The sequence below is a fragment of the Cupriavidus sp. GA3-3 genome (assembly GCF_000389805.1).
In the GTDB taxonomy this organism is placed as follows: Bacteria; Pseudomonadota; Gammaproteobacteria; order Burkholderiales; family Burkholderiaceae; genus Cupriavidus; species Cupriavidus necator_D.
This window is the reverse complement of sequence record NZ_KB944471.1, coordinates 173,459-229,518: the sequence shown is the minus strand read 5'-3', so window position 1 is coordinate 229,518 and position 56,060 is coordinate 173,459. Positions and strand designations below refer to the sequence as shown.

The following is a 56,060-nucleotide window of genomic DNA, read 5'->3' as shown; positions in this document are numbered from 1 at the left end:
TGCGTAACAAGGACGCTGTGTCGCCGCTGTCGGACCTGGCCAAGGGCCACTTCGAGACGGTCATCCCTGACCACGAAGAGCTCAACGCCAGCAAGGTCAAGCGCGTCATCATGTGCTCGGGCAAGGTCTACTACGACCTGGTCAACACGCGCAAGGAACGCGAGGCCAATGATACGGCGGTGATCCGCCTGGAACAGCTGTATCCGTTCCCGCACAAGGCTGTGGCAGCAGAACTCAAGAAGTATCCGAACGCCACCGAAATCGTGTGGTGCCAGGACGAGCCGCAGAACCAGGGTGCCTGGTTCTTCGTGCAGCACTACATCATGGAAAACATGACGGATGGCCAGAAGCTCGGTTATGCCGGTCGTCCCGCTTCGGCTTCGCCGGCAGTGGGCTACTACGCAAAGCACAACGAGCAACAGAAGGCGCTGCTGGAGGCTGCCTTCGCCAAGCTCAAGGGCTTTGTTCTGACCAAGTAATCAAGCGGCAGCTACGGCGGCGCGCGCAGACGGCCGCCGTGGCATAGCCAGCATAAAGACAACACGCATAACACGAGGAATTCACAACCATGGCTATCGTTGACGTCAAGGTTCCGCAGCTCTCCGAATCGGTCGCCGAAGCGACCATGCTCAACTGGAAGAAGAAGCCGGGCGAGGCTGTTGCACAGGACGAAATCCTGATCGAGATCGAAACCGACAAGGTCGTGCTGGAAGTGCCGGCCCCGTCGGCTGGTGTCCTGTCGATTATCGTCAAGAACGACGGCGACACCGTCGTGGCCGATGAGATCATCGCCAAGATCGACACCGAAGCCACCGCTGGCGCCGCCGCACCGGCTGCTGCCGCTCCGGCACCTGCCGCCGCTGCCCCGGCACCTGCCGCTGCTGTCGCCGCTCCGGCCGCCGCAGGTGGTGTGGCGATGCCGTCGGCTGCCAAGCTGATGGCAGAAGCCGGCCTGTCGGCTGGCCAGGTTGCAGGCACCGGCAAGGACGGCCGCATCACCAAGGGTGACGCGCTGGCCGCTGCTGCTGCCCCGGCCGCCAAGGCTGCTCCGGCTCCGGCTGCCGCCAAGCCGGCGCTGCAGCAGGTTTCGGCCCCGGTTGACTTTGCCGCGCTGGGCGACCGCCCGGAAGAGCGCGTGCCGATGAGCCGTCTGCGCGCCCGTATCGCCGAGCGCCTGCTGCAATCGCAATCGACCAACGCCATCCTCACCACCTTCAATGAAGTGAACATGAAGCCGGTGATGGACCTGCGCAACAAGTACAAGGACCGCTTCGAGAAGGAACACGGCGTCAAGCTGGGCTTCATGTCGTTCTTCGTCAAGGCCGCGGTGCACGCGCTGAAGAAGTTCCCGCTGATCAATGCTTCGATCGACGGCAACGACATTGTCTACCACGGCTACTTCGACATCGGCATCGCCGTGGGTTCGCCGCGTGGCCTGGTGGTGCCCATCCTGCGCAATGCCGACCAGATGAGCCTGGCCGACATCGAGAAGAAGATTGCCGAGTTCGGCGTCAAGGCCCGTGACGGCAAGCTGTCGCTGGAAGAACTGACCGGCGGTACCTTCTCGATCTCCAACGGCGGCGTGTTCGGTTCGATGCTGTCGACCCCGATCATCAACCCGCCGCAATCGGCCATCCTGGGCGTGCACGCCACCAAGGACCGCCCGGTGGTGGAAGACGGCCAGATCGTGATCCGCCCGATGAACTACCTGGCGATGTCTTATGACCACCGCATCATCGACGGCCGTGAAGCCGTGCTGGGCCTGGTGGCCATGAAGGACGCGCTGGAAGATCCGGCCCGCCTGCTGCTGGACCTGTAATTAACGGTCCCCCCGCGCACGCCTGCCGTGCGCGGGGCGCGCTTCCCCCGTGATGAAGGCGCGCCGGCACAAGCTGTCGCCGGCGCCCACAAAGGAATTTCCATGAGCAAACAATTCGACGTGCTGGTGATCGGCGCCGGCCCCGGCGGCTACATCGCCGCCATCCGCGCCGGCCAGCTGGGCCTGAACGTGGCCTGCTGCGAAGGCAATCCGTATGACGATCCCAAGGGCGAAGCCCGCCTGGGCGGCACCTGTCTGAACGTGGGCTGCATCCCCTCCAAGGCGCTGCTGGCTTCCTCGGAGGAGTTCGAGAACGTCCAGCACCACCTGGGCGACCACGGCATCACCGTGGGCGACGTCAAGGTCGACGTGGCCAAGATGCTCAAGCGCAAGGACGACATCGTTGGCAAGATGACCAAGGGCATCGAGTTCCTGTTCCGCAAGAACAAGGTGACGCTGCTCAAGGGCTACGGCAAGTTCGTCGGCAAGAGCGCCGAGGGCTTCCAGGTCGACGTTGCCGGTGAAGTCGTGACCGCCAAGCAGGTCATCATCGCCACCGGTTCGAAGGCTCGCCACCTGCCGGGCATCAAGGTCGACAATGACCTGGTCAGCGATAACGAGGGCGCGCTCAAGTTCCCCGCAGTGCCGAAGAAGCTGGGCGTGATCGGTGCCGGCGTGATCGGCCTGGAACTGGGCTCGGTGTGGCGCCGCCTGGGCTCCGATGTGACCGTGCTGGAAGCGCTGCCCGCGTTTCTGGGCGCCGCCGACGAAGGCGTGGCCAAGGAAGCGCAGAAGCAGCTGACCAAGCAGGGCCTGAAGTTCAGCCTCGGCGTGAACGTCAACGAAGTGACGACCGGCAAGAACGGCGTGACCGTCAAGTACACCGACAAGGACGGCAAGGCGCAGACCCTGGAGGTCGATCGCCTGATCGTGTCGGTTGGCCGCGTGCCCAATACCGACAACCTGGGCCTGGACGCCGTCGGCCTGGCCGCGGACCAGCGCGGCTTCATCGAGGTGGACGACCACTGCGCCACTAAGGTGCCGGGCCTGTGGGCCATCGGCGACGTGGTGCGCGGCCCGATGCTGGCGCACAAGGCCGAGGACGAAGGCGTGGCCGTGGCCGAGCGCATCGCCGGCCAGAAGCCGCATATCGACTACAACTGCGTTCCGTGGGTGATCTACACCTTCCCGGAAATCGCATGGGTAGGCAAGACCGAAGCCCAGCTCAAGGCCGAAGGCCGCGAGTACAAGGCCGGCCAGTTCCCGTTCATGGCCAACGGCCGTGCACTGGGCATGGGCCACGCCGACGGCTTCGTCAAGATGCTGGCCGACGCCAAGACCGACGAGATCCTGGGCGTGCACATCGTTGCCGCCAACGCCTCGGACCTGATCGCCGAAGCCGTGGTGGCGATGGAGTTCAAGGCCGCCAGCGAGGATATCGGCCGCGTCTGCCACCCGCACCCGTCGATGTCGGAAGTCATGCGCGAAGCCGCGCTGGCCGTCGACAAGCGTCAGCTTAATATGTAAGGCGCATGCTTCGCATTGCCTGAGTACCGGCGCGCCGCATCCGCGGCGCGCCGTTTTCACTTGCGGCCCGTGCCGCAGGAACCCGTCAGCATGAACGTCACCGAGTACTACGAGAAGGAACTGAAGGAGCGCGGCTACCAGTCCGACGAAGCGCAATTGCGTGCCGTGGCCCGGCTGCAGCAGTGCTACGACGAATGGGTGGCCTACAAGAGCCGCCGCAACAATGCGCTGAAGAAGCTGCTGGTCCGTCCCGACGTGCCCAAGGGCGTCTACCTGTGGGGTGGGGTGGGGCGCGGCAAGTCCTTCCTGATGGACAGCTTCTATACCTGCGTGCCGGTGGTGCGCAAGACGCGGCTGCATTTCCATGAGTTCATGCGCGAGGTCCATCGCCAGCTCGAAGAGCTGCGCGGCCGTCCCGATCCGCTGGATGAGCTGGCCAGACGCATCGCGCGCCGCTTCCGGCTGATCTGCTTCGATGAATTCCACGTCAGCGACGTCGCCGACGCGATGATCCTGCATCGGCTGCTGCAGCAGATGTTCGAGAACGGCGTGCAGTTCGTGATGACCTCCAACTACCGCCCGGACCTGCTGTATCCGGATGGCCTGCACCGCGACCGCGTGCTGCCGGCCATCGCGCTGCTGCAGCAGAAGCTCGACGTGCTCAACGTCGACGCGGGCATCGACTATCGCAAGCGCGCGCTGGAGCAGGTGCAGGCGTACCACACGCCGCTCGGCGCCAAGGCCAGTTCCGCGCTGCGCGACGCCTTCACCTCGATCGCCGGCGTGGCCGACGAGTCGCCGCTGCTGCATATCGAGCATCGCGAGTTGCGTGCGCTGCGCAAGGCCAACGGCGTGGTGTGGTTCGACTTTGCCACGCTGTGCGGCGGCCCGCGCTCACAGAACGACTACCTGGAGCTGGCGTCCCAGTTCCACACCGTGATCCTGTCCGACGTGCCGCGCATGACGCCGCGCATGTCGTCCGAGGCACGCCGCTTCACCTGGCTGATCGATGTCTTCTACGACCACAAGGTCAAGCTGCTGATGTCGGCGGAAGTGCCCGCGGACGAACTCTACACCGAAGGCCAGATGGCCAATGAGTTCCATCGGACCGTATCGCGCATCATCGAGATGCAATCGCGCGAATACCTGGAATCCGAGCGCCGCACCATGGATACCACGCTCACCTGAGCGTTGTTTTCCGGCCCGGCGCGACGATTGCCGGGCCGCATTGACCTATATCAAGGTCGATTCGGGGGCCCGCATATACCCTCCATCGGGTAGAAAAAGGTTCCCATGTCGTCGCCCCCAGTCACCAGTCCTTCAGCCAGCTTACTGGCACCATACCCGCCGTCCGCGCTCCGTGATGCCTTGGGCCCGGCTGCCGACGCCGGTGCGCGGCTGGCCTGCTTCCATTGCGGCCTGCCCGTCACGGACACCGAGCCGCTTGCCGCCGAGCTGGACGGCAGCCGCCGGGTGTTCTGCTGCGGCGGTTGCCAGGCATTGGCGCAGACCCTCCATGCGGCCGGCTTTGCGCACCTGTACGGGGATGAAGCCCGCTTCGCCCGCCCCATCGACGACGACGCCCGTCGCGAGGCCGAACCGATCTGGGCCGCCTACGACACCCCTGAGTTGCGCGCCCAGTTTGTCCGCCCGCTGGACAGCGGCCGCGCCGAGATCACGCTGGCGCCAGAGAACATCCGCTGTGCCGCTTGCGCGTGGCTGATCGAACAGCACCTGAGCCGCCAGCCGGGCGTTGAGTCCGCGGTCGCCAATGTCGCCACGCGGCGCGTGGTGGTGCGCTGGCGCGATGGCGCCCAGACGGTGGCGGGGCTGCTGGCCGCGCTGGCTGGCATCGGCTACATGGCCTGGCCGTTCGAAGTCTCGCGCACCGACCAGCAGGACCGCCGCGCGCGCCGCGGGCTGCTGATGCGCATGGCGGTGGCCATGCTCGGCATGATGCAGGTCATGATGTATGCGTGGCCGATCTACACGCACGAGGCCACCATCGACCCTGGCCAGCTCCAGCTGATGCGCTGGGCCAGCTTCGCCCTGACGCTGCCGGTGGTGTTCTATGCCGCCTCGCCGATCTTTGCCGGTGCCTGGCGCAGCCTGCGCCAGCGCCACATGGGTATGGACGTGCCGGTGGCGATCGGCATCGGCGCCGGCTTTGCCGCCAGCGCGCTGGCCACGGTGCGCGGAGTGGGTGAGGTGTATTTCGATTCGGTGACGATGTTCGTCGCCTTCCTGCTGCTGGCCCGCTACCTGGAACTGCGCGTGCGCCAGGCCTCGCGCAGCGGCGCCGAGATGCTGGCGCGCCAGCTGCCGGCCACCTGCGAACGGCTGGTCGCGACGGGTGAGGCCGGCGAGCGTGTGCCGGTCGCGCGCCTGCGTGCGGGCGATCTGATCCGCGTCAAGGCCGGCGAGATCGTTCCCGCCGATGGCGCCGTGGTGGCGGGCGCGAGCGAACTCGACGAATCCATGCTGACCGGCGAGAGCCGCCCGGTGCGCCGCGCCGCCGGCGAGACCGTGCTGGCCGGCAGCTTCAATACGGCAAGCCCGCTCGAACTGCGGATCACGCGCGTCGGCGCCGGCACCCGCCTGGCCGAGATCGTCGCGGTGCTGGACCGCGCGCTGGCTGAAAAGCCGCGCCTTGCCACGCTGGCCGACCGCGTCGCGGGCTGGTTCGTGGCGACGCTGCTGGGGCTGGCGGCGCTGACCGGGCTGGTATGGGGCCTCTGGATCGATCCGTCGCGCGCCTTGCTGGTGACGATTGCGGTGCTGGTGGTCAGTTGCCCGTGCGCCTTGTCGCTGGCCACGCCGGCCGCGCTGGCCGCGGCCGGTGCGGCGCTGTCGCGCCGCGGCGTGCTGCTGACACGCGGCCACGCGCTGGAGACGCTGGCGCGCGTCACCGACGTGGTGCTCGACAAGACCGGCACGCTGACCGAAGGGCGCTTTGCCGTGGCCGCGGTCGAGCCGCTGGCTGACGCCGATCGGACCCGATGCCAGGCGCTGGCCACCGCGATGGAGCGCGGTGGCGAACATCCGATCGCGCGCGCGCTGGTGGCCGCGGCGCAGGGTAACTCCGGCATGTCGCTCCAGGTGTCCGACATGCGCAACGTCCCGGGTCAGGGCCTGGAGGCGATCGTCGATGGCCAACGCCTGCGGCTCGGCCGCGCCGACTTTGTCGCGGCGCTGGCGCCCGACAGCGGCCAGGCACCGGACACCTGGCGCAGCGACGCGGACCATCCTGGCGCCACCGTGGTGTGGCTGGGCGCGCCAGCGGGTCCGCTGGCGCGCTTCGTCCTGGCCGATGTGGAGCGGACGCAGACGCCGCAGTTGCTCGTGCGGCTGCGTGAACTTGGCGTGCGCTGCCACCTGGTATCGGGCGATCACGCCGAAGCGGTCCACTGGTGGGCGTCGCACTTCGGCATAGCCTGCGTAGCCGGCGCGGTCACCCCGGAAGGCAAGCGCGACTACGTCGCGCGGCTGCAGCAGGGCGGGGCGGTGGTGCTGGCCGTGGGCGATGGCATCAACGATGCGCCGGTGCTGGCGCAGGCCCAGGTGTCGATCGCCATCGGCAGCGGCGCGCCGCTGGCCCAGGCCGGTGCGGACGCGGTGCTGACGCACGGCGGCGTGGCCGAGATCGCCACCGCACTGGCGGTGTCGCGCCGGACGCGCCGGGTGGTGCGCCAGAACCTGGGCTGGGCCTTCTTCTACAACGTCGTGGCCATCCCGCTCGCAGCGACGGGGCTGGTCACGGCCTGGATGGCCGGCATCGGCATGTCGCTGTCGTCGTTGCTGGTAGTGGCCAATGCCTGGCGCCTGCTGCGCGCCGGCAAGCCGCGCCACAAGGGAGTCTGACAGATGGAAACGCTTTACCTGCTGGTGCCGATGAGCCTGGTGCTTGTCGTGGTCATCGCGGGCGCGCTGTGGTGGGCCCTCCATGCCGGGCAGTACGACGACCTGGACCGGCCCGCCGAATCGATCCTGCTGGACAACGACAAGCCATGAACCCGCCGCGCGGCGCGCCCTCCGACCGGGGCCCAGCACGCAGGTTCCATGCATGCCCTGAGCGACTTGATAAAGATCAACGCACACGCAGCATGGTTTTTCTAAAGTCACACTGTCAGTAGGTTTTTTCTTTTCTCTAAGCTTTGGGGGTCTGAATGGATGTCACTGCCGCGTCTTCACGCGTCGACACCTTCAATTACGGCGTCGTAAGACAGTTCGCTGTCATGACGGTAGTCTGGGGGATCGTCGGCATGGCCGTCGGCGTGCTGCTGGCAGCACAGCTGATCTGGCCCGAACTCAACTTCAACACACCCTGGCTGTCGTTTGGCCGGCTGCGGCCGTTGCATACCAATGCGGTGATCTTCGCCTTCGGCGGCAGCGCGCTGTTCGCGACCTCGTACTACGTGGTCCAGCGCACCTGCCAGGCCCGCCTGTTCTGCGGCCCGCTGGCCGCGTTCACGTTCTGGGGCTGGCAACTGGTCATCGTCGCCGCCGCCATCACGCTGCCGCTGGGGATCACCAGCTCCAAGGAATACGCGGAACTGGAATGGCCGATCGACCTGCTGATCACCGCGGTCTGGGTGGCCTACGCGATCGTGTTCTTCGGCACCATCGTCAAGCGCAAGACCCGGCATATCTACGTCGCCAACTGGTTCTTCGGCGCCTACATCCTGACCATCGCGCTGCTGCACATCGTCAACAACATCGAGATGCCGGTGTCGCTGTGGAAGTCCTACTCGGCCTATGCCGGCGTGCAGGACGCGATGATCCAGTGGTGGTACGGCCATAACGCCGTGGGCTTCTTCCTGACCACCAGCTTCCTGGGGATGATGTACTACTTCATTCCCAAGCAGGCCGAGCGCCCGATCTACTCCTACCGCCTGTCCATCGTCCACTTCTGGGCGCTGAATTTCACCTACATGTGGGCCGGCCCGCACCACCTGCAGTACACCGCGCTGCCGGACTGGGCACAGTCGCTGGGCATGGTGTTCTCGCTGATCCTGCTGGCGCCGTCGTGGGGCGGCATGATCAACGGCATCATGACCCTGTCGGGGGCCTGGCACAAGCTGCGCACCGACCCCATCCTGAAGTTCCTGGTGGTGGCGCTGTCGTTCTACGGCATGGCCACGTTCGAAGGCTCGATGATGTCGATCAAGACCGTCAACGCGCTCTCGCACTACACGGACTGGACCATCGGTCACGTGCACTCGGGCGCGCTGGGCTGGGTCGCGATGATCTCGATCGGCTCGCTCTACTACCTGATTCCGCGTCTGTTCGGCGAGAAGCAGATGTACAGCGTCCGGCTGATCGAGTGGCACTTCTGGATCGCGACCATTGGCGTGGTGCTGTATATCGCCTCGATGTGGATCGCCGGGGTGATGGAAGGCCTGATGTGGCGCGCCACGCAGCCTGACGGCACGCTGACCTATGCCTTCGTCGAAGCGGTCAAGGCCAAGTACCCGTTCTACCTGATTCGCTTGCTGGGTGGCCTGTGCTTCCTGTCCGGCATGCTGCTGATGGCCTACAACGTGCTCAAGACCATTGTCGGCAAGCCCGCCGTGGATGCGCCGATTCCGGCCAGCATCACTGCCTCTGCCCACTGATCAATCCAGGATAGAAAGATGTCCGACAAACAACGCTTCTTTTCCCACGAAACGCTGGAGAAGAACATCGGCTGGCTGATCATCTGCACGATCCTCGTGGTCAGCATTGCGGGTCTGGTCCAGATCGTGCCGCTGTTCTTCCAGCACTCCACCACCGAGCCGGATCCGGGCATCACCCCGTATTCGCCGCTGCGGCTGATGGGCCGCGATATCTATATCCGTGAAGGCTGCGTCGGCTGCCACTCGCAGCAGGTCCGCACGCTGCAGGCCGAGACCGAGCGCTACGGCCACTTCTCCACGGCGGGCGAGTCGGTCTACGACCACCCGTTCCTGTGGGGCTCCAAGCGCACCGGTCCCGACCTGGCGCGCGTGGGCGGGCGCTACTCGGATGACTGGCAGCGCATCCACCTGCGCAATCCGCGCGACGTGGTGCCGGAATCCGTGATGCCATCGTACCCGTGGCTGGAAAAGGCCGAGCTGCCCACCAACGACATCCAGGCCCGCATGCGCGCGCTGGTGCGCCTGGGCGTGCCGTACACGGATGCCGAGATCGCCAAGGCACCGGACGAGCTCAAGGGCAAGACCGAAGAAGATGCGCTGGTTGCCTACCTGCAAGGCCTGGGCACCAACCGCCGCAACGTCCGCGTGGATTCCGCCGCGGCTGCGGCACCCAAGGAGTAAGCCATGGCCATGATCACTGCCATTGCGACCGTCGTGTCGATGGTCGTCTTCCTGGGGATCTGCTGGTGGGCCTGGTCCGCCGGCCGGCAGGCCGCTAACCGGGAATCCGCCATGCTGCCGTTCGCGCTGCCTGACGAAACCACGACAACATCGAGCCGGAACACCTAGCCATGAGCGATTTCATTTCCGAATTCTGGAGTTATTACATTGCCGCTATCGCGCTCATCGGCATCGTCTGGTGCGTGTGGCTGCTGTTCTCGCAACGCAAGGTCGCCAAGACCGCCGGCGGCACTGAAGACACCGGCCATGTCTGGGACGGTGACCTGCGCGAGCTGAACAACCCGTTGCCGCGCTGGTGGATGTGGATGTTCCTGCTGGCCTGCATCTTCAGCCTGGCCTACCTGGTGCTGTATCCGGGACTGGGTTCGTATGCCGGCGTGCTGAAGTTCTCCACGCAGGGCGAACTTGCCGCGCACCGCGCGGCGCAGGAGAAAATGCAGAACGAGATCTACTCCAAGTACCTGAAGATGGACGTCAAGCAGGTGGCGGCGGATCCGCAGGCGCGCGAGATCGGCCAGCGCCTGTTCCTGAACTACTGCGCACAATGCCACGGCTCGGACGCGCGCGGCAGCCGCGGCTTTCCGAACCTGACAGACAGCGACTGGCTCTATGGTGGCGAACCCGACATCATCCAGCAGACCATCACCAAGGGCCGCAATGGCGTGATGCCGCCGTTTGCCGCGGCCATCGACGCCAAGCAGGCGGGCGACGTGGCGCAATACGTGCGCTCGCTGTCGGGCCTGTCGTCGGACCCGATCCGTGCGTCGCGTGGCGAGGGCGCCTTCAAGACGACCTGCGTGGCATGCCACGGCGCCGGCGGCAAGGGCAACCAGGCGCTCGGCGCGCCCAACCTGGCGGACAACGTCTGGCTGTATGGCAGCTCGGAAGGCAGTATCGTCGACGCAATCCTGAAGGGCCATAACAACCACATGCCTGCGCATGAGGAGATCCTGACGCCTGAACGCATCCGGATGCTGACGGCCTATGTCTGGGGTCTGTCCAATACTGGGGGCGGAGCCGGGCAATGACCGACGACTCATGTGAGCGGGCGCTGGCAGCTCGCGGGAGAGCATGCCCATGAACGCACCCGGGACCGAAGAAATGGCCCGGGCGGCCGACCTGCAACGGTCGGCCGCTGCGCCGGGCGAGACCTCTGACGAAACGCTCTACGAGGTCCGCCGCAAGATCTACCCGCGCTCGGTGACGGGCGCATTCTCCAGCTGGCGGGTCTGGCTGGTGATCCTGACCCAGCTGATCTACTACGGCACGCCCTGGCTCCAATGGAATGGCCGCCAGGCCGTGCTGTTTGACCTTGGCGAGCGCAAGTTCTACATCTTCGGGCTGGTGCTGTGGCCGCAGGACGTCATCTACCTGGCGGTGCTGCTGGTCATCTCGGCGCTGGCGCTGTTCCTGTTCACGGCGATCGCGGGGCGGCTGTTCTGCGGCTATGCCTGTCCGCAGACGGTCTACACCGAGATCTTCATGTGGATCGAGCGGCGGGTCGAAGGCGACCGCATCGCCCGCATCCGGCTCGATGGCGATCCGTGGAGCCTGCGCAAGTTCCGTCTCAAGGCGACCAAGCACTTCCTGTGGGTGCTGATTGCGCTCTGGACCGGCTTTACCTTCATCGGCTATTTCGCACCGATCCGCGAACTGGGCGGCGAGGTGCTCAGCCTGTCGCTGGGGCCGTGGCAGTCGTTCTGGATGCTGTTCTACGCGTTCGCCACCTGGGGCAATGCGGGCTTCATGCGCGAGCAGGTGTGCAAGTACATGTGCCCGTATGCGCGTTTCCAGAGCGTGATGGTGGATCGCGATACCTATGTCGTGACCTACGACGTCGGCCGCGGCGAGCCGCGCGGAAGCCGGTCGCGCAAGACCGACCACCACAAGGCGGGGCTTGGCGACTGCGTCAACTGCAGCATCTGCGTGCAGGTGTGCCCGACGGGCATCGATATCCGCGACGGCCTGCAGTACGAGTGCATCGGCTGCGGCGCCTGCATCGACGCCTGCGACCAGGTCATGGACAAGATGGAATATCCGCGCGGCCTGATCCGGTACACCTCGGAAAACGCGATGCGCAAGGGCTTGTCCGCGGCGGCATCACGCAAGCGCCTGCTGCGCCCGCGCGTGGTCATTTATTCCGTGATCTGGGTGGCGTTGCTGGCCGGGTTCATGGCTTCGATCGCGCTGCGCACGCCGCTGAAGGTCGACATCATCCGCGACCGTGGTGCGCTCGGCCGTGAAGTGGAAGGCCGCTGGATCGAGAATGTCTATCGCCTGCAGCTGATCAACACCACCGAAGCGCCGATGCAGATCAGCGTGCGCGCCGACAGCGACGAACTGAAGAACCTGACCGTGGAATACGACAAGCAGGCCGAATCGCTGGCGCCGACGTCCAACCGGTTGCTGCCGATCCGGATCCGCGTGCCGATCGAGGCCGCGGCGCAGGGCACGCACAAGATCAACGTGACGGTGACGAGCGAAGGCACGGAGCGGGGGCATGCCGAAATCCGGCAATCCACCAGTTTCATCGTGCCGCGCGATTTGTGAAGCTAGGTCGTCAAGATGAAGGGGGCAAGATGAGTCAGCAAGGCAATCCGTGGTGGAAGGAGCCGTGGCCGTGGCTGTTGATGAGCGGCCCGCTGGTGGCGATGGTGGCGTGTGGCGTGACGATCTGGCTGGCATCCACGCATCCGGACATGCCGGTGCAGGGTGCAACGCGCCATGGCCTGGTGGTCGAGAAGGCCGACGCCGCGCCGCCCAAGGCTGCCGCTGTGAGGCAGCCATGAGGTTGCGCTGGCTGATGTGGGTACTCTGGCCGGCGTTCCTGATGGCCGGGTTCGCGACCGCGACGGTGTTTTCGGTGGTGGATCCCGGTGACCTGAACTTCTTCGGCCAGCCGATCGAAGCGTCCCGCGAATCGGTCTACACCGTTGGTTTCCTGATGGCCTGGGTGTTCTGCGCGTTGTCCAGCGGACTGACGCTCTACACCATGCCGACGCGGCTCAGCGATACCGACGAACTGGAATAAGCGGATCGGTGTGAGGTCTGCGCTGCCATGTCCGCATGCGGTACCTGGCAGCGCCTTGGCCGCTTAGCAGGAGCGGCTGTAGAGCTGCTTGATGCCGTCGATGTCCACGAGCTTGACGTGGCGCTGGCGAATCTGGATCAGGCCGGCTTCGGCAAAGCGGGAGAACAGGCGGCTGACGGTTTCGAGCTTCAGGCCCAGGTAGCTGCCGATCTCTTCGCGGCTCATGCGCATCACGAACTCGGACGCCGAATAGCCGCGTGCCGACAGGCGCTCAGAGAGGTTGATCAGGAAGGCGGCAAGCCGTTCCTCGGCGCGCATCGAGCCCAGCGTGACCAGCATCAGTTGGTCATGCGTGATTTCCTTGCCCATCAGGCGCAGGAACTGCTGCTGCAGCGACGGCAGGTCTGCCGACAGGGACTGCAACTCGCTCATGCGGACCACGCAGACTTCGGTGTCCTCCAGCGCGGCGGCATCGGAGGCATGCTGCATCTCGCCCAGCCCGTCGAGACCGACAATTTCGCCGGGCAGGTGGAAGCCGGTAATCTGCGAGCGGCCGTCTTCAGTGGTGACGTGGGTCTTGAGCGTGCCAAAGCGCACGGCATAGACCGCGGTGAGCGGATCGCCCATGCGATACAGGGTTTCACCCTTGTGCACACGGATGCGTTCCTGAACCAGCGTGTCCATCTTGGCGAGGTCTTGCTGCGACATGCCGACCGGAAGGCACAGCTGCCCCATCGCACAGGTGGAGCAGCGTGGTGACATCTCGGTAATGGGAATGGAGGTGAGCAATTGGAACCTGCTAGAAATGGCAGCGAGGGCGCGATAACGGCATTTTACCGTGCGATGTGATGTGGTAGGGAGTGAGAATTGACACTTGGCGTACTGATCAGCGTTTTTCTGCTGGCTTTGCTGGGCGGGGTCCACTGCGCCGCCATGTGCGGCGGCGTGGCGCTGGCCGTGGAGCAGCGTCACGGCGCGGCGGCGACGATCAGTCTGGTGCCCAGCCGTGCCGCCTGGCTCGGCGAGTTGCTGATAATGCACCTGGGCCGGATCTCGACCTATATGCTGCTTGGGGCCGCGCTAGGCGCGGTCGGTGCTTCGGCGTGGAAACAGGACTATCTGCCGGTGCAGCGCTGGCTGTTCGGCGCGGGCAGCGTCATGCTGCTGGGGTCGGGCTGGCGGTTGCTGCGCGGCAACACGTTTACCGTCGACTGGCTGGAGCGGCTGGCGTCGCGTGCCAGCGCAGCGGTGGCGCGCCGGCTGGGTGGCGTGGCACGCGGCATGCCGTCCTTTGTGCGCGCACGCGGCTGCCTGGCGCGGCGATACGGCGTGGGCCTGGCGTGGGGGCTGGTGCCGTGCGGCATGGTCTATGGGGCGCTCACGCTCGCGCTGCTGGCGGGCAATGCGGCGTCCGGCGCACTCGTGATGGGCGTGTTCGGGCTCGGCACACTGCCTAACCTGCTGGTGCTCTCCGGCCTGTCAGGCTATTTGCGTACGCTGTCGCGACGTCCCGGCGTGCGACTGGGGGCCGGCCTGGCGGTAATGGCGTTCGGCGGCCTTGGCATTGCGCGAGCGGTGCTGTTGCCACATTCGCTGGCCGAGCATGGATTCTGCCTGGTGTTCTGAGGCGCCGGCGCTGCGCCGGCAACGGATGATGGTTGCAGGCGGGGGCGGGAATGCCATACAATCGCCAACATTGCGGTATCGCGCGGTGTCTTGTGAGCCGCGGTAAGCAGCGGGCGAGCAGCGCCAGGCGGCCTTCATACCAGAAGGTGAGTTCAGGGCAGGGGAAGCGGAAGGTTTTCGATGCCCGTCCCGTCCCCACAGTCCATCCGGTTCAAAAGATCTGGTTCAAAAGTCCGGCTGGCACTGCGGTGTTGGCGATGCCGGCCTTGCTCCCGATACCCGTTTTTCTTGCGTCCGAGGCCTTCAGTTCGCTGACAGCGACGTCCGGTATGTGCGGACGCGCTACGCAAGAGGTTCGCTGGCTGGCCCATAACCGCATGCGAACGATCTCCTGCCGGAACGCCCGGCAACTCGATGCAAAGATAGGGAAGTGCACGGCTTGGATGCAGCAGGTATCCGGCTAGCTGCGCAATGAGATGGCGGTGGCTTTCGCACCGCTGTATCCAAAATCTCCGGTGCCCCGGATCCGTCCGGGAGCAGGTGCAAAGACAGGCTGCACACCATCAACATGAATACCCAAGAGGCGAAGATCGTCCTCGAGACGGCGCTGATCTGCGCGCAGGAACCGTTGCGCGTCAATGATCTGCGGCGGCTGTTTGACGACGACGTCGGCGCAGACACCATCCGCGTGCTGCTTGATGAACTGCGCCAGGACTGGCGGCCGCGCGGCGTGGAACTGGTGGCCCTGGCCAGCGGCTGGCGCTTCCAGAGCCGGCCGGAAATGCGTGAATACCTGGATCGGCTGAATCCAGAAAAGCCGCCAAAATATTCGCGCGCGGTGATGGAAACACTGGCGATCATTGCCTACCGGCAGCCGGTGACCCGCGGCGATATCGAGGAAATCCGCGGCGTGACGGTCAGCACGGAAGTCATCAAGAAGCTTGAGGACCGCAGCTGGATCGAGGTGATCGGACACCGCGACGTGCCGGGCAGGCCGGCGCTGTATGCGACCACCAAGGCGTTCCTGGACGATCTTGGCCTGCGTACGCTGGATGAGCTGCCGCCGCTGGAAGATGCCCAGGCGCAGGCGCAGGCAACCCTGCTGGAACAGCAGGCCATCAATTTTGAAGACCTGGCTGCAAACAAGGCGGCCAGCGCCGACGAAGAGGCTTTTGCCAACCCCGCCGCGCACGCGGCGGATGTGGCTGAAGCATCCGTCGCAAACGAAGCCGAGACGACCGGCCCGGTCGACCAGGGCGCCAATGGCTTTGACGCGCAACCGCTGCAAGCTGCAGCCGACGATGCCGCCGAGGCCGCTTCCACCGAACCAGCCGCACCCAATCCGGACGGGGCGCGGGGCGATTTGCCGGACAACGGCACCCCGCCGCACCCGAGCGAGCACGACGAGCGCGTGCCGAACTGAACAACATGCAACATCCGATAGTGAATATCTTGTCTGATTCCGTTGAGCAAGACACCCGCAATGCGGGCGCACCCGCCGACACCGGCGCCGCAGAACCCGGATCGGGCAGCGAAGCCGCGCCCCGCCGCAAGGGGCTGCGCCGCGGGCTGAGGAACCTGGTCGCATCGCGCCGCCAGGCACAGGACCGCGGCGAGGGCGCCGAAGGCGCCGGCGGCCAGGCCGATGCCGGTGAAGCGGGCGCCGCACAGGCGGCGGGCGGTGCGCGCGGTGGCCAGCGTGGCCGCGGCAAGCGCAAGACGGGGCAGGGCGAGGGTGGCCAGGGTAGCCAGGGCGGCCAGGGCACCAGCAAGGCAGAAAAGGTCGACCGTGCGGCCAGGGCCGAAGGCACCGACAAGCCTGAGCAGCCCGGCCGCAAGCGCAAGCCGGTCCAGCGCTCAGGCAAGGCGGCAGCGCCGGGCGAGGCGCAGGGTACCGGTGCGCGGCAGCAGGGCCGCCGCAAGGATGGCGGCAAGCCGCAGGCGCCCCGCAAGGGCCAGGGCGGCGGGGACAAGACCGCGGCGAGCAGCGAAGACCTGTTCCGCTTCGTGATCTCTGAGCAGTACGACAACGAAGACACCGTCATTCCGCGCACCAAGGCCAAGCCGGTGCGCGAGCTGTCGGCCGACGACGACGCGCCCAAGCTGCACAAGGTGCTGGCCGAGGGCGGGCTGGGCTCGCGCCGCGAGATGGAAGAACTGATCCTGCAGGGCCGCGTTTCGGTCAACGGCCTGCCGGCCCATATCGGCCAGCGCATCCTGCCGGCGGACCAGGTCCGCGTGAACGGCAAGCTGATCCACCGCAAGGTGTCGACCAAGCCGCCGCGCGTGCTGCTGTACCACAAGCCCGCCGGCGAGATCGTCAGCCAGTCCGATCCGGAAGGCCGTCCGACTGTGTTCGACAGCCTGCCGCGCATCAAGACCGGCAAATGGGTCGCGGTGGGCCGCCTGGACTTCAATACTGAAGGCCTGCTGATCTTCACCACCTCGGGTGACATTGCCAACCGTTTCATGCATCCGCGCTATGGCGTGGAGCGCGAGTACGCGGTGCGCACGCTGGGCGAGCTGGCCGAGGCCGACCGCCAGCGCCTGCTGCATGGCATCAAGCTCGATGACGGCGAGGCCAACTTCCTGCGCATTGCCGACGGCGGCGGTGAAGGCGTCAACCAGTGGTACCACGTGGCCCTGACCGAAGGCCGCAACCGTGAAGTGCGCCGCATGTTCGAGGCGGTCGGGCTGACCGTGTCGCGCCTGATCCGCACCCGCTACGGCCAGTTCCTGCTGCCGCGTGGCCTCAAGCGCGGCCGCTGGCAGGAAGTCGAGCCCAATGACGTCAAGGCGCTGATGGCCGGTGTCGGCCTGAAGGTGCCCGGCAAGGGCGAGCAGGTTCCCAAGGGCGCCACCAAGGTAGGCGGGCGCAAGCAGCGCACCGAAGCCGCGATTGCCGGCATGCCGATGCCCACGGGCATGGACGGCCTGCCGCGCTTCGACCAGGGCGGCGCCCGGGGCGGTAGCGGCGGCCGCAGCAGCCAGCCGGATCCGATGAAGACCTCGATGGGCTATATCACCCACGGGCCCACCTTGCTGACCTCGCACGCGGCCAGCCTGGGCGGCGGGCGCGGCACTGGCGCACGCCAGGGACGTGGTGGCGCCGGCATGGGCGGTATGGGTGGCATGCGCGGTCAGGGTGGCCAGGGCGGCCTGGGTGGGCAGGGTCAGGGCAAGCCGCGTCGCGGCGGCGGCGAAGCCAACGGCAATGTGATGCCGAAGGCGTCGAAGCCGGGCGGCAACCGTTCCCCGCGCGGCGGTAGTGGCGGTGGCGGCGGCAACCGTGGTGGCAACCGCGGCGGCAACCGATAAGCGCTGAATCCGGCGCATGGCGGGTTGAACGCCCGCCGGCGCCGGATTCAGTGCACGGAAATGTCTGGCTTTTGCCTTTTCGACATAATCCGCGTATAATTCAAGTCTATTCAAAAAGCCATCCTCGTCGAGGATGGGCGAATGATGGGCATTGCGCCCATTTTTTTTTGGTTCGCCCGTTTTTCGGTTCTCTCCGCTGGAGCGGGGGGATGGCGGACAGGCAGGGCTGCAGCAGGGTCGTCCCGGACGGCACCGGCGGGTTTGCCTGCCACGGTGTTGATGGCCATTACTCGGGATAACAGTGCATCTGGCAGATTTGATCGAAACCACCCTAAGCGGCATGGGATATGAGCTGGTCGAGCTCGAGCGTGCCCCGGCCGGATTGCTGCGTGTCTATATCGATCAGCCTGAAACCGGCATTGCCATCGAGGATTGTGAAAAGGTGAGCCGCCAGCTCACCCACGTGTTCACGGTCGAGAACGTCGACTATGAACGCCTCGAGGTCTCGTCGCCCGGACTGGACCGGCCGCTGAAGAAGCTGGCCGACTACGTCCGCTTTGCCGGCGAGGAGGCGCGCGTGACGCTGCGCCTGCCCGTCAACGGACAGAAGAACTTCACAGGCATCCTGCGCGAGCCCACCGGCGCGGCGGGCGAGGAGAAGATTGGCCTGGAGTTCGAAGGCAAAGATGGCCCGGCGCTGCTGGAATTTGCCGTATCCGATGTCGACAAGGCACGCCTGGTGCCGGTGATCGACTTCAAAGGAAATCAAAGAAAAGGGAACAAGCAATGAGCCGCGAAGTTCTGTTGCTCGTCGATGCGCTTGCGCGTGAGAAGAACGTCGACAAGGATGTGGTATTCGGTGCCCTGGAGGCGGCGCTCGCTTCGGCCACCAAGAAGCGTTTCGAGGAAGACGTGGATATCCGTGTCGCGATCGATCGCGAGTCGGGCGAGCATGAAACCTTCCGCCGCTGGCTGGTCGTTCCCGACGAGCTGGGCCTGCAAGAGCCGGACAAGCAGATCCTGCTGTTCGAAGCCCGCGATGAAAACCCCAGCATCGAGCTGGGTGACTTTATCGAGCAGCAGATCGAGTCGGTCGAGTTCGGCCGCATCGGTGCGCAGGCTGCCAAGCAGGTGATCCTGCAGCGCATCCGCGACGCCGAGCGCGAGCAGATCCTGAACGACTACCTGGATCGCGGCGAGAAGATCATGACCGGCACGGTCAAGCGCGCCGACAAGAAGGGCCTGATCGTCGAGTCCGGTCGCGTGGAAGCGCTGCTGGCCCGCGACCAGATCATCCCCAAGGAAAACCTGCGCACCGGTGACCGCGTGCGTGCGTATATCCTGAATGTGGACCGCGCCGCGCGCGGTCCGCAGATTGAACTGTCGCGCACCGCGCCCGAGTTCCTGATCAAGCTCTTCGAGAACGAAGTGCCGGAAATGGAACAAGGCCTGCTGGAGATCAAGGCGGCTGCCCGTGATCCGGGCGTGCGCGCCAAGATCGCCGTGGTCGCGCATGACAAGCGCATCGACCCGATCGGCACCTGCGTCGGCGTGCGCGGTACCCGCGTCACCGCGGTGCGCAACGAGATCGGCGGCGAGGCCGTGGACATCGTGCTGTGGTCGGAAGACCCGGCGCAGTTCGTGATCGGCGCGCTGGCACCGGCACAGGTGCAGTCGATCGTGGTCGATGAAGAAAAGCACAGCATGGACGTCGTGGTCGACGAGGAAAACCTCGCCGTCTCGATCGGCCGCAGCGGTCAGAACGTGCGCCTGGCGACCGAGCTGACCGGCTGGCAGATCAACATCATGACGCAGGAAGAGTCGGCGCAGAAGCAGGCCGAAGAGAGCGATGTCGTGCGCAAGCTGTTCATGTCCAAGCTGGACGTGGATGAGGAAGTTGCCGACATCCTGATCGAGGAAGGCTTCTCCACGCTGGAAGAAGTGGCTTATGTCCCCATCAGTGAAATGATGGAGATCGAGGCCTTTGACGAAGACACCGTCAACGAGCTGCGCAATCGCGCGCGTGATGCGCTCCTGACGATGGAACTGGCCCGGGAAGAAAAGGTGGAAGAGGTGTCGCAGGACCTGCGCTCGCTCGACGGCCTCAACCCGGAACTGATCGGCAAGCTGGCCGAAGGCGATATCCATACGCGTGACGACCTGGCCGAACTGGCCGTGGACGAGCTGGTCGAGATGACCGGTGTCAGCGAGGAAGAAGCCAAGTCGCTGATCATGAAAGCACGGGAACATTGGTTCAACTGAGGGACACGGCCGGGCCGGCCTACACCTGGCCCGGGCGCGCTTTCCGCAACGATTTGTCCCGACGTAGAAACCAAGCATTGAAAGGGTTTGAATGGCAAGCACAACAGTTGCCCAACTGGCCGCAGAACTGAGTCGCAGCGCAGCTGCCCTGCTGGAACAATTGCAGGCGGCTGGGGTGGGCAAAGCGACGCCAGAAGACATCATCACGGAATCGGATAAGACCAGGCTGCTGGACTATCTGAAGCGTTCGCACGGCCAGGCCGACGACAGCTCCCGCAAGAAGATCACACTGACCAAGCGCGAAACCTCCGAGATCCGCCAGTCGGATGGCACTGGCAAGACCCGCACGGTCCAGGTGGAAGTGCGCAAGAAGCGCGTGCTGATCAAGCGCGACGAAGCTGCGCCCGATGCCCAGGCCGACGCGGTCGAAGCCCAGGCGCCTGTCGTCGATGCTGTCGAGGAAGCTCGCCGCGACGAGGAAGAACGCCAGCAGGCCGAACTGCTGGCGCGCCAGGAAGCTGAAGCCAAGGCCGCCCGCGAGGCAGCCGAGCGCGAGGAAGCCGAGCGCCGCGCCCGCCAGGAAGCGCTGGAGGCTGAACAGCGCCGCCAGGCCGAACTCGCCGCCCGCAAGGCGGAGGAAGAGGCTGCCGCGTCGCGCGCCGTGACCGAGGCCAACGAGGATTCCTCGCGCAAGAAGGCAGAGGACGAGAAGGCACGCGTCACCGCCGAACGCGCCGAGGCGCAGAAGGCTGCCGACGAAGCCAAGGCTGCCGCCGACAAGGCCCGCGCAGAGCAGGAAGTCGCTGCGCGCAAGCGCCGCGAGGCTGCCGAAGCCGAGGCCCGTGCGATCCAGCAAATGCTGAACGCGCCGCCGCGCGTGCTGAAGGCGCCGTCCGAGCGCAAGGCTGAAGAGAAGAAGGCCGAGCAGACCGGTACGCTGCACAAGCCGGTGAAGCCGGCCGGTGCGACCACGGAAGCGAAGAAGGACGAAAAGAAGCCGGCCACCACGACCACGACCACGGCAACCGCCGACAAGAAGGGCAAGGTCGTGAAGGCGGGCTGGCAGGACGACAGCAGCCGCAAGAAGGGCAGCGGCCTGAAGACCCGCGGCGATACTTCGGGTGGCGTGGGCGGCTGGCGCGGTGGCCCGCGTGGCCGCGGCGGCAGGCAGCAGCAGCACGACGACAGCCGCAGCAGCTTCCAGGCGCCGACCGAGCCGGTGGTGCGTGAAGTGCACGTGCCGGAAACCGTCTCGGTGGCCGACCTGGCGCACAAGATGGCCGTCAAGGCATCCGAGGTCATCAAGCAGATGATGAAGCTCGGCCAGATGGTGACCATCAACCAGGTGCTGGACCAGGAAACCGCCATGATCGTGGTGGAAGAAATGGGCCACAAGGCGTATGCCGCCAAGCTGGACGATCCGGAAGCGCTGCTGGTGGTGGGCGGTGAGGAACACACCGACGCCGAGCTGCTGCCGCGTCCGCCGGTGGTGACCGTGATGGGTCACGTCGACCACGGCAAGACCTCGCTGCTGGACTACATCCGCCGCACCAAGGTGGCCGCGGGCGAAGCCGGCGGGATTACGCAGCACATCGGTGCCTACCATGTGGAAACCGACCGCGGCGTGATCACGTTCCTGGATACCCCGGGTCACGAGGCCTTCACGGCCATGCGTGCCCGCGGTGCCAAGGCGACCGATATCGTGATCCTGGTGGTGGCTGCCGACGACGGCGTGATGCCGCAGACCAAGGAAGCCATTGCGCATGCCAAGGCTGCCGGTGTGCCGATCGTGGTGGCAATCAACAAGATCGACAAGCCCGATGCCAACCCGGACCGCGTCAAGCAGGAACTGGTGGCGGAGCAGGTGGTGCCGGAAGAATACGGCGGCGATTCGCCGTTCGTGCCGGTTTCCGCCAAGATGGGTACCGGTGTGGAAGACCTGCTCGAGCAAGTGCTCCTGCAAGCCGAAGTGCTGGAACTGACCGCTCCGGTGGATGCCCCGGCCAAGGGCCTGGTGGTGGAAGCCCAGCTGGACAAGGGCAAGGGCCCGATCGCGACTATCCTGGTCAGCAGCGGCACGCTCAAGCGTGGCGACGTGGTCCTGGCTGGCAGCGCCTACGGCCGCGTGCGTGCCATGCTGGACGAGAACGGCAAGCCGACCAAGGAAGCCGGCCCGTCGATCCCGGTGGAAATCCAGGGTCTGTCGGAAGTGCCTGCCGCCGGTGAAGAAGTGCTGGTGCTGCCGGACGAGCGCAAGGCACGTGAAATCGCGCTGTTCCGCCAGGGCAAGTTCCGCGACGTGAAGCTGGCCAAGCAACAGGCCGCCAAGCTGGAGAACATGCTCGAGCAGATGGCCGAAGGCGAAGTGCAGACGCTGCCGTTGATCGTCAAGGCCGACGTGCAGGGTTCGCAGGAAGCGCTGGTGCAGTCGCTGCAGAAGCTGTCGACCGCCGAAGTGCGCGTGCAGATCGTGCATGGCGGCGTGGGTGGCATCTCCGAATCCGACGTCAACCTGGCGACGGCTTCGAAGGCGGTCATCATCGGCTTCAACGTGCGTGCCGACGCCGGTGCGCGCAAGCTGGCCGAGCACAACGGCATCGATATCCGCTACTACAACATCATTTACGATGCGGTAGACGAGATCAAGGCGGCGATGTCGGGCATGCTGGCGCCGGAGAAGCGCGAGACCACCATCGGCCAGGTCGAGGTACGTCAGGTGTTCCGCGTGCCGAAGATCGGTGCGGTGGCCGGCTGTATGGTCACCGACGGCCTGGTCAAGCGCAACTCGCTGGTGCGCGTGCTGCGCAACAACGTGGTCATCCACGACGGCGAGCTGGATTCGCTCAAGCGTTTCAAGGACGATGTGAAGGAAGTGAAGCAAGGCTTCGAGTGCGGTCTGTCGATCAAGAACTTCAACGATGTTCAGGAAGGCGACCAGCTCGAGGTGTACGAAATCACAGAGGTGGCGCGTACGCTGTAAGGCGTCGCAAGCAACGGCAGGCTTCGGCCTGCCGTTGTCATCTCGACCAGACTGTATTGAATGGCCAAGAAAGGCAGTATCTCCTCCCGCAATCTCCGCATCTCCGACCAGATCCAGAAGGACCTGGCCGAGATGATCCAGCGCGAACTGCGCGACCCGCGCCTCGGCCTGGTCACGCTGCAGTCGGTCGCGCTGACGCCTGACTACGCGCACGCCAAGGTGTACTTCACCGTGCTGGGCGCCGAAGCCGCCGAGGCGGAAGCCATCCTGAACGAAAAGGCCGGCTACCTGCACTCGCTGCTGTACAAGCGCCTGCACATCCATACCGTGCCGACGCTGCGCTTCTTCCACGATACCTCGGTCGAACATGCGATCGAGATGTCCAAGCTGATCAACGAAGCGAACGCCACGCGTTCGAAAGACGACTGAAGCCGGCGCCCATGCCGCCCTGGCATGGGTTTCGCGGCCACTACGTTTACGTTGCCGCCATCCGCGCCGCATCGCCGTCCCGCCTCCCGCTTTCTCCCGATGACCGATTCCAACGCCAACCGTCCGCCGCGCCTGCCGCGCCGCGAGGTCCATGGTGTGTTGCTGCTCGACAAGCCGCTGGGCCTGTCGTCCAACGACGCGCTGGTGCGCGCCAAGCGCCTCTTGCGCGCGGCCAAGGCCGGCCATACCGGCACGCTGGATCCGCTTGCCACGGGGCTGCTGCCGCTGTGCTTCGGCGAAGCCACCAAGTTTTCGCAGGACCTGCTGGAAGCGGACAAGACCTATGACGCCGTAGTGCGGCTGGGCTCGCGCTCGAGCACCGGCGACGCCGAAGGCGAACTGCTCGACGTGCGCGAGGTCACCTGCGATTGCGCCGCAGTGGAGCAGGCGCTGGCAAGCTTCCTCGGCGAGATCGAACAGGTGCCGCCGATGCATTCGGCGCTGAAGAAGGACGGCCGCCCGCTGTATGAATACGCGCGCGCCGGCCAGACCGTGGAGCGCGCGGCGCGCCGCGTCACCATCCGTTCGATTGCGCTGCTGGAGTGCGCCTTGCCCGAAGCCCCGTCGTTCACGATGCGGGTGACGTGCAGCAAGGGCACCTATATCCGCACGCTGGCCGAGGACATCGGCGAAGCGCTGGGCTGCGGCGCGCACCTGACCGGACTGCGCCGGATCGCCGTGGGCGACCTGACGCTGGACGGCGCGGTGACCCTGGAGCAGATCGAGCAGCGCGACGACTCGCAGCGCCCGGCCATGCTGGCACCTGTGGACGCCTTGCTGCAGAAGTGTGCGCCGGTGCATCTGGACGAGGTCTCTGCAGCGCGCTTCCTGCAGGGCCAGCGCATCGCTCAGCGCGACCTGCCGGCCGACACCGGGCTGGCCGAGGATGCGCTGGCGCGCGTCTATGCCGGCGAACCAGCCCGGCTGCTGGGCGTGGCACGCATGCGCGAAGGCGCGTTGCGGCCGGAGCGGCTGGTCAAGCTGTAAGTTGCGTGAGGGGCGTAAATGGCCGCCCCGTCAGCAATTACTCGAGCGTGATCTTGGCCGTCTTGATGACATCGGCCCACATCTTGCGGTCCTGGGCGAGGAACCCGGCGAAATGCTCCGGCGTATCGCCCACGGGCTCGGAGCCGAATTCAGCCATCTTCTTCCTGACTTCCGGGTTCGCCAAGGCCTTGACCAGCGCCTGGTTGTAGCGGACCACGATTGCCTTCGGCAGGTCCTTCGGCCCGAAGATGCCTTGCCAGGTCGGCATGTTGAAGTCCTTCAGTCCGCTCTCGGCAAGCGTCGGCACCTCCGGCAACAGGGGCGAGCGCTTGCTGCCGGTGACTGCCAGCGCCTTGACCTTGCCGGTCTTGGCCAGCGTCGCCGCGGTGGTGATGTTGTCGACCGTCATGGCGATATGCTCGCCCATCAGGTCGGTGATCACCGGGGTGGCACCCTTGTACGGCGCATGGACCATGTCGATGCCAAGACGGTGCAGCATGGTTTCGGCAATCAAGTGATTTGACGTGCCGACGCCGGCGGTGCCGTAGGTGACCTGCGGCGTCTTTTTGACGTAGGCGACGAAGTCGGCCATGGTCTTGACCGGCAGGGCCGGATTGACGATCACGACATTCGGCTGGGTGGCCAGCATGGCGATGGGCGTGAAATCATCCGCCTTGTATGGCGTGCCCTTGGGGTTGAGCACGTGGGTCACCGCCATCGCGCCGGCGGCGCCCATGCCGATGGTGTAGCCGTCGGCCGGGGCCTTGGCCAGCTTGTCGGCGGCGATATTGCCACCCGCACCCGGCACGTTCTCCACCACCACCGGAACCCCCAGGCTTTCCGACAGCGGCGCCTGCACCAGGCGCGCCAGCAGATCGGCCGAGCCGCCGGGCGCAAAGCCCACCAGCAGGCGCACCGGCTTGGCCGGCTTCCACTCCTGCGCCTGCGCGCCCGGGATCACCGCCGCGCCCAGGCTCATCCACATCATGCCGCATGCCAGCGGCCCCATCCACTTCGCCACCTGTTTCATTGTTACTTCCACTCCAGCAGTGTCATGGGCAATCTGTCAGCGGGCTTGCCCTTACCCGAAAATGGATTCGCTTCGTGCCTGGATTCAGGCCGCGGCACCAGCCAGTACCTGTCCCAGCAGCCTTGCCACCATGCGGTTGGAGAGCAGCACCGGCGCGCCGGCATGGCGCGCCACCTCGGCCCGCATGGCTTCGGTGTAGCCCATGCAGTGCATCACCACCAGGTCGCAGCCGCGCAGCGTCTCGCCCGCCTGCGCGAAGCGATCGGTGCTGGCGTCGGTATAAGGCGAGGCATGGGTGACGCGCAGTTCGCAGGGCACCGGCTGGATCAGGTGGAAGCTGCTTACCTGGGCCTCCAGCGGCAATACGATGCCGAGCCGCTTGCAGCCCTGCGCCAGCGCCACGGTCAGATGGTCCACTACCTGCTGCGGTTCGATGACCAGGGTCCGCATCGGCGGCAGGGCGGTGCCGGTGCACAGCGGCACCAGGGCGTCGAAGCGGCCGTCGTCCAGCGAGGTCATCAGCCGGGCCAGCATGGCCTCGGCCACCGGCTTGCCCATCACCGCCTGCGTGCCGTCACGCAGCCGGCTGGCAAAGCGGTACTCGCCGGGCGCGGGCGCCAGCGCGGCAATATCTTGCGGGCCCAGCGCGTCCAGGATGCCGAACTCTTCCACAGTGGCCGGCAGGCCCAGGTCGGCAATCATCTGCGGGACCACGTCTGTCCTGGGCGCCTGCCCGATGGTGACGAAGGCCACGCGTGGCTGGCGTGCGGCAGGCGTGTTCATGCCTCGGTTCCCACGGTCTGCAGATGGGCCAGCGAGCCATAGCGGCGCTGCAGCTCGGCCCACTCGGCCGCGTCGTAGAAGTCGCACTGGCCCTGGCCGAACTGCTTCGCCACCTCGATGCAGAAGCGCGTCGCCACGTCGATGTCGAAGGCGTTGGTGACGCCGGTTGCGCAGCCTGGCACAGTGGTCTGCGCGGTCAGCGCCACGCCCACCACCGGGGCAGGGGTCACGATGGCCGGCTGCATGATCGAGTTGACGTGCCACAGGCCGTTCTCATACGGCGTGATGTCCTGGGTGGTCAATGGCAACACCATCGGCAGTTCGCCGCTGACCCATCCCATCAGGTCCAGCATCCGCTCCGGCAGGCGCAGCAGCCAGCCTTCTTTGGCCACCGGCGTCAGCGCCACGCCGCGGCGGTTGACAAAGCGGTTGCCGCGCGTGGTGTCGACCGACAGGATCGCCGCCATGCGCGGGTGCACCTCATGCGACATCATCGTGCGCATCGCAAAGGGCGATTTCATCATCGGCACCGGATGATGCGGCCGTGTGGCGGCATGCGGGCAGATATGGGTGCGGATGCGCACCGGACCGGCCAGCACGTCGCCGGTGGCGGCCATGTCGGCCAGCTTCAGCGCGCTGGCGACGGCCACAATGGCGCCGTCGGCATCGGACACCAGTCCCGTCACGGCCGGGCGTGCACCGACGCCGCCCAGCCGGCCCACCACGCCAAGTGCGGGCGCGTCCGGGTTCTGTCCGGGCACCGTGCAGGCGAGGAAATCGGTGTAGAGGCCGTTCTCTTCCACGCGCGTGACGGTGACATCGTCCAGGCCGCGCGAGCGCAGCAGTGAGGCGACGGCTGCGCCGTCGACATTCGCTGCCGACAGCAGCTCGATCGATTCAATAACCTGCTTGATAGACATCTTGCTTGACTTCCTGGGGCTGGGGTGGGGTTCTGTACGCAGGGACTCAGGCCGGCAAATTCAGCGCGGCAGCGACAGCGCGCCGGGCTGCACGTCGGCAATGTCCGCGCCCCTGAACCAGCGCGCGGGATGGGCGCCGCCCATTTCGAGGCGATCGTCCGAGACCCGCACCCAGTTGCCTTCGGGCAGCCCCAGCACTGGCATGTCGGGCTGCAGCACGGTGAATTCGGCCAGGCGCTGGTCGCGCGTTTCGCCGCGGAAGCCGGGCACGACCAGGTTGAAGTAGTGCGGGTTGATCTGGAAGGGGACCAGCGCCAGCGCGTCCAGGCCGCCCGGGTCGGCCACCGGCATGTCGTTGGTGGTGCTGATGGTCGGGCAGGCCAGGTTGGCGCCAGCGCTCCAGCCGATATAGCGCGCCGCACCGGATCGCACCCGCGCCGAGATCGCCGCCAGCAGGCCGCGCTCGCGCAGGCATTGCAGCAAGCGGAACGTGTTGCCGCCGCCAACGACGATCAGTTCAGCCGCCTCGATGGCGCGCACGGCTGCCGCCGGCTCGGCCTGCCGGTGCAGCGATTGCACCGCGATGCCGACCGGCGCGAAGGCGTCGCGGACCAACGTCTCGTAGGTGTCCCAGTCGCGCGTGACCCCGGCGAACGGGATGAAGCAGGCAGTCTTGCGGCCGGCGGCCAGGTCCCGGATTGCCGCCTGGGCGTGGACCAGGTAGCCGGCGTCGCTGCTGGAGTTGCTGAGTAACAGGAGTTCCATAAGTCGTTGCGGCGAAGTCTAGATAAGTGGGGTGGCGTCGAGCCACAGTGGGTCGCCGATGCGCTGTCCCACGGGTGCCACGGCCTGCACCAGCGTCGCGCGCAGCGCCTGGGCCTGGGCCTGGCTGACCTGCATCGCGGTGAAAGACAGGCACAGCCCACGCACGTCGCCTGAGAGCGGATCTGCCAGCGTGGCGGCCACGGCGCCGATGCCGGGCATGCCTTCATTCACGGCGATGGCGCTGCGCTCGGCGCGGGCCGTCGCCACACGCTCGCGCAGCTTGGCGACCGTGGCGGGACAGCCTGCGGGTGCATCCGGCAGCTTGCGGGTGCCGGCGGCGCCATAGCGCGAGTTGAATTCAGGCTCGGGCAGGCGCGACAGCAGTACCCGGCCCATCGCCGTGGTGAATGCCGGCCGGCGTGCGCCGGGCGGTGACAGCACCTGCACCGGGTTGCTTCCGTTCAGGCGTTGCAGCACGACGGTGTCGGTGCCGTCCAGCATCGACAGGTAGGCGGTGAAGCCGGTGGCATCGGACAGCGTGGCCAGGATCTCGCGGCATTGCTCGTCGAAAGGATGCGCCTGTGCAGCAGCCTGCGCGGCGCGGATCAGCAGCGCGCCAGGGCGGTAGCGCCGCGTGGACGGCTGCAGTTCCAGCAGGCGGTAGCGCACCATCTGGGCGAGCAGGCGCGAGGCCGAACTCTTGGCAAGGCCAAGTTCGTCCAGGACATCGTTAAAAGTGATCTCGTGCCGGTGATGCCCGAACATGTCCAGCACGCTTTCCACGCCTTCAAGAATGCTCATTCCGCTGCTCCACGCCCCGCATGTCTGTTACTTGCTATGGTTCCATTTTTAGGAACCAAGGTTCCATAAATCGGTTCGCAAATAATAGAGGCACGAAGACAGGAACACAAGGGGGCATTCCCGGCGCGGCAACCCGGCGGCGAAGCAAAAAAAAAAACGGCCCCGATCAGGGGCCATGTCTTGAAAACCGGAGAGGGCGGGTCAGTGCGCCGCCAACGCATCCGCCGACCCGCCGCCGCCCTTGGCCGGCCGCGTCAGCCAGACAAAGCCGATCAGCACGAAGAACAGCATCCCCGAGATCCAGAAGATATCGTTGGCGCCGAGCATGGCCGCCTGCTGGGTGATATTGCGCTCGATCACGCCGATCGCCTGGGCCTGGCTCATGCCCATCTGCATCAGGTGGTTGAGCTGGTCGTGGTAGGCCGGGTTGTACGGGTTGACCTGTTCCACCAGTTGCGCATGGTGCAGCGCCGTCCGGTTTTCCCAGAGCGTGGTCGAAATCGAAGCGCCGATGGCCCCGAACGTGATCCGGACGAAGTTGGACAGTCCTGACGCCGCCGGAATCCTTTCCGGCGGCTGGCCCGACAGGATGATCGAGGTCAACGGGATGAAGAACATCGCCATGGCTGCGCCCTGGATCAGGGTCGGGATCATCAGCGTGCGGGTGTCCACCTGGGTCGTGAAGCCGGCGCGCATCAGGCTGACGATGCCGAAGGTGATGAACGCGGCCGTGGCCACCCAGCGGGCATCCATTTTCGGCAGGTTCTTGCCAATCAGCGGCGACAGCAGGATCGCAAAGATCCCTACCGGCGCCATCACGATGCCCGCGTCCGTGGCCGTATAGCCGACAATCGTCTGCAGCCACAGCGGCAGGATCACCAGGTTGCCGAAGAACAGCCCGTATGCCACGGAGATGGCGACCACGCCGGCGCTGAAGTTGCGGCCCTTGAACAGGCTGATATCGACGACCGGGTGCTTCTCATGGCTTTCCCAGATCAGGAAGAACAGGAAACCGACAATCGCCACCAGCGTCAGCACCACGATCTCGGTCGAGTGGAACCAGTCCAGTTCCTTACCCTTGTCGAGCATCAGCTGCATCGAGCCCACCCAGATCACCAGCAGCGCCAGGCCGATGCGGTCGATCGGCAGCACCCTGGTCGGGGTTTCGCGGTCCTTGTAGATGGCCCAGGTGACATAGGCCGTGACGATGCCCACCGGCACGTTGATGTAGAAGATCCACGGCCAGGTCATGTTGTCCGAGATCCAGCCGCCCAGCAGCGGGCCCATGATCGGCGCCACCAGCGTGGTCATGCCCCACAGTGCCAGCGCCATGGTGCTCTTCTGCGGCGGATAGCTCGACAGCAGCAGCGACTGCGACAGCGGGATCATCGGCCCGGCCACCGCGCCCTGCAGGACCCGTGCGGCCAGCAGCGTCTCGAGGTTGGGAGCGACGCCGCACAGCCACGATGCCAGCACGAACAGCAGGATCGAGGTGATGAACAGCCGCACCGCGCCGAAGCGCGTGGTCAGCCAGCCGGTCAGCGGCACCGAGATCGCATTGGCCACCGCAAACGAGGTGATGACCCATGTGCCCTGGTTGGGCGCCACGCCCAGGTCGCCTGAAATCGCCGGGATCGATACGTTGGCGATCGACGAGTCCAGCACGTTCATGAACGTGGCCAGTGACAGCGCGATGGTGCCGACCACCAGCTTGCCGCCGGTCAGCGGCTGCGGCTGCTGCGGTGCCAGCGGCCGGACGGGCCGCGCCGGCGCCTGGCTGCCGCCGGACTGCGCGGCGGAGGGGGAGATGGCCATGGTCAGGTGTTGGCGGGCTTGGCGTTGGCGGCGCTGGCCGAGGGCAGGCCGGTGCTGCGGCCGCCGTTGTTGGCGGCGATGATGCGCGCGATCAGCTGGTCGGCGTCCTGCGCAACCTTGTCGTAGACATCGGTCTGCATCGGCTTGGCCGGCGCGGCGGGGGCCATGGCGGCGCCTTCCTCGCGGCGCACGTCGACCTTGACGGTCATCGACAGGCCCACGCGCAGCGGGTGGTCCTTGAGCTGCTGCGGGTCAAGCGCGATGCGCACCGGCAGGCGCTGCACCACCTTGATCCAGTTGCCGGTGGCGTTCTGCGCCGGCAGCAGCGAGAAGGCCGAGCCGGTACCTGCCGAGAAGCCTGCGACCTTGCCCTGGTATTCCACCTTGGAGCCGTACACGTCGGCTTCCAGCGTCACCGGCTGGCCGATGCGCATATGCGTGATCTGCACTTCCTTGAAGTTGGCGTCGACCCAGACCTGGTCCAGCGGCACCACGGCCATCAGCGGCGCGCCGGCGGCCACGCGCTGGCCGACCTGCACCGAGCGCTTGGCAACGTAGCCGGTGACCGGCGCCGGCATGGCCGAGCGCGCGAACGACAGGTAGGCCGAGCGCAGGCTGGCGGCGGCGCGCTGCACGTTGGGGTGCTTCTCCACCGTGGTCTGGTCGGTCAGCACCTTGTTCGACGCCAGCTGCTCGCGCGCGGCCAGCAGCGCCGACTCCGCACCCTTGAGCGCGGACTGCGCATGCGAGATCTCTTCATTCGAGACCGCGCCCGAGCCGGCGATGGCCTGGCGGCGGCGCAGGTCGTCGCGGGCCTTGGCCACGTCGGCTTCGCGCAGCGCCACGTTGGCGGCGAGCGAGCCGTTGTTGACGTACAGCGTGCGCACTTCGCGCACGGCCTGTGCCAGCTGGGCCTCGGCCTGTTCCAGTGCCACTTGCGAATCGGCGCGGTCAAGCTGGATCAGCGGCTGGCCGGCGGTGACCAGCTGCGTGTCGTCGGCGGAGATCGACACCACGGTGCCGCCCACCAGCGGCGTGACCTGGACCACGTTGCCGGCGACATAGGCGTCGTCGGTGTTTTCAAAGTGGCGGGCGTACATGCCCCAGTAAACGCCATAGCCGATGCCGGCGACCACGATTGCCGCGGTCAGCGACAGCAGCATGCGCTTGCGCTTGCCGTTGTTGCTGGTGGTGGCCGGCGCTTGCTGGGCAGGGTGCTGGGGGGCGTTGGTGCCGGCCGCTTGCTGGTTGTTGCTCATGATGTCTTCTGAATAATCTTGTCTTCGATCACTGGGTGCGCGGATCAGCCGCGGGCGCCCGCCTGGGTGTTGTGCTGTTGCTGCGCCGGTCCGTGGCCCGCGCTCTCGTGGCCTTCCGCTGGCTCCTCGTAGCCGCCGCCGAGCGCCTTCATCAGGCCCATCTGCAGGTCCAGCCGGCGCGCCTGCAGGTCGGTCGCCAGGCGGCGCTGCTGCAGCACATTGCTCTCGGCGTTCAGCACGGTCAGCTGCGTGCCCAGGCCGGCCTTGTAGCGGGTGGTGGCCAGCGCATAGGCGTGCTCGGCCAGGTCCAGCGCTTCGCGCTGGGTCTGGATCTGCTTGTCGACGCTGCGGATGCTGGTCATGGTGTCGGCGGTCTCGCGCAGCGCATCGACCAGGGCCTGGTTGTAGTTGGCCACGGCGATGTCGTAGCCGGCGTACTTGCCCTTCAGGTTGGCGCGCAGCTTGCCGCCTTCGAAGATCGGCAGGCGGATGGTCGGGCCGATGCCGAAGGTGCGGCTGACGCCCATCAGCAGGTTGGACGGATCCAGCGCGGCCAGGCCGGCAAAGGCGGTCAGGCTGACGTCAGGCAGGAACTCTTTCTTGGCGACACTGATGTCCTTGGACGCCGCCTCCACGCGCCAGCGTGCCGCCACCAGGTCCGGCCGGCGGCCCAGCAGGCCGATGGTCAGGTTGTCGGGCAGCGTCGGCGTGGCCTGCGCCAGCAGCACCGGGCGCTGGATCTGCAGGCCGCGGTCCGGGCCCTTGCCCAGCAGCGCTGCAAGCTGGTTGCGCGCCAGGGCGATTTCCTCGTCGACGCGCTGCAGGTCGGTGCGCGAAGCAGCCACCGTGCCGCGCGCCTGCGTGGTCTCGACCTGGGTGTCGAGGCCGGCGGCCAGGCGCTGGCGCGACAGCTCGGTCAGGTCGCTGCGCTGGGCGATGGCGCGCTCTGCCACGTCGTGCTGGGCATACAGCGCAGCCAGGCGGGCGTAGTTGCGGGCGATCGAGGTGGCCAGGATCAGGCGCGAGGCCTGGCTTTCCGCCTCGGCGGCGCGGTCGTCGGAGAGCGCGGCTTCGAGCGCGTCGCGGTTCTTGCCCCAGAAATCGAAGTCATAGGACAGGCCCACCTGCAGGCGCGACTGGTTCTGCCACGATCCCGCCAGCGGGGTGCCTTCGAACAGGTCTTTCTCGGAGAAGCGCTGGCGGATCAGGCTGCCTTCGAACTCCAGGTGCGGATAGAGCGCGCTGCGGGTGGCATCGGCCATGGCGCGCGAGGCTTCCACGCGGGCGAACGCGGCCTGCAGGCTCGGGTTGTCCTTGACCGCCTCATCGACCAGGGCGCTCAGCTGGGGGTCCTTGAACTGCGCGACCCAGTCCTGCGAGGGCCACTGGCCATGCTCGTCGGGCAAGGTCTGCGAGGTGGCCATCGTGGCCGGGTCGGCCACGGTCTGCGTGCTGTGCGAATTGCCAAGGGCCGCGCAGCCGGCCAGCACCGCCACGGCCACGGCGGTCAGCGCCAGTGTGCCGGCGCGGCGCACGAGCGCACTTGTGCGGGCTGGCTGGGAGGCTTGGGGAGTGAGAGCTGGTTTCATGATGACGCTCCGTTGCCGGAGCCATGCTGTTTTTTTCTACGGGCTGTTGCGGGGTCCGGTTGACCGGACGTTCTGGCTTGCCGGAAGCCGGCAGGCACGCCCGCTACCCGCTGTTGTTTTCGATGATCCGTCGCAGCATGCTGCGCAGCAGTTGGATCTCATCCTCGGAAAAACCGCGGAAGTGGTGGGCAAGTACCTTGCAGAAGATGGCGGGCAGCCGTTCCACCAGTTCCTGGCCCTGTGGCGTGACCGACAGGTCGACCACGCGGCGGTCGGCGTCGCGGCGCCGGCGTTCGATCAGCCCGCGCTTTTCCATGCGGCTGAGCAGGCGCGTGACCGAGCCCATGTCGGTATTCAGTTCGCGGCCCAGGTCGGTGACGGTCGAGGCGCGGCCGGTGGCCAGCATCATCAGGCAGCTGGCTTGTGCCTGCGTGATGTCCAGGCTGCTGACTTCCTGCTCGACCCCGTGCGCCAGCATGTTCCTGGCGCGCTGCATCAGGTAGCCGACGCTGTCGCACATCTGGTACTGGGCGGGATCGAACAGGCCGGCCGTGGATTCGGCTGGTTGATCGGAGGAAGGGAGCCGTGACATCTTTGCCTTTGCAATCTTTGCTGAGGCAAATATATGTTCACGTTTAACGATAAGCAAGAACGGAAATTGGTTATTCCACTTTTCGCAATGATATTCATTCGGTAAGTGGCGGTTCCGATCAACGCGTCTTGCGCTGCAACATGCTACAATGTTAGGTTACCTCAGATTCTCCAAAGCGAGACGCAGCAATGACCCGCGCCATCCGAAATATCGCCATCATCGCCCACGTCGATCATGGCAAGACCACCCTGGTCGACCAGCTCCTGCGCCAGGCAGGCACCTTCCGCGACAACCAGCAAGTCGCCGAGCGGGTGATGGACTCGAACGACCTGGAAAAGGAACGCGGGATCACGATTCTCGCGAAGAACTGTGCCGTCGAGTACAACGGCACCCATATCAATATCGTCGACACCCCGGGCCACGCCGACTTCGGCGGTGAAGTGGAGCGCGTGCTGTCGATGGTCGACGGCGTGCTGCTGCTGGTCGACGCGGTCGAGGGCCCGATGCCCCAGACCCGCTTCGTCACGCGCAAGGCGCTGGCGCTGGGCCTGAAGCCGATCGTGGTGGTCAACAAGATCGACCGCCCGGGCGCGCGCCCGGACTGGGTCATCAACCAGACCTTCGACCTGTTCGACAAGCTGGGCGCCACCGACGAGCAGCTCGACTTCCCGGTGATCTACGCCTCGGGCCTGAACGGCTTTGCCGGCCTGACCGAAGACGTGCGCGACGGCGACATGAAGCCGCTGTTCGAGACCGTGCTGGACAAGGTGCCGGTGCGTGACGACGATCGGGACGGCCCCCTGCAGCTGCAGATCATCTCGCTGGACTACTCCAGCTACGTCGGCAAGATCGGCGTGGGCCGCATTTCGCGTGGCCGCGCCCGTCCGCTGCAGGACGTGGTGGTCAAGTTCGGCCCGGAAGGCAACCCGATCAAGGGCCGCATCAACCAGGTGCTGAAGTTCCAGGGCCTGGAGCGCGAGATCGTGTCCGAGGCCGAAGCCGGCGACATCGTGCTGATCAACGGCATCGAAGAACTGGGTATCGGCTGCACCGTGTGCGCGCCGGAGGCCCAGGACGCGCTGCCGATGCTGAAGGTGGACGAGCCGACGCTGACCATGAACTTCTGCGTCAACACCTCGCCGCTGGCCGGCCGTGAAGGCAAATTCGTGACCAGCCGCCAGCTGCGCGAGCGCCTGGACCGCGAACTGAAGTCCAACGTGGCGCTGCGCGTGGCCGATACCGGCGACGACACCATCTTTGAAGTGTCTGGCCGCGGTGAACTGCACCTGACCATCCTGCTGGAAAACATGCGCCGCGAAGGCTACGAGCTGGCCGTGTCGCGTCCGCGCGTGGTGTTCAAGGAAATCGACGGCGTCAAGTGCGAGCCGTACGAACTGCTGACCGTGGACGTCGAAGACAGCCACCAGGGCGGCGTGATGGAAGAGCTGGGCCGCCGCAAGGGCGAACTGCTCGACATGGCGTCGGACGGCAAGGGCCGTACCCGCCTGGAATACCGCATCCCGGCCCGTGGCCTGATCGGTTTCCAGGGCGAGTTCATGACGCTGACGCGCGGCACCGGCCTGATCAGCCATATCTTCGACGACTACGCGCCGGTGCGCGAGGGCGGCCTGGGCGAGCGCCACAACGGCGTGCTGATCTCGCAGGACGACGGCGACGCCGTGGCTTACGCGCTGTGGAAGCTGCAGGACCGTGGCCGCATGTTCGTCAAGCCGGGCGATGCGCTGTACGAAGGCATGATCATCGGCATCCACAGCCGCGACAACGACCTGGTGGTCAACCCGATCAAGGGCAAGCAGCTGACCAACGTTCGTGCTTCGGGTACAGACGAAGCCGTGCGCCTGGTGCCGCCGATCCAGATGTCGCTCGAATATGCGGTGGAATTCATCGCCGACGACGAACTGGTCGAGCTCACGCCCAAGAGCATCCGCCTGCGCAAGCGCCACCTGAAGGAGCACGAGCGCAAGCGTGCTTCCCGCGAAGGCGCATAAGCGCTGACGCCGGCAATAAAAAAACCGCGCCCCGAAGGCGCGGTTTTTTATTGCGTGCCGGGCAGCGGCTCCAGTGCCGGTGCGCGCGGGCTGCGCCACTCGGGCGGCTTCCACAGGTAGCGCAGGTCGCGATCGCGCCAGGCATCGGCGAACATGTCGCGCCATTCGTGGAAGGTCAGCGTCAGCGGGTTATGGGTGCGCACCTGGCGGGTGATGCCGTACACCGGGGCCTCATGCTCGGGGACGAAGGTGCCGAACAGGCGGTCCCAGATCGTCAGCACACCGGCGTAGTTGCGGTCGATGTACTGCGGGTTCTTCGCATGGTGGACGCGATGGACCGATGGCGTATTCAGTAGCGACTCGATCAGCTGCCAGCGTTGCCCCAGCCGCGTATGCACGAAGAACTGGAAGGCCAGGTTCACGCCGACCGCCAGGATCACCCAGTCCGGCGTGAAGCCGATCCATGCCAGCGGAATCCAGAACAGCCACATGCCTGAGAGCGGATACGTCAGGCTCTGCCGGAACGCCGTCGAGAAATTCATGCCTTCCGACGAATGGTGCGTCACGTGCGAAGCCCACAGCCAGCGCACGCGGTGGCTGGCGCGGTGGAACCAGTAATAGAGAAAGTCCTGCAGCAGCAATAGCAGCGCGAATGACCACAGGGTCTCGGGCATGGCGCGCAGGCCGTGCTGGTAGCACCAGGTATAGACCGTGCGGATCATCAGCCAGAGGAAGAACGCATCCGAGGCCTGGTGCATCAGCGCCAGCGCTGCGTTGGATACGGTGTCGCGCAGGCTGTAGACGGTCGGGTCGCGGCGGGCCCAGTACCATGCCTCGGCGCCGATGGTCAGCAGGAACACTGGCGCAAAGGCCAGCAGCACCAGTCCGGGATCGAGCGATTCAGTGTTCATGCCGCCAGTTTGCATATTCCGCATGGAATTGCCACGAGGGGTTCCTCCAAACGGCGCTGCGCGGGGTCTCGCGGCGCATCCGCCACATGGTGGATTGCTGTACTGCCACGCAATTCTGTCACGCGTGTGAAGGTGGTGAATACCGGTAAAGGACGCAGCCAGCGTGCCGTAGTTGAACAGGGCGGCGGCGCGGCTCGCGCTCCCGATTTCCCCGATTCCTCTTCCCCCGGAGCCTTCATGTTCAAGAACACTACCATCGGAGCCAGATTGTGGTTCCTCACCATCGTCACAAACTTGTTGTTGTTGATTGTCGGCGCAGTGGGTTGGCTCGGCATGTCGCGCAGCAACGAGGCGACGCACCAGATCTATGGGCAGCAGCTGTCGGCCGCGGTCAACCTGGCCGAAGCGCGTTCGAACCAGCTGCTGGTGCGCGTACTGCTGGACCAGGCGACCTTCGCCACGGACCCCGCCGATGCCAAGGCGCGCGCCGCGACCGCGGAAGGCTTTGCGCGCGATTCAGAGAAGGCCTGGCAGGCCTATCTCGCCTTGCCGCGCTCGGCTGACGAAGCCAGGGCGGTGGAGGATGTCACCGCCAGGCGCGATGCGCTCTTCAAGCAGGGTGTCGCGCCGATGATCACTGCGCTGCATGCCGGCGACCGCGATGGCGTGATGAAGGCCGTGCTCGAAACCATCCCGCAGCTCGACATCGCCTTCACCGCCGTCAATGCCGAACTGAACAAGCTGCAGGTGGCCAGCGCCAAGCAGGTCTACGAGGCATCGCAGCAACGCTATCGCAACCTGTTCGCGCTGTCGGCATGCGTGCTGGCAGTGGGCCTGGCATTCAGCACCGTGGTGGCATGGCGCCTGCGCCGTTCGATCGTGCAGCCGCTGGATACTGCGATCGGGCGTTTCGAGAAGATCGCGGGTGGCGACCTGAGCGTCGCCGCTTCCGGCGGCGAGGTGCTGGCCGATGAGTCGGCGCGCAACGAGACCGCGCGCATGCTCGGCATGCTGGGACGGATGCAGGCCAGCCTGGTGGCCATGGTGGGCGACGTGCGTGGCGGCGCGGACTCGATTGCCTCGGCCAGCAAGCAGATCGCCAGCGGCAACGCCGACCTGTCGCAGCGTACCGAGCAGCAGGCGGCCTCGCTGGAAGAGACCGCCTCCAGCATGGAGGAACTGACCAGTACCGTGCGCCAGAATGCCGACAGCGCGCGCGAGGCCCGCGGGCTGGCAACGGATGCCGCGAGCCTGGCCGAGCGCGGCAGCGAGGCCGTGCTGCGCGTGGTCAACGTCATGCAATCGATCGATGCCAGCTCGGGCAAGATCGTCGACATCATCGACGTGATCGAGAAGGTTGCGTTCCAGACCAATATCCTGGCGCTGAACGCGGCCGTGGAAGCCGCGCGTGCCGGCGAGCACGGCCGGGGATTTGCCGTGGTGGCTGGCGATGTGCGCGACCTGGCGCAGCGCTGCGCCGGCGCATCGAAGGAGATCCGCGCGCTGATCGGCGCCTCGGTGGCCAATGTGCGTGAGGGCTCGGGGCTGGTCGATGACGCCGGTCGGGCGATGCAGGACATCGTCGACGCGGTGCAGCGTGTCAGGGCCATCATCGGCGATATCAGCGCGGCCTCGGACGAGCAGTCCAACGGCATCGAGCAGGTCAACGTGGCGGTGTCGCAGATGGACAGCATGACGCAGCAGAATGCGGCGCTGGTGGAGCAGGCGGCCGCCGCGGCGGCATCGCTCGAAGACCAGGCGCAGCGCCTGACCTCGCTGGTGGCGACGTTCCGGCTGGCCTGACGGTGCCGGGCGCATGCGCAGTGACTGCACATGCGCAGCAAGCTGCCCACAGGGGTGCGCTTGCCGATGCGACTGGCGTAAAATCGCGAGTTGCATTGGAGGAGTACGACATGACTGAATTCGTCACGACCGAGGTCCGCGGTGGCATCGGATACCTGACGCTGAACCGCCCGCAGGCGCTCAACGCCCTGTCGCTCGACATGATCCGCGCCATCACCCAGGCGCTGCAGACCTGGGCCGCCGCACCCGAGGTGGCGGCCGTGGTGGTTGCCGGTGCCGGCGGCAAGGCCTTCTGCGCCGGGGGCGATATCCGCTATTTCCACAAGGCTGCGCACGAAGGCGATCCGCTGCTCGACCAGTTCTTTGTCGAAGAATACGCGCTGAACTTCCTGATCCACCGCTATGCCAAGCCCTATATCGCACTGATGGACGGCGTGGTGATGGGCGGCGGCATGGGCATCTCGCAAGGGGCGCGGCTGCGCCTGGTCACCGATCGCACCAAGATGGCGATGCCGGAAACCAATATCGGCCTGTTCCCGGATGTGGGCGGCGGCTGGTTCCTGGCGCGCACGCCGGGCCGCATCGGCGAGTACCTGGGGCTGACCGGCACCGTGATCCATGCCGCCGACGCACTCTACGCCGGGCTGGCCGACGCCTATCTGCCGGGCAACCGGCTGGCCGAGCTGGTCGATTCGCTGCGCACGCAGCAGTTTGCCAGCGGCGACGCCGTGCTGGCGCACATCGAAGGCTTTACCGCTGCGCACCGCGATGACTGCGTGCCGGCGCAAAGCACGCTGGCCGGGTTGTCGGCGCAGATCGACAGCCTGTTCGCCGGCAACACCATGCCGGACATCCTCGCCGCCGTCAGCGACGCCCCGGGCGACTGGGCCGCGCAGACCGCCGCCATGCTGCGCAGCCGCTCGCCACTGATGCTGTGCGTGACGCTGGAGCAGATCCGCCGTGCGCGCAGCATGTCGCTCGAAGACGAGCTGCGCATGGAACTGGACATGATGCATTACGTGTTCCGCAACGGCGACGGTGTCGAGGGCATCCGCGCACTGGCTGTCGACAAGGACCACAAGCCGCGCTGGCAGCATGCGCGGCTTGATGATGTCAGCCGCGAGAAGGTGCTGTCGTTCTTCGACAGCCCGTGGCGCGCCGAGGAACATCCGCTGGCGTCGCTCGGCAAGACTGCCTGACATCCGCTGCGCAGGACGTGGCGGCGCCGACTCGGGTAGAGTGACGGCTGGACCGGCGCACGCGGCCAGGCCAACCCTGGCCGCGTGCGCCGTCCGCGTCATTCCGTCCACACAGTCAAAGGAGCCGCAATGAGTAATCCTCGTGATGTCGTTGTACTGGTGGGAAGCCTGCGCAAGGAGTCATACAACCGCAAACTGGCCAAGGCGCTGATCGCGCTGGCGCCGCAGCAACTCAAGCTGGAGATTGTCGAGATCGGCGAGCTGCAGCTGTACAACCAGGACCTGGACGACAAACCTACCCAGGCCTGGACCACGTTCCGCGACCGCGTCCGCCGCGCCGACGCCGTGTTGTTCGTGACCCCGGAATACAACCGCTCCGTGCCCGCGCCGCTGAAGAACGCCATCGACGTGGGCTCGCGGCCCTACGGCAGCAGCGTCTGGGACGGCAAGCCTGGCGCCGTCATCAGCGCTTCGCCCGGCGCCATCGGTGGCTTCGGTGCCAACCAGCACCTGCGCCAGTCGATGGTGTTCCTCAATGTCCCGATGCTGCAGCAGCCTGAGGCGTATATCAGCGGCGTCGACAAGCTGTTTGATGAGCAGGGCGGGATCGCCAATGAATCGACCAAGGGCTTTCTCGGCAAATTTCTGACGACGTTTGCAGGCTGGATCGAGCGGACTGCGCCGCGGTGATACTGCGGGGGCCGGGCGCTGTGAACCTCGACGCGGTAGCCTGTAACCGCGGTTTGGGGGGACGTGTCAGGTTACGAAGGCGTGCGCATCCGCCCCGGCTCCTGTCAGCGAACGTTCAGAGGTCGAGTCGAGAACCATCGAGTGCCATCCATGCCCAGAGGAGAAGCACCGGCATCCCGGCCAGCCAGCGCAGCCAAATGCTGCGGTTCATTGCCAGCAACGCCCAAATTGCAAGTGAGCAACCAAGCAGGAGTGCGAAGCACGACAGCAGGTAGTTCGCCTGTGATTGATATGCCCACATCGCCGCAGATGGTCCTTGGCCGCCGAACGGATAGTTCTCAGGGCCTGTCCAGGCTCCCCATATCTCTACCAGCATCAGCATGACGACGAGACCGAGGATGCTGGAACCGACAGCCTTAATAGCGAACTTCCAGTTCCATGTCTTTGGCATAGTACAAAAACTCTTTGGCAAAGGAATTCATTGAACTGGTGAGGTCGATGCAACCTGCAGAGCCAGGGTAGCTTCCGCCGTGGATCGTGAAATTGCTTCGGCCAAACACGTTTGTCCCCGGGCGTGGCTGGCAGTTCTGTTGAAGATGCTTGTAATTTCCCAGCGTTGAAAATCATCCTGCCGCGCGGGGTGCGGGCCCCCTGTCAGGGGCGGGCGCGCACGTTTCCATTTGCACGCAGAGGGCTTCGGGAATCAATCAGCGCAGTCCGAATGTGCATGTTATCTGTGCTGCACGTCTTCTATTTCTTGTGGCATTCAATGGCCGTGCTGACCTAGCCCAGTTAAGCCGTGCACGCGGAGTGATGCCAAGGAGCCGTTTCAGCATCGCGAGTGCACCTGTGTTGCTTCGATCGATCTCGATCTGCCCTCGATGGTAAACTCAAGCGCTTCCGCTCATCAGCGAACTTGCCGTTTCCCGGCAGGCTGACGAGGCAGTTTTTGAGTTTTTCTAAGTAGGAATATCGGTCCAGGCGGATCGTTGTGAAATGACTGATTATCAAGGGAAGATCGCTGCTGCAAGCCCGCGCCGGGTGTCCGTGGCCCCGATGATGGACTGGACCGACCGCCATTGCCGCATGTTCCACCGCCAGCTCAGCCGCCACACCTGGCTGTACACCGAGATGGTGACCACCGGCGCGCTGCTGCATGGCGACGTCCCGCGCCACCTGGACTTCGATGCGGCAGAACACCCGGTCGCGCTGCAGTTGGGCGGCAGCGAGCCGGCAGATCTTGCCATGGCGGCCAAGCTGGGGCAGCAGTGGGGCTATGCGGAAGTCAACCTGAACTGCGGCTGCCCGTCCGAGCGCGTGCAGCGCGGGGCCTTCGGCGCGTGCCTGATGGCCGAGCCGCAACTGGTGGCCGACTGCGTCAAGGCGATGCGCGATGCGGTGGATATCCCGGTCACCGTCAAGCATCGCATCGGCATCGACAAGATCGAGCACTACGATTTTGTTCGTGATTTCGTCGGCCGGGTGGCCGAGGCGGGTTGCGGCACGTTTATCGTCCACGCGCGCAATGCGATCCTGAAGGGCCTGAGCCCGAAAGAAAACCGTGAGATTCCGCCGCTGCGCTATGAGGTGGCGTACCAGCTGAAGCAGGAGTTTCCTGGGCTGGAGATCCTGATCAACGGTGGCATCGTCAGCTATGACGAGGTGGCGGCCCACCTCGAGCACGTCGATGGCGTGATGATCGGTCGCGAGGCATACCATCAGCCCTATGTATTGGCCGAAATGGATGCGCGCTTCTATGGCGATGCGAGTGCGCCGGCGCCGTCGCGGCTCGATGTCGAGCTGGCGATGCAGCGCTATATCGGCGACCTGGTGGAGCGGGGTGGCTATATGGGCGCGGTCACGCGCCACATGCTTGGCCTGCATCGTGGCATCGCGGGCGGGCGTGGCTGGCGCCGCGTGCTGTCGGATGCCAAGCGCATGAATGCGGCACGCACGCGAGCCGATGTGGATGCACTGTTCGAAGAGGCGCGCGCGCACTTGCGGCCGCAGGCACAAGAGCCTCTGGCCGCGTAAGCGAGCGTGGGCTGCGCGTTCTGCCGAGGCCGCGCTCTAACTCCGAATCGTGAAAATGTGCATGGCTGCGCGGGGGTACCGCGCGCCGCACTTGCAATGCCTGATCGCCCGGAAACCGGCGCCAGGAAAGGGATTCCCCTAATTCGCTGAGGCAGGGCACTTTCATACACTGTGCCTGCCCTCGAATACAGGGCTTTCTTCAACTGATTATTAGCCCGCTTCGGCGGGCTTTTTTTTCGTCGCAGTACTCTTGTTGCTACGCCAGGCTTGTTGCTCTTCGTTTACCCGAATGGTGCATTCCCAGCATGACAGTTACAGTGCAACCGCCTTCAGGGCATTTGAGATCGCTAAATTTAAGAGTCCGCGCTGCGGACTCTTTTTTTGCGCGCTCGCTTTGCTTGCGCCGACGAGGGGATTAGACGGTTGTCCCCGTAAAGAGTTCCATCGGTCACGCCAGCAGGCTAGCGCGTATGGCTGATGCCTACGTCCAGCGTGCCGTACGTCGTGATGCTCGATTCCCTGCCGTCGACCCCGCCGCCAGCGCATCCGCCGAGCAAGGCCGCCAATGCCGTCAGCGCAAGAATCCGCGCTGGCCATCTACACTTGATTTGCATTCCCGTTTCCTGCCGTTCGTAGACGTGTCGATTTTGTCGATGACGTCGATTGGGCTCTCAGATGCTCGTGAGGTTCCTTCGCCAGGTGCTGGCGCCACGACAATGAGAAGGCAGGGTGGCCAAAAAGAGGCAGGCGGCCCGATGGGGCGGGCCGCCTGACGGGAAGGTCGAGGGGGGTCAATGTCCCTCAGGCACAAGTATCGCTTCGCGCATTTGCGGCATGAACCCTGCAGAGGTAGGGGCTGTGCACAGCATATTTCCGCGAGCGAATCAGCGGCAGGCGCGAAGGTGCCAGCGCCGGGCGGGCGCCCTGGTCGGCGGCCGTGATACGATCCCTCGCATAGCCCCAGGCGAGACAAGGCATGGCACGCGGACCGAGCCGGCAGGGGGAGCAGCGTGGAAAAAGAAAACGTGGAAAACGAAGCGCCGTTCGGCGTTGTCTATGAAGACTTCCGGGTGATCTGGGTTGCCGAGCAACTGCAGGACGGCAAATGGACGGCACGCTACTGCTGGCATCCCGGCACTTCGGAAGCTGCTGGCAAGGCGTTGCAGGAAGCCGTGCTGAACGGCAAGTCGCGCCGCCTGTTGGGGCAGTTCGATACCGAAGCGGAGACCGTCGAAGCCATCAAGCAGGCAGTGCTGCTTGAAGCAAAGTGGAGCCCGTCCAGAACCTGAGCTTTTCTCTCAAAAAAATTGTGCGGAATACTAGCCATTCCGGCAAACTGTTTGTATAATCTTGGTTTTCGTCGATCAGCAACGTAACGCGCTGATGACCTCTACGGTGGCTGTAGCTCAGTTGGTAGAGTCCAGGATTGTGATTCCTGTCGTCGTGGGTTCGAGTCCCATCAGCCACCCCAAATTTTCTTTCGCATCAAGGCCTTACGGGCTTTCTAACCGTCCCATGATGCGGAATTTCCCACGGAAATGGGAATTTCCCCACGGCGCCACTGGCGCTGTTTCTGTTTTCTGCTCCCTTATTCTGTTGCTGCTGCCCGTTTGACCTTGCGCCGATCGTAGTGACGGTGGGTGGTCGATGGGTTGGCGTGCGCCGCGAAGTCGTAGGCGTCGGCGGACCTGCGCTCGAGCTTGGTGGTGATCGCTGCGGGGCGGATGTCCATGGCGGCGAAGTGGACCTCGTATGCCTTCAGGGTTGTCATGCTGCCTCCCTAGCGGCGAGCATGGCGTCGGCCTCGATGTAGCGGAGGCGGGCACGCGCATCAGCCCAGAAGATCGCGTTGGCTAGCGGGTGGGCGGCGTAGTCAGGCATGGCGCGGCCGAGCAGTTGCTCCGCATAGCGGACGCCGATTTCATCGCCAACGACAACCTTCGCGGCGAAGTAGTCGCGAAGGGTCATGCCGCCAACTATCTCGTTCGGGTAGTCCTTGTTGAACGACGTGGGAAATGCCGAGCCGCCGTTGTCGATGTCGGTACTCACCCGCCGCCGCATGCCGACGCGCCAGGACATCGCCCTGGTGCAGAACACGCAAGCCGACATCCTGGATCTCTGGTCGCGCGGCCTGGCCGAGCGCGACAAGGGCATTCAGGACCGGGCGGCAGCCTGGCTGAATAGCTGGAACGAAAAGAACCCGGAATCACCCATCCTGATCAACGGGCGCCAGTTGCAGAGCCGCGTCAAGCAGATGGCGACGCCGAGCGCAGATCGGATGTTGAAAGGGGCGCCGAAGGGTCTGCGCGGCCGGCTGGCCGGCGAGTTCGCTGCTGGCCGCCCCGCGAAGGAGGGGAGTGATGAAGCGCTACTTCTGAAACGTGCTGATCGCCGTCGACCAACTCGGCAACGCGCTAGCCGCCGGCGACCCAGACGAGACGATCAGGCGTTTCTTCCCAGCAAGCATGCCGGCGCTATTCTTCGTCGCGCTCTGGATTGGTTCCATCGACCCGGCTCAAGTACCGGTGCATTGTCCCGTCTAGCCTGTGAACGTAGAGATCGACGCGTTCGGCACAGGCGGCTGTCCAGCCGTCACGGACGGCGTCCGCTTTCGTAGTGAACGGGATATTCGGACTGCCGTCTCGACAAATGTCCCAATGGCCGAGATGCGGCATGATGTGAACGTGTCGCATTTTGGGACCCCCGCATCAGTATGCAATTCGAGTCTAGGGCCTACACATGAGCAATCAATGTTGGACAGATGCTCAATCGGGCCTGTCTGGCAAAAGAAAAGCCCTCGACCAGGGTGGCGAGGGCCCGAAGTGGAGGCAGGCGTGTCGCAGGACCGCCCACTTAGAATCCAACTGAGGGCATGACCTTAATCGGCATCACGGACGCAAGTGAGCGCGCTCGCGTCGCAATCGCGAAAATCGATCTCACTTGGCTCGTTTTCCACGCCATGGATCGTGAGGACGGCATCCTGCGCCATTGCCATTTGAACGCCTGCGGCAATCGCTGCGCCGCGGGAGGGATAGGTTACACGCGTGCCGCTTGGATCATCGGTTTCTACGGCCCATCGGGATTCTTCGGTCAGCACAACCTGGACGGTATTGACAGACATTAATGCACCTCCTTGGTTGGGGCATGTCTTCGTTGTAGGCGCGATGAGTCGAACTCGATGTCGGGCAACCTCCTACCTTCGTGGATGGAGATGGCAAATAGCTGGTCAGAGGCGCATTCGTGTCAGGAAAGCGCGCTATACGTTGTGCAAAACCGCCGATCCGTGCAAAAAAGCCCTCGGTCGGGTCGAGAGATCGAAGGGAGGGTGTATTCGAGCCGTCGTCAGGCGCCGGTGCCAACATGGCGTTCCTGTTCTCAGAGGCCTATGCTTAACTCAGTCTTCTGCACGCTAACCGCGATGAAGCGCCACGTTTCTCACCTACCCGGCCACCCAGAACTCCCCGTGCACGGCGCGCGCTATTACTTCGCGCTGGTTGCTGGGCTGATCATTCTGGGCGGGCTGTACCTCGCCGTCGCAGTGTAGCGAGCTCGATGCATTGCAGTCAAAGCGCAGGAACAAGCGGTCCCACGCCTGTCGTGGATGTCCCGGTTGCCTCTGCAGTTTGGGGCGATGCTCAGCGGGAGCGAAAAATGCAAGCGATATTTGCCAGAGGCTACACGCAACGGCCCGTGATAGTCGTGGCCCGAGAATACGCGGTTGACGGTATTCAAGTTGACGTGGGAGATCTAGTGACCGTTCGCGTCCTTGATCAGGATGTCGAGTTTGGCATCCGCCTATCCGGTCCCGGGGACAGCGTGGACAGCTGGCGGGGCACGATTTTTCATATTGCGCGCGGTGAAGAGGCGCTTACGTATGCAGAAGGGCTTGAGCTTGACGACATCGTGGATGTCTCGCGCGCGGAGATGGCCGAGATCATTAAGCACAACGACGATTCCCGATCTGTTTCGGCTCGCTCGATCCCGGATGGCGGCGTGGTGTAAGCCATGACGCCGGCGGTCTCCGGCACGCTTTAGATCACTGCTTCTTTCCGCCAGATCTCGGCCACAGTGGTCATCCCCTCCTTGCTCCGCCATGCAAAAATCATGCAAAAAAGCCGCGTACAAGGCGGGCTACGGAAAGTTTGCGCCGGTGGTGGTCGGGTATGTCTCGGGGGTTGCTGCAGGCAAGGGGCGCCGTTGGCGGGCCAAAAATTGAGGTGGCGCATGGGGCTCGCACGGGTTACAATTTTTCCCACGGCACCCGTAGAAGCCGCATGAATGCTTGTGAAAAATTGAGCGTTCATGGGAAAAAAACGAGGCCGAAAGCGTTGATTCCAAAGGGGAAAATGGCGATTGATGCGGGGATTGAGATTCCTGTCGTCGTGGGTTCGAGTCCCATCAGCCACCCCAAAGCATTTCCCAGAACGGCGCCTCGCGAGGGCGCCGTTCTGCATTTCCCGGGGGCGGTATGTCTGTTCGAGCGGCAGCGGTTGGCGTAGCGATGGCAGCCATGGTGGCAGGGTGTGCCACCGGCACTTCTGAAAAGGACATTCGCGCGCGTGCGCCGATGCGCTTGTTCACGCCCGCCAAGATGGGTGAGGTTGCGAAATGCCTGCGCAACAATCTGGGCGATGACGCCGCGGTCGTCAACTATCCGGCGAAGAGCCAGACCGAGATCCGCATCGGCCAGACCACGTCTGGCGGTGAATACCAATACGCCTATCTGATTTCGCTGACGGCGAAGCCGGATGGTACGGCGCTGGAGCTGCGCAAGAGCGATACGTGGTTCCCGCAGCTGACGCCGACGGAGCTGGAAGCCGAAGCCAAGGCGTGTGCGCCGCGTAGCTGAGGACGGCGCCCGCAGCTGCTCGGAGACAGCCGGCAGATTTCAGGCGGCCAGCTTTTCGGCGGTTTCGAGTTCAAGCATGCGGCAGATCGCCGCCATGCTGCCGACCATGGTGCGGCGCTGCGTACCCTGGTAGACGCGTACGCCCTTGCTCTGGCGGAACGGCACGGGCTTGACCGGGCGACGGGCGGCGACTTGGTGGATTTGCGGCATGGTGGCACCTCTTTTAGGCAAAGCGGGGTCAACACCCGGCAAGCCGGGCGGCGTCTGCAAAGCAATGGAAGCGGGTGGGCCCGCGCAGGCGGTTGGCCTGCGGTGCCCGGCTAGAAGCCGGAAGATCGGATCAGCCCGACGGCGATGCCTTCCAGCGAGAACTCCTCCCCAGGCTCCACGATAATGTTGGTGAAGTCCGGGTTTTCTGCGATCAGTTCGATATGGCCACCGCGCCGCTGCAGGCGCTTGACGGTCACGTCATCACCCAGGCGCGCCACCACGATCTTGCCGTTGTCGGCTTCGCTGGCGCGGCGCACGGCCAGCAGGTCGCCGTCGAGGATGCCGGCATCGCGCATGCTCAGGCCGCGCACTCGCAGCAGGTAATCGGGGCGTTCGTCGAAGACCGAGGCGTCGACCTGGTACTGGCGGTCGATATGCTCGGCGGCGAGTATCGGGCTGCCGGCAGCAACGCGGCCCACCAGCGGCAGCGTCAGCTGCATCACGCCGGCCATCGGCAACGAAAACTGGTCGGGCATTTCCGAATCGCTGCGTGCCACCTTCAGGCGGATGCCGCGTGAAGCGCCCGGGGTCAGTTCGATCACGCCCTTGCGTGCCAGCGCCCTCAGGTGTTCTTCCGCGGCATTGGGCGAGGAGAAGCCAAACTCTGCGGCGATTTCGGCGCGCGTGGGCGGAAAGCCGGTGCGGCGGATCGTGTTGCGGATCAGATCGAAAATCTGCTGCTGCCGGGGTGTCAGGGTCGCCATGGGATCGCCGTTCCGTGCGGGGTCGCGGGGTTTCGGGTAAGAGGATCGGTCGATCCTTTATCCTGCATCCGTCTGACCGGGCACTGTATGTTTAAACAGTATGCTGTGATTTTATACAGTATCGGCCTGAGCGCAAGCAGAATTTTTGGGGCGTGTCTCATGGACGGAATGCGGATCACCGGCGAGAGCCGCGGCGAGGCGGGGTGCGCCCGTTACAATCGGCATTCCTGCCTTTCCACTTTCTTTGCACGCTCCATGACCCAATTGCCTCGCATCGTCGTACTGGCCACCGGCGGCACCATTGCTGGCGCGGCCGGAAACTCTGCCAGCAGCGCACGCTACCAGGCGGCGACCGTGCCGGTGTCGTCGTTGCTGGCAGCGGTGCCCGCGCTGCAGTCGGCGGCTCGCATCGAGGCCGAGCAGGTGGCCCAGGTCGACAGCAAGGACATGACCTTCACGCTCTGGCAAACGCTGGCGGCGCGGGTTGAGCACTGGTCCGCGCAGCCCGACGTGGCTGGCATCGTGATCACCCACGGCACCGATACGCTGGAAGAAACTGCGATGGCGCTGCACCTGACGCAATCGTGTCCGGTGCCCGTGGTGATGACAGCGGCAATGCGGCCGTCGACGTCGCTGTCGGCCGATGGGCCGCTGAACCTGCTGGATGCGGTGCGCGTGGCCGCTCATCCCGATGCGCGCGGCAAGGGTGTGCTGGTGGTGCTGAACCAGCAGATCCACGCTGCGCGGGATGTGGCCAAGGCCCACACGTCGGCGGTGGACGCCTTTGTCTCGGCCTGCGGGCCGCTGGGTTTCGTGCAGGACGACTACGTGCGCTTCGCCCGCGCGCCACGCGCGGCCTGGGTGATCGGGCCGATGCCGGCGGCGTGGCCGATGGTGGAGATCGTGGCGAGCTACGCGCAGCCGGGCAGGGTGGCAGTGGATGCGCTGGTCCGCGCGGGTGTAGCCGGGCTGGTGGTGGCTGCCGCCGGCAATGGCTCGGTGCATGAGGTGCTGGCCGGGGCGCTGGCCGATGCCGCTGCCGCGGGGGTGGCCGTGGTGCGCAGTTCCCGCACCGGGGCCGGCCATGTGGCGATTCCGCCCCAGCTCAGCCCGACGGATGGAGCTTTTGTTTCCGCAACGGACCTCAATCCCTATAAGGCGCGCGTGCTGCTGGCCCTGGCGCTGGCAGCCGACTCAGGCCTGGCGCGGGATCCGGCAAGGCTGCAGGCCGTGTTTGCCAACGCCTGATTTGCCTGTGTAATCAGCGGCTTGCGCACTTGCCGCCATGCGCGCTATAATGTAAGGCTATTCAACCTTGCCACACCGGACTCGTGACGCCCGGGTGGCTAATCCAAAAGGAGCGTCAATGCGTCATTACGAAATCGTCTTCATCGTCCATCCGGACCAGAGCGAACAAGTGCCGGCCATGATCGAGCGCTACAAGCAGCTCGTGACCTCGCAGAACGGCAACGTTCACCGCGTGGAAGACTGGGGCCGTCGCCAGATGGCTTACATGATCCAGAAGCTGGCCAAGGCTCACTACGTTTGCCTGAACATCGAATGCGGCAAGGAAACGCTGGCTGAACTGGAACACGCTTTCAAGTTCAACGACGCCGTCCTGCGCCACCTGATCGTGCAGACCAAGAAGGCCGAGACCGCACCTTCGCCGATGATGAAGGAAGTGCAGCGCGAAGAAGCCCGCAAGGCCGCGCAAACGACCACCGAAGGCCAGGCCGCCTGAGTGCGGACTGCGGTGCGCGCCATGGCTGACAGCGTCGGCTACGGCAGCATGGATTGCAACCAGCAAGAGGTCCCGCGTTGAACCAGCTTCGGCTTGCCGCCACCCTGGCGGAACGCGATGCCCTGCGCTATACCCCGGCCGGGGTTCCCGTCGTGAACTGCATCCTGCAGTACAGCGGCGAGGCCGTCGAGGCGCAAACGCCGCGGCAGGTCGAGTTTGCAATCTCAGCGATGGGGGTCGGACAGGTTGGCCAGCGTCTGGAGCGCTTACCGCTCGGCACGCTGCTCGACTGCGAAGGATTCCTGGCCCGCAGGCACCGCAACAGCAAGGCTCTCGTCTTTCACATCACTGGATGTAAAGCATTCGAAAAGGATTGAATCATGGCATTCGTCAAACGTGACAACAAGAACAAGAAGCGCTTCCAGCAACAGAACCCGCTGTTCAAGCGCAAGCGCTTCTGCCGCTTCACCGTGGCTGGCGTGGAACAGATCGACTACAAGGATCTGGACACCCTGAAGGACTTCATCGGCGACAACGGCAAGATCACGCCCGCCCGCCTGACCGGTACCAAGGCTCACTATCAGCGTCAGCTGGATACGGCCATCAAGCGTGCGCGTTTCCTCGCGCTGATGCCGTACACCGACCTGCACAAGAACTGATCAGGCCATAGGTCCGTTAAGGAGAGAATACGATGCAAATTATTCTGCTGGAAAAAGTCATCAACCTGGGCAACCTGGGTGACATCGTCAAGGTGAAGGACGGTTACGCCCGTAACTTCCTGATCCCGGGCAAGAAGGCCCGCCGTGCTACGCAAACCGCGATCGCCGAATTCGAAGTCAAGCGCGCCGAGCTGGAAAAGGCCGCTGCCGAGAAGCTGGCCGCTGCGCAAGCCGAAGGCGAGAAGCTGAGCGGCCTGAGCGTCCAGATCAGCCAGAAGTCGGGTGTGGACGGCCGCCTGTTCGGTTCCGTGACCAATGCCGACATCGCTGAAGCCCTGGCTGGCCAAGGCTTCAAGCTGGAAAAGGCCCAGGTTCGCATGCCGAACGGTCCGCTGAAGATGGTGGGCGACCACCCGGTCAGCGTTGCGCTGCACACGGACGTCGTGGTCGACGTGACCGTGTCGGTCGTGGGTGAGAGCGTCTAAGGACGTGCCGCCTTGCCGGCGCGCTGCGCCGGCTGAAGCACCGCAAGGAAGAAAGGCAGGAGCCCCGGCTCCTGCCTTTTTTTGTTGCCCGCTTGTCTTTGCCTGCCCGGTCGCCAAATGTCCGGCGAAGTGCGTCCTCCCGCCGTTATAATGCCTCCCCATGAACGCGCCCGTCGCCGACCCCCAACTCGAGAACCTCAAAGTCCCGCCGCATTCCATCGAAGCCGAGCAATCGGTGCTGGGTGGCCTGCTGCTGGACAACGCCGCCTGGGACCGCATTGCGGACTTCATTTCCGAGGCGGATTTCTATCGTTTTGACCACCGGATGATCTTCCAGAGCATCGCCCGGTTGATCTCGGCCACCAAGCCGGCCGACGTGATCACGGTCTATGAAATGCTGCAGGTCGCCGGCAAGGCCGAGGAGGTGGGCGGGCTGGCCTACCTGAATTCGCTGGCGCAGAACACGCCCAGCGCGGCCAATATCCGCCGCTACGCGGAGATCGTGCGTGAGCGCTCGGTGCTGCGCAAGCTGGTGACGGCGGCCGACGATATCGCCTCGGCCGCGTTCGCGCCCAAGGGCCGCGAGGTGCGCGAGCTGCTGGATGAGGCCGAGTCCAAGGTTTTTGCGATTGCCGAAGAAGGCTCGCGCGGCCAGAAGGGTTTCCAGGAAATCCAGCCGCTGCTGACCCAGGTGGTCGAGCGCATCGACGAGCTGTACCACCGCGATTCCACCACCGACGTCACCGGCGTGCCGACCGGCTTCATCGACCTGGACAAGATGACCAGCGGCATGCAGCCGGGCGACCTGATCATCGTGGCCGGCCGCCCGTCGATGGGCAAGACCGCGTTCTCGCTGAACATCGGCGAGCATGTGGCAGTGGAGCAGGGCCTGCCGGTGGCAGTGTTCTCGATGGAAATGGCGGGCACCCAGCTGGCCATGCGTATGCTCGGCTCGGTAGGCCGCCTCGACCAGCACCGGCTGCGCACTGGCCGCCTGCTGGATGAAGACTGGCCGCGGCTGACGCATGCGATCCAGCGCATGAACGACACCCAGCTGTTCATCGACGAAACTCCGGCGCTGAACCCGATGGAGCTGCGTGCCCGTTCGCGGCGCCTGGCGCGCCAGTGCGGGCAGCTTGGCCTGATCATCATCGATTACCTCCAGCTGATGTCAGGTTCGGGCGGCGGCGAGAACCGCGCCACGGAGATTTCAGAAATCTCCCGTTCGCTCAAGGGTCTGGCCAAGGAACTCAACTGTCCGGTGATTGCACTGTCGCAGCTGAACCGAAGCCTGGAACAGCGTCCCAACAAGCGTCCGGTGATGTCCGACCTGCGCGAATCCGGCGCTATCGAACAGGATGCCGACGTGATCCTGTTCATCTACCGCGACGAAGTCTATAACGCAGACTCCCAGGACAAGGGCACGGCCGAGATCATTATCGGCAAGCAGCGTAACGGCCCGATCGGCACGGTGCGCCTGACCTTCCTGGGCCAGTTCACCAAGTTCGACAACTTCAGCGGCGGCCCGGCTTTCTTCGACAACGATACCTGACGAAGTCAAGCCAGCCTGCAATCGTCCGTGCGGCGCCGTCTTGTTTGCGCCAAATTCGCGGGCAATGTCCCAGTAACCCTGTAAAATATTGCGCTTTGATGACAGTCGCCACCCGCGACTGTCATGCAACGCGTCCGCTCAATCCTGCAACACAATCAGCAGCGTCACCACGCTGCCACAAGGAACATTCCATGTTCGGCCGATTCATGCCCACGGAGGGCAAGTTCTTCGAATATTTCAACCAGCATGCCGACTGCGCGGTGACCGCCGCCCATGAGCTCCAGGCACTGGTCAACGACTTGCCCAACGCCGAGGCCCATGCCCGCCGCGTCCAGGCCACTGAAAAGAAGGCCGACCGGATCACGCACGACACCATCGACCTGCTGCACAAGACCTTCATCACGCCGCTGGATCGCGACGAGATCCACAAGCTCATCACGACCATGGACGACATCCTGGATCTGATGGAAGACGTGGCCGAGACCATCTCGCTGTACGACGTGACCAACCTGACCGACGAAGCGCTGCGCCTGGCGGCCATCTGCGTGCAGTGCTGCGACCAGGTCAAGATCGCGGTGGGCCTGCTCGAGGACATGGGCAATGCCAGCACCATCCTGAAGACCGCCCAGCAGATCGACCAGCTTGAATCTGAAGCCGACCGCGTGATGCGCTCGGCGATGTCCAAGCTGTTCCGCGACGAGACCGACGTCAAGCGCCTGATCAAGCTGAAGGCCATCTACGAACAGCTCGAGACGATCACCGACAAGTGCGAGGACGTCGCCAACATCATCGAAGGCATCGTCCTGGAAAACGCCTGAGGCGGCAATCGGCATGCAGACCATACAAATGAGCCTGTGGGTGATCGCCTTGCTGGTGGCGCTCGCGCTGCTGTTCGACTTCATGAACGGCTTCCACGACGCGGCCAACTCGATCGCCACGGTGGTGTCCACCGGCGTGCTCAAGCCGCACCATGCGGTGGCAATGGCGGCGATGTGCAACGTCGTCGCAATCTTTGTCTTTCACCTGAAGGTGGCGGCCACGGTGGGGACCGGCACCATCGACGTCAATATCGTCGACCACTACGTGATATTCGGGGCCCTGGTCGGGGCGATCGCCTGGAACGTCATCACCTGGTATTACGGCATCCCGTCGTCGTCGTCGCATGCGCTGATCGGCGGGCTGGTGGGTGCGGCGGTGGCCAAGGCCGGCACGGGCGCGCTGGTGGGCAGCGGCCTGCTGAAGACCGTGGCGTTCATCCTGGTCTCGCCGTTGCTGGGCTTCCTGCTCGGTTCGCTGATGATGGTGATGGTGGGCTGGACCTTCTTCCGCACGCCGCCGTCGCGGGTGGACCGCTGGTTCCGCCGGCTGCAGCTGGTTTCGGCCTCGCTGTACAGCCTGGGCCACGGCGGCAATGACGCGCAGAAGACCATCGGCATCATCTGGATGCTGCTGATTGCCAGCGGCCATGTGGTCGCCGGCGGCCAGCCGCCGACCTGGGTGATCGTCAGCTGCTACGTGGCCATCGGCATGGGCACGCTGTTCGGCGGCTGGCGGATCGTGCGCACCATGGGCCAGAAGATCACCAAGCTCAAGCCGGTCGGCGGCTTCTGCGCCGAGACGGGCGGGGCGATTACGCTGTTCTTTGCCTCGGCGCTGGGCGTGCCGGTATCGACCACGCATACCATCACCGGCGCCATCGTCGGCGTCGGCTCGGCGCAGAAGATGTCGGCGGTGCGCTGGGGCGTGGCCGGCAATATCGTCTGGGCCTGGGTGCTGACGATCCCGGCGTCGGCCTTCATGGCGGCGATCGCATGGTGGATCGGGCGGCATATCCTGTAAGGCAGGGGCCGCCGTACCAACAAGAAGCCAGGCTGATGCCTGGCTTTTTGTTTGGGCGCTTCACTGGTTGGCGAAGGCCGCGATGGGATCGTCGTCTACCCCAAGCGGTGCCGAGGCCGGCGCCGGCTCAGGCAGCGGTGGCGCGGCCGGGGCTGCCACTGGCGCGGGCGGCTGGTTGACCGCCGCGACCACGCGGCGCGCGCCGTTGTAGCGCGAGGCCCAGTAAGGCTTGCCCATGTCTTCGAGACGGACCGTGCCGCCGGACGACGGTGCATGGACAAAGCGGTTCTGTCCGACGTAGATGCCCACGTGCGAATTGGCGCGGCCGGTGGTGTTGAAGAACACCAGGTCGCCGGATGCCACTTCGCTGCGGTCCAGCGAGCTGCCGCGGACGCCCATCGCCTCGGTGGTGCGCGGCAGGTTCACATTGGCCGCGCGCGACACCACGTAGCGCACCAGCCCGCTGCAGTCGAAGCCGGAGTCCGGTGTATTGCCGCCGTAGCGATAGGGTGTGCCGACCAGGGACATCGCCTGGATCGAAATCTCTTCCAGTCCGGCGCTGGGGTCGATCATGGGTTTGCCCGGCGTCCGCGGCAGGCCGGCGTGGCGCGAAGACGGGGAACTGGCGCAGGCCGCCAGCAGCAGGGCGGTGGCGCAGAGCAGCGGCAGCCGGACCTGGGCAAGCAGGCCCTGCGCACGCAGTGGATGGGTAGGGATTCGGGTACGGCGCAATGGCATCCTGGGTTTCCGGTCGCCGGCCTGCCGGCGCACCGGAAGCCTTGCCGCTACCAGCGTAGCTGGGCGTTGCGCGTACCGGTGCTGACCTTGATGGACTTGGCCTGGCCCTTGTAACTGGCCTCGATATTGTAGCTGCCTTCGGGCGCACGTATCAGGCAGCGCGGGCCGGCGGCGCGGAAGCTGGCGACTTCCTGCCCGTCGCGCATCAGCCGGACTGCCACGTCCGACAGGAATTCACCGTTCGCACCCTGGGTGAACAGGATGCCCATGTTGAAGTCCTTTTCCTTCGCGGCCAGCGCCTGGCGCTCGTCCTCGGCGACACCGCCGCAGACGTAGCTGACCGGGCCCATGGTGCGGATCACCATTTCTTCGGCGGCGGCATGGGCCGGGCGCCAGCTGGCGGCCAGCGCCATGCCGGCGGCTGCCAGCATGGCCAGTGCAAGGCGCTGCCTGTGCTGGCTGCGGGCGACGGCAGGCGCATGCCCGCCGGGCAGATGCTGGGTATTCATCGACGCCTCCAGTGGGGATGCGGGGCAACGGCAAACATGGGGCCATCATAGCCCCAAAGTGCTTGCCGTTGACGACGGCGCTCAGGCGCTGCGGGCGCGCCCCGCCACCGGCAGGGCGC

The 56,060-nt window shown here is 65.2% G+C and carries 57 protein-coding genes and 1 tRNA gene (1 of these 58 cut by a window edge); 38 read left to right on the top strand and 20 right to left on the bottom strand.

Going from position 1 to position 56,060, the window contains the following annotated elements; all coding sequences use genetic code 11:
* The 13 genes from C265_RS11065 to C265_RS11005 all read left to right on the top strand — a co-directional run.
* On the top strand, positions 1-479 hold the end of the coding sequence (locus tag C265_RS11065; RefSeq protein WP_010809464.1) for a 2-oxoglutarate dehydrogenase E1 component. Its footprint begins 2,374 nt before the window's first position; only the last 479 of its 2,853 coding nucleotides appear in the window; the start codon falls outside the window, past its left edge; the stop codon is at positions 477-479.
* Positions 480-568: 89 nt separating this feature from the next.
* Complete coding sequence (gene odhB / locus C265_RS11060) at positions 569-1,819, top strand: 2-oxoglutarate dehydrogenase complex dihydrolipoyllysine-residue succinyltransferase (protein WP_010809465.1); 1,251 nt, start codon at positions 569-571, stop codon at positions 1,817-1,819.
* A 102-nt stretch (positions 1,820-1,921) separates the two neighbouring features.
* Positions 1,922-3,346, top strand: a complete 1,425-nt coding sequence (lpdA, locus tag C265_RS11055) for a dihydrolipoyl dehydrogenase (protein WP_010809466.1) — start codon at positions 1,922-1,924, stop codon at positions 3,344-3,346.
* Positions 3,347-3,436: 90 nt separating this feature from the next.
* Positions 3,437-4,534: a cell division protein ZapE gene (zapE, locus tag C265_RS11050; RefSeq protein WP_010809467.1), complete on the top strand. Its 1,098-nt coding sequence runs from the start codon at positions 3,437-3,439 to the stop codon at positions 4,532-4,534.
* Positions 4,535-4,639: 105 nt separating this feature from the next.
* Complete coding sequence (locus tag C265_RS11045) at positions 4,640-7,207, top strand: heavy metal translocating P-type ATPase (RefSeq protein WP_037024106.1); 2,568 nt, start codon at positions 4,640-4,642, stop codon at positions 7,205-7,207.
* Positions 7,208-7,210: 3 nt separating this feature from the next.
* The gene (ccoS, locus tag C265_RS11040; protein ID WP_010809469.1) at positions 7,211-7,357 is read left to right on the top strand and encodes a cbb3-type cytochrome oxidase assembly protein CcoS; all 147 of its coding nucleotides are present in this window, start codon (positions 7,211-7,213) and stop codon (positions 7,355-7,357) included.
* 155 nt (positions 7,358-7,512) lie between these two features.
* Positions 7,513-8,961 carry a cytochrome-c oxidase, cbb3-type subunit I gene (ccoN, locus tag C265_RS11035; RefSeq protein WP_010809470.1) on the top strand — a complete coding sequence of 483 codons (1,449 nt, stop codon included), beginning with the start codon at positions 7,513-7,515 and terminating at the stop codon, positions 8,959-8,961.
* 18 nt (positions 8,962-8,979) lie between these two features.
* Positions 8,980-9,642 (top strand): cytochrome-c oxidase, cbb3-type subunit II, encoded by a 663-nt coding sequence (gene ccoO, locus C265_RS11030; RefSeq protein WP_010809471.1) that lies wholly within the window; start codon positions 8,980-8,982, stop codon positions 9,640-9,642.
* 3 nt (positions 9,643-9,645) lie between these two features.
* Positions 9,646-9,810 carry a cytochrome oxidase gene (locus C265_RS11025; protein WP_010809472.1) on the top strand — a complete coding sequence of 55 codons (165 nt, stop codon included), beginning with the start codon at positions 9,646-9,648 and terminating at the stop codon, positions 9,808-9,810.
* Between the two features lie 2 nt (positions 9,811-9,812).
* The gene (gene ccoP / locus C265_RS11020; RefSeq protein WP_010809473.1) at positions 9,813-10,730 is read left to right on the top strand and encodes a cytochrome-c oxidase, cbb3-type subunit III; all 918 of its coding nucleotides are present in this window, start codon (positions 9,813-9,815) and stop codon (positions 10,728-10,730) included.
* Positions 10,731-10,779: 49 nt separating this feature from the next.
* Positions 10,780-12,252, top strand: coding sequence for a cytochrome c oxidase accessory protein CcoG (ccoG, locus tag C265_RS11015; protein ID WP_010809474.1), 1,473 nt, complete (start codon positions 10,780-10,782; stop codon positions 12,250-12,252).
* A 29-nt stretch (positions 12,253-12,281) separates the two neighbouring features.
* Positions 12,282-12,491, top strand: a complete 210-nt coding sequence (locus C265_RS11010) for a membrane protein (RefSeq protein WP_011615606.1) — start codon at positions 12,282-12,284, stop codon at positions 12,489-12,491.
* Positions 12,488-12,733 (top strand): hypothetical protein, encoded by a 246-nt coding sequence (locus C265_RS11005; protein ID WP_010809476.1) that lies wholly within the window; start codon positions 12,488-12,490, stop codon positions 12,731-12,733. The genes C265_RS11010 and C265_RS11005 overlap by 4 nt, the downstream gene beginning before the upstream one ends.
* A gap of 63 nt (positions 12,734-12,796) precedes the next feature.
* Here C265_RS11005 and fnr read toward each other — a convergent pair whose 3' ends face one another.
* A complete protein-coding gene (gene fnr, locus C265_RS11000; protein ID WP_010809477.1) occupies positions 12,797-13,522 on the bottom strand; it encodes a fumarate/nitrate reduction transcriptional regulator Fnr in 726 nt (241 codons plus the stop codon).
* A 78-nt stretch (positions 13,523-13,600) separates the two neighbouring features.
* Here fnr and C265_RS10995 point away from each other — a divergent pair, with 78 nt between their 5' ends.
* From C265_RS10995 to truB, 8 genes are all read left to right on the top strand, one after another.
* Positions 13,601-14,359, top strand: a complete 759-nt coding sequence (locus tag C265_RS10995; protein ID WP_010809478.1) for a sulfite exporter TauE/SafE family protein — start codon at positions 13,601-13,603, stop codon at positions 14,357-14,359.
* Between the two features lie 568 nt (positions 14,360-14,927).
* Positions 14,928-15,782: an SMC-Scp complex subunit ScpB gene (gene scpB, locus C265_RS10990; RefSeq protein WP_010809479.1), complete on the top strand. Its 855-nt coding sequence runs from the start codon at positions 14,928-14,930 to the stop codon at positions 15,780-15,782.
* A 5-nt stretch (positions 15,783-15,787) separates the two neighbouring features.
* Complete coding sequence (gene rluB, locus C265_RS10985; protein WP_037024104.1) at positions 15,788-17,677, top strand: 23S rRNA pseudouridine(2605) synthase RluB; 1,890 nt, start codon at positions 15,788-15,790, stop codon at positions 17,675-17,677.
* A gap of 301 nt (positions 17,678-17,978) precedes the next feature.
* Complete coding sequence (rimP, locus tag C265_RS10980) at positions 17,979-18,467, top strand: ribosome maturation factor RimP (protein ID WP_010809481.1); 489 nt, start codon at positions 17,979-17,981, stop codon at positions 18,465-18,467.
* Positions 18,464-19,939, top strand: a complete 1,476-nt coding sequence (gene nusA, locus C265_RS10975) for a transcription termination factor NusA (RefSeq protein ID WP_010809482.1) — start codon at positions 18,464-18,466, stop codon at positions 19,937-19,939. The genes rimP and nusA overlap by 4 nt, the downstream gene beginning before the upstream one ends.
* Before the next feature lie 91 nt (positions 19,940-20,030).
* Positions 20,031-22,919, top strand: coding sequence for a translation initiation factor IF-2 (infB, locus tag C265_RS10970; protein ID WP_010809483.1), 2,889 nt, complete (start codon positions 20,031-20,033; stop codon positions 22,917-22,919).
* 60 nt (positions 22,920-22,979) lie between these two features.
* Positions 22,980-23,348, top strand: a complete 369-nt coding sequence (gene rbfA, locus C265_RS10965; RefSeq protein ID WP_010809484.1) for a 30S ribosome-binding factor RbfA — start codon at positions 22,980-22,982, stop codon at positions 23,346-23,348.
* Between the two features lie 99 nt (positions 23,349-23,447).
* Positions 23,448-24,395: a tRNA pseudouridine(55) synthase TruB gene (gene truB, locus C265_RS10960; protein WP_010809485.1), complete on the top strand. Its 948-nt coding sequence runs from the start codon at positions 23,448-23,450 to the stop codon at positions 24,393-24,395.
* A gap of 37 nt (positions 24,396-24,432) precedes the next feature.
* On the opposite strand, the gene C265_RS10955 is transcribed toward truB, so the two are convergent.
* The 9 genes from C265_RS10955 to C265_RS10915 form a co-directional block, all read right to left on the bottom strand.
* Positions 24,433-25,425: a tripartite tricarboxylate transporter substrate binding protein gene (locus tag C265_RS10955; RefSeq protein WP_010809486.1), complete on the bottom strand. Its 993-nt coding sequence runs from the start codon at positions 25,423-25,425 to the stop codon at positions 24,433-24,435.
* An 84-nt stretch (positions 25,426-25,509) separates the two neighbouring features.
* Entirely contained in the window at positions 25,510-26,208 is a 699-nt protein-coding gene (locus tag C265_RS10950) for an AroM family protein (RefSeq protein WP_010809487.1), read from the bottom strand.
* Positions 26,205-27,128: a DUF1177 domain-containing protein gene (locus C265_RS10945; RefSeq protein ID WP_010809488.1), complete on the bottom strand. Its 924-nt coding sequence runs from the start codon at positions 27,126-27,128 to the stop codon at positions 26,205-26,207. The genes C265_RS10950 and C265_RS10945 overlap by 4 nt, the downstream gene beginning before the upstream one ends.
* Positions 27,129-27,188: 60 nt before the next feature.
* The gene (gene pepE, locus C265_RS10940; protein ID WP_010809489.1) at positions 27,189-27,893 is read right to left on the bottom strand and encodes a dipeptidase PepE; all 705 of its coding nucleotides are present in this window, start codon (positions 27,891-27,893) and stop codon (positions 27,189-27,191) included.
* An 18-nt stretch (positions 27,894-27,911) separates the two neighbouring features.
* Positions 27,912-28,694 carry an IclR family transcriptional regulator gene (locus C265_RS10935; RefSeq protein ID WP_010809490.1) on the bottom strand — a complete coding sequence of 261 codons (783 nt, stop codon included), beginning with the start codon at positions 28,692-28,694 and terminating at the stop codon, positions 27,912-27,914.
* Positions 28,695-28,895: 201 nt separating this feature from the next.
* Entirely contained in the window at positions 28,896-30,509 is a 1,614-nt protein-coding gene (locus C265_RS10930; protein WP_010809491.1) for a DHA2 family efflux MFS transporter permease subunit, read from the bottom strand.
* Positions 30,510-30,511: 2 nt separating this feature from the next.
* Positions 30,512-31,768 carry an HlyD family efflux transporter periplasmic adaptor subunit gene (locus tag C265_RS10925; protein ID WP_010809492.1) on the bottom strand — a complete coding sequence of 419 codons (1,257 nt, stop codon included), beginning with the start codon at positions 31,766-31,768 and terminating at the stop codon, positions 30,512-30,514.
* A gap of 44 nt (positions 31,769-31,812) precedes the next feature.
* Entirely contained in the window at positions 31,813-33,357 is a 1,545-nt protein-coding gene (locus C265_RS10920) for an AdeC/AdeK/OprM family multidrug efflux complex outer membrane factor (RefSeq protein WP_011615597.1), read from the bottom strand.
* Between the two features lie 103 nt (positions 33,358-33,460).
* Complete coding sequence (locus tag C265_RS10915) at positions 33,461-33,949, bottom strand: MarR family winged helix-turn-helix transcriptional regulator (protein ID WP_010809494.1); 489 nt, start codon at positions 33,947-33,949, stop codon at positions 33,461-33,463.
* Positions 33,950-34,137: 188 nt separating this feature from the next.
* Here C265_RS10915 and typA point away from each other — a divergent pair, with 188 nt between their 5' ends.
* Positions 34,138-35,958 (top strand): translational GTPase TypA, encoded by a 1,821-nt coding sequence (typA, locus tag C265_RS10910; protein WP_010809495.1) that lies wholly within the window; start codon positions 34,138-34,140, stop codon positions 35,956-35,958.
* Positions 35,959-36,005: 47 nt separating this feature from the next.
* On the opposite strand, the gene C265_RS10905 is transcribed toward typA, so the two are convergent.
* Positions 36,006-36,869 carry a sterol desaturase family protein gene (locus tag C265_RS10905; RefSeq protein ID WP_011615596.1) on the bottom strand — a complete coding sequence of 288 codons (864 nt, stop codon included), beginning with the start codon at positions 36,867-36,869 and terminating at the stop codon, positions 36,006-36,008.
* A gap of 237 nt (positions 36,870-37,106) precedes the next feature.
* Here C265_RS10905 and C265_RS10900 point away from each other — a divergent pair, with 237 nt between their 5' ends.
* From C265_RS10900 to C265_RS10890, 3 genes are all read left to right on the top strand, one after another.
* Positions 37,107-38,672 carry a methyl-accepting chemotaxis protein gene (locus C265_RS10900; protein ID WP_010809497.1) on the top strand — a complete coding sequence of 522 codons (1,566 nt, stop codon included), beginning with the start codon at positions 37,107-37,109 and terminating at the stop codon, positions 38,670-38,672.
* Between the two features lie 110 nt (positions 38,673-38,782).
* Positions 38,783-39,871 carry an enoyl-CoA hydratase/isomerase family protein gene (locus tag C265_RS10895; protein ID WP_010809498.1) on the top strand — a complete coding sequence of 363 codons (1,089 nt, stop codon included), beginning with the start codon at positions 38,783-38,785 and terminating at the stop codon, positions 39,869-39,871.
* Positions 39,872-40,000: 129 nt separating this feature from the next.
* The gene (locus C265_RS10890; protein WP_010809499.1) at positions 40,001-40,561 is read left to right on the top strand and encodes an NADPH-dependent FMN reductase; all 561 of its coding nucleotides are present in this window, start codon (positions 40,001-40,003) and stop codon (positions 40,559-40,561) included.
* 115 nt (positions 40,562-40,676) lie between these two features.
* Here the strand turns inward: C265_RS10890 and C265_RS10885 are convergent, their stop codons facing one another.
* Positions 40,677-41,012 (bottom strand): hypothetical protein, encoded by a 336-nt coding sequence (locus tag C265_RS10885; RefSeq protein WP_010809500.1) that lies wholly within the window; start codon positions 41,010-41,012, stop codon positions 40,677-40,679.
* A gap of 545 nt (positions 41,013-41,557) precedes the next feature.
* Here C265_RS10885 and dusA point away from each other — a divergent pair.
* From dusA to C265_RS10870, 3 genes are all read left to right on the top strand, one after another.
* Complete coding sequence (gene dusA / locus C265_RS10880; RefSeq protein WP_010809501.1) at positions 41,558-42,595, top strand: tRNA dihydrouridine(20/20a) synthase DusA; 1,038 nt, start codon at positions 41,558-41,560, stop codon at positions 42,593-42,595.
* A 1,025-nt stretch (positions 42,596-43,620) separates the two neighbouring features.
* Complete coding sequence (locus C265_RS10875) at positions 43,621-43,884, top strand: hypothetical protein (RefSeq protein WP_010809503.1); 264 nt, start codon at positions 43,621-43,623, stop codon at positions 43,882-43,884.
* 106 nt (positions 43,885-43,990) lie between these two features.
* A tRNA-His gene (locus C265_RS10870) sits at positions 43,991-44,066 on the top strand.
* A 117-nt stretch (positions 44,067-44,183) separates the two neighbouring features.
* Here the strand turns inward: C265_RS10870 and C265_RS10865 are convergent.
* The 4 genes from C265_RS10865 to C265_RS31365 all read right to left on the bottom strand — a co-directional run bounded on the left by C265_RS10865 (position 44,184) and on the right by C265_RS31365 (position 45,716).
* Complete coding sequence (locus C265_RS10865; protein ID WP_010809504.1) at positions 44,184-44,366, bottom strand: hypothetical protein; 183 nt, start codon at positions 44,364-44,366, stop codon at positions 44,184-44,186.
* Positions 44,363-44,674, bottom strand: coding sequence for a hypothetical protein (locus tag C265_RS10860; protein ID WP_144062244.1), 312 nt, complete (start codon positions 44,672-44,674; stop codon positions 44,363-44,365). The genes C265_RS10865 and C265_RS10860 overlap by 4 nt, the downstream gene beginning before the upstream one ends.
* Before the next feature lie 395 nt (positions 44,675-45,069).
* A complete protein-coding gene (locus C265_RS33185) occupies positions 45,070-45,270 on the bottom strand; it encodes a DUF2188 domain-containing protein (protein WP_157886288.1) in 201 nt (66 codons plus the stop codon).
* Between the two features lie 203 nt (positions 45,271-45,473).
* Positions 45,474-45,716, bottom strand: a complete 243-nt coding sequence (locus tag C265_RS31365; protein WP_010809506.1) for a DUF2188 domain-containing protein — start codon at positions 45,714-45,716, stop codon at positions 45,474-45,476.
* A 530-nt stretch (positions 45,717-46,246) separates the two neighbouring features.
* Here C265_RS31365 and C265_RS10850 point away from each other — a divergent pair.
* Positions 46,247-46,597, top strand: a complete 351-nt coding sequence (locus C265_RS10850; RefSeq protein ID WP_010809508.1) for a hypothetical protein — start codon at positions 46,247-46,249, stop codon at positions 46,595-46,597.
* A gap of 499 nt (positions 46,598-47,096) precedes the next feature.
* Positions 47,097-47,444 (top strand): hypothetical protein, encoded by a 348-nt coding sequence (locus C265_RS10845; RefSeq protein ID WP_011615589.1) that lies wholly within the window; start codon positions 47,097-47,099, stop codon positions 47,442-47,444.
* A 39-nt stretch (positions 47,445-47,483) separates the two neighbouring features.
* Here C265_RS10845 and C265_RS32500 read toward each other — a convergent pair whose 3' ends face one another.
* The gene (locus C265_RS32500; protein ID WP_010809510.1) at positions 47,484-47,654 is read right to left on the bottom strand and encodes a hypothetical protein; all 171 of its coding nucleotides are present in this window, start codon (positions 47,652-47,654) and stop codon (positions 47,484-47,486) included.
* 110 nt (positions 47,655-47,764) lie between these two features.
* A complete protein-coding gene (gene lexA, locus C265_RS10840; protein ID WP_010809511.1) occupies positions 47,765-48,418 on the bottom strand; it encodes a transcriptional repressor LexA in 654 nt (217 codons plus the stop codon).
* A 255-nt stretch (positions 48,419-48,673) separates the two neighbouring features.
* Between lexA and C265_RS10835 the strand changes: the two genes are divergently transcribed.
* The 8 genes from C265_RS10835 to C265_RS10800 all read left to right on the top strand — a co-directional run bounded on the left by C265_RS10835 (position 48,674) and on the right by C265_RS10800 (position 54,694).
* Positions 48,674-49,666 carry an asparaginase gene (locus C265_RS10835; protein WP_037024100.1) on the top strand — a complete coding sequence of 331 codons (993 nt, stop codon included), beginning with the start codon at positions 48,674-48,676 and terminating at the stop codon, positions 49,664-49,666.
* Positions 49,667-49,784: 118 nt separating this feature from the next.
* On the top strand, positions 49,785-50,159 hold the full coding sequence (rpsF, locus tag C265_RS10830; RefSeq protein WP_010809513.1) for a 30S ribosomal protein S6: 375 nt from the start codon (positions 49,785-49,787) through the stop codon (positions 50,157-50,159).
* A gap of 77 nt (positions 50,160-50,236) precedes the next feature.
* A complete protein-coding gene (gene priB / locus C265_RS10825; RefSeq protein WP_010809514.1) occupies positions 50,237-50,536 on the top strand; it encodes a primosomal replication protein N in 300 nt (99 codons plus the stop codon).
* A gap of 3 nt (positions 50,537-50,539) precedes the next feature.
* Positions 50,540-50,818, top strand: a complete 279-nt coding sequence (gene rpsR, locus C265_RS10820; protein WP_006163606.1) for a 30S ribosomal protein S18 — start codon at positions 50,540-50,542, stop codon at positions 50,816-50,818.
* Between the two features lie 32 nt (positions 50,819-50,850).
* A complete protein-coding gene (gene rplI, locus C265_RS10815; protein ID WP_010809515.1) occupies positions 50,851-51,303 on the top strand; it encodes a 50S ribosomal protein L9 in 453 nt (150 codons plus the stop codon).
* Between the two features lie 160 nt (positions 51,304-51,463).
* Positions 51,464-52,855, top strand: coding sequence for a replicative DNA helicase (locus C265_RS10810; protein ID WP_010809516.1), 1,392 nt, complete (start codon positions 51,464-51,466; stop codon positions 52,853-52,855).
* Positions 52,856-53,046: 191 nt separating this feature from the next.
* On the top strand, positions 53,047-53,673 hold the full coding sequence (locus C265_RS10805) for a DUF47 domain-containing protein (protein WP_010809517.1): 627 nt from the start codon (positions 53,047-53,049) through the stop codon (positions 53,671-53,673).
* A gap of 13 nt (positions 53,674-53,686) precedes the next feature.
* Complete coding sequence (locus tag C265_RS10800; RefSeq protein WP_010809518.1) at positions 53,687-54,694, top strand: inorganic phosphate transporter; 1,008 nt, start codon at positions 53,687-53,689, stop codon at positions 54,692-54,694.
* A gap of 60 nt (positions 54,695-54,754) precedes the next feature.
* On the opposite strand, the gene C265_RS10795 is transcribed toward C265_RS10800, so the two are convergent.
* Together C265_RS10795 and C265_RS10790 are read right to left on the bottom strand one after the other, a co-directional pair.
* Positions 54,755-55,432: a C40 family peptidase gene (locus tag C265_RS10795; RefSeq protein WP_010809519.1), complete on the bottom strand. Its 678-nt coding sequence runs from the start codon at positions 55,430-55,432 to the stop codon at positions 54,755-54,757.
* Between the two features lie 47 nt (positions 55,433-55,479).
* Entirely contained in the window at positions 55,480-55,941 is a 462-nt protein-coding gene (locus C265_RS10790; RefSeq protein ID WP_010809520.1) for a hypothetical protein, read from the bottom strand.
* Positions 55,942-56,060 lie beyond the last annotated feature (119 nt).

Coding starts and splice junctions, on each gene's coding strand:
- truB (WP_010809485.1), top strand. CDS start 23,448: ATGACCGATTCCAACGCCAACCGTCCGCCGCGCCTGCCGCGCCGCGAG.
- ccoS (WP_010809469.1), top strand. CDS start 7,211: ATGGAAACGCTTTACCTGCTGGTGCCGATGAGCCTGGTGCTTGTCGTG.
- C265_RS10930 (WP_010809491.1), bottom strand. CDS start 30,509: ATGGCCATCTCCCCCTCCGCCGCGCAGTCCGGCGGCAGCCAGGCGCCG.
- typA (WP_010809495.1), top strand. CDS start 34,138: ATGACCCGCGCCATCCGAAATATCGCCATCATCGCCCACGTCGATCAT.
- C265_RS10895 (WP_010809498.1), top strand. CDS start 38,783: ATGACTGAATTCGTCACGACCGAGGTCCGCGGTGGCATCGGATACCTG.
- dusA (WP_010809501.1), top strand. CDS start 41,558: ATGACTGATTATCAAGGGAAGATCGCTGCTGCAAGCCCGCGCCGGGTG.
- ccoO (WP_010809471.1), top strand. CDS start 8,980: ATGTCCGACAAACAACGCTTCTTTTCCCACGAAACGCTGGAGAAGAAC.
- C265_RS10915 (WP_010809494.1), bottom strand. CDS start 33,949: ATGTCACGGCTCCCTTCCTCCGATCAACCAGCCGAATCCACGGCCGGC.
- C265_RS10845 (WP_011615589.1), top strand. CDS start 47,097: ATGGCAGCCATGGTGGCAGGGTGTGCCACCGGCACTTCTGAAAAGGAC.
- odhB (WP_010809465.1), top strand. CDS start 569: ATGGCTATCGTTGACGTCAAGGTTCCGCAGCTCTCCGAATCGGTCGCC.
- C265_RS10900 (WP_010809497.1), top strand. CDS start 37,107: ATGTTCAAGAACACTACCATCGGAGCCAGATTGTGGTTCCTCACCATC.
- C265_RS10790 (WP_010809520.1), bottom strand. CDS start 55,941: ATGAATACCCAGCATCTGCCCGGCGGGCATGCGCCTGCCGTCGCCCGC.
- C265_RS31365 (WP_010809506.1), bottom strand. CDS start 45,716: ATGTCTGTCAATACCGTCCAGGTTGTGCTGACCGAAGAATCCCGATGG.
- C265_RS10800 (WP_010809518.1), top strand. CDS start 53,687: ATGCAGACCATACAAATGAGCCTGTGGGTGATCGCCTTGCTGGTGGCG.
- lexA (WP_010809511.1), bottom strand. CDS start 48,418: ATGGCGACCCTGACACCCCGGCAGCAGCAGATTTTCGATCTGATCCGC.
- C265_RS10805 (WP_010809517.1), top strand. CDS start 53,047: ATGTTCGGCCGATTCATGCCCACGGAGGGCAAGTTCTTCGAATATTTC.
- C265_RS10865 (WP_010809504.1), bottom strand. CDS start 44,366: ATGACAACCCTGAAGGCATACGAGGTCCACTTCGCCGCCATGGACATC.
- C265_RS10905 (WP_011615596.1), bottom strand. CDS start 36,869: ATGAACACTGAATCGCTCGATCCCGGACTGGTGCTGCTGGCCTTTGCG.
- C265_RS10935 (WP_010809490.1), bottom strand. CDS start 28,694: ATGAGCATTCTTGAAGGCGTGGAAAGCGTGCTGGACATGTTCGGGCAT.
- C265_RS11005 (WP_010809476.1), top strand. CDS start 12,488: ATGAGGTTGCGCTGGCTGATGTGGGTACTCTGGCCGGCGTTCCTGATG.
- C265_RS11045 (WP_037024106.1), top strand. CDS start 4,640: ATGTCGTCGCCCCCAGTCACCAGTCCTTCAGCCAGCTTACTGGCACCA.
- pepE (WP_010809489.1), bottom strand. CDS start 27,893: ATGGAACTCCTGTTACTCAGCAACTCCAGCAGCGACGCCGGCTACCTG.
- scpB (WP_010809479.1), top strand. CDS start 14,928: ATGAATACCCAAGAGGCGAAGATCGTCCTCGAGACGGCGCTGATCTGC.
- C265_RS10925 (WP_010809492.1), bottom strand. CDS start 31,768: ATGAGCAACAACCAGCAAGCGGCCGGCACCAACGCCCCCCAGCACCCT.
- rpsR (WP_006163606.1), top strand. CDS start 50,540: ATGGCATTCGTCAAACGTGACAACAAGAACAAGAAGCGCTTCCAGCAA.
- C265_RS10920 (WP_011615597.1), bottom strand. CDS start 33,357: ATGAAACCAGCTCTCACTCCCCAAGCCTCCCAGCCAGCCCGCACAAGT.
- zapE (WP_010809467.1), top strand. CDS start 3,437: ATGAACGTCACCGAGTACTACGAGAAGGAACTGAAGGAGCGCGGCTAC.
- rpsF (WP_010809513.1), top strand. CDS start 49,785: ATGCGTCATTACGAAATCGTCTTCATCGTCCATCCGGACCAGAGCGAA.
- lpdA (WP_010809466.1), top strand. CDS start 1,922: ATGAGCAAACAATTCGACGTGCTGGTGATCGGCGCCGGCCCCGGCGGC.
- C265_RS10955 (WP_010809486.1), bottom strand. CDS start 25,425: ATGAAACAGGTGGCGAAGTGGATGGGGCCGCTGGCATGCGGCATGATG.
- rluB (WP_037024104.1), top strand. CDS start 15,788: ATGCAACATCCGATAGTGAATATCTTGTCTGATTCCGTTGAGCAAGAC.
- C265_RS10890 (WP_010809499.1), top strand. CDS start 40,001: ATGAGTAATCCTCGTGATGTCGTTGTACTGGTGGGAAGCCTGCGCAAG.
- ccoN (WP_010809470.1), top strand. CDS start 7,513: ATGGATGTCACTGCCGCGTCTTCACGCGTCGACACCTTCAATTACGGC.
- C265_RS10810 (WP_010809516.1), top strand. CDS start 51,464: ATGAACGCGCCCGTCGCCGACCCCCAACTCGAGAACCTCAAAGTCCCG.
- C265_RS11010 (WP_011615606.1), top strand. CDS start 12,282: ATGAGTCAGCAAGGCAATCCGTGGTGGAAGGAGCCGTGGCCGTGGCTG.
- infB (WP_010809483.1), top strand. CDS start 20,031: ATGGCAAGCACAACAGTTGCCCAACTGGCCGCAGAACTGAGTCGCAGC.
- C265_RS11025 (WP_010809472.1), top strand. CDS start 9,646: ATGGCCATGATCACTGCCATTGCGACCGTCGTGTCGATGGTCGTCTTC.
- C265_RS32500 (WP_010809510.1), bottom strand. CDS start 47,654: ATGCCGCAAATCCACCAAGTCGCCGCCCGTCGCCCGGTCAAGCCCGTG.
- ccoG (WP_010809474.1), top strand. CDS start 10,780: ATGAACGCACCCGGGACCGAAGAAATGGCCCGGGCGGCCGACCTGCAA.
- C265_RS10945 (WP_010809488.1), bottom strand. CDS start 27,128: ATGTCTATCAAGCAGGTTATTGAATCGATCGAGCTGCTGTCGGCAGCG.
- ccoP (WP_010809473.1), top strand. CDS start 9,813: ATGAGCGATTTCATTTCCGAATTCTGGAGTTATTACATTGCCGCTATC.
- rbfA (WP_010809484.1), top strand. CDS start 22,980: ATGGCCAAGAAAGGCAGTATCTCCTCCCGCAATCTCCGCATCTCCGAC.
- rplI (WP_010809515.1), top strand. CDS start 50,851: ATGCAAATTATTCTGCTGGAAAAAGTCATCAACCTGGGCAACCTGGGT.
- nusA (WP_010809482.1), top strand. CDS start 18,464: ATGAGCCGCGAAGTTCTGTTGCTCGTCGATGCGCTTGCGCGTGAGAAG.
- C265_RS10850 (WP_010809508.1), top strand. CDS start 46,247: ATGCAAGCGATATTTGCCAGAGGCTACACGCAACGGCCCGTGATAGTC.
- C265_RS10835 (WP_037024100.1), top strand. CDS start 48,674: ATGACCCAATTGCCTCGCATCGTCGTACTGGCCACCGGCGGCACCATT.
- C265_RS10860 (WP_144062244.1), bottom strand. CDS start 44,674: ATGTCCTGGCGCGTCGGCATGCGGCGGCGGGTGAGTACCGACATCGAC.
- C265_RS10885 (WP_010809500.1), bottom strand. CDS start 41,012: ATGCCAAAGACATGGAACTGGAAGTTCGCTATTAAGGCTGTCGGTTCC.
- C265_RS10950 (WP_010809487.1), bottom strand. CDS start 26,208: ATGAACACGCCTGCCGCACGCCAGCCACGCGTGGCCTTCGTCACCATC.
- C265_RS33185 (WP_157886288.1), bottom strand. CDS start 45,270: ATGCCGCATCTCGGCCATTGGGACATTTGTCGAGACGGCAGTCCGAAT.
- C265_RS10795 (WP_010809519.1), bottom strand. CDS start 55,432: ATGCCATTGCGCCGTACCCGAATCCCTACCCATCCACTGCGTGCGCAG.